We start from the raw sequence: 57,671 nt of genomic DNA, 5'->3' as shown, positions 1-57,671 counted from the left end.
TCTGGTATGGGGGCGATTACATCCGTCTTCTGGACACTTGTGAAGCCGGGCGATGAAATCATTGTTGATCGTACTCTTTACGGCTGTACCTTCACGTTCTTTAATCATGGATTGGAACGGTTTGGCGTTAACATTCGCCATGTTGATTTGACTGATCCTGCGAAATTGGCAGATGAAATCAGTGACAAGACACGTGTTGTGTATTTTGAAACACCAGCAAATCCAAATATGCGTGTGGTTGATGTCGAAGCAATTTCAAAGGTTGCTCACAGCAAAAATGCAACTGTTGTTGTTGATAATACCTATTGCAGCCCTTATCTTCAGCGTCCACTGGAACTCGGCGCAGATCTGGTTGTCCATTCCGCTACCAAATACCTCGGGGGACATGGTGATCTGACAGCAGGTGCTATCGTTGGTTCTGCCGAACTTATGCATGATATCCGTTTGATTGGTCTAAAGGACATGACTGGCGCAGTTCTCTCTCCTCAGGATGCGCAGCTTATCCTTCGGGGCTTGAAAACCTTGAACTTGCGCATGGACAGGCACTGTAAAACCGCACATACCGTCGCGAAATACCTTGAAAACCATAAACTGGTTAGCAAGGTTTATTATCCCGGCCTTGAAAGCTTTGAGCAGCATGCTGTCGCCAAAAAACAGATGTCTGATTTTGGTGGTATGATTGCATTGGAACTCAAAGGTGGTCTGGATATGGGGCAAAAGATGATTGATGCCTGCCAGATGATCGTGCGCGCCGTAAGTCTTGGCGATGCCGAGACACTTATTCAGCATCCGGCAACCATGACCCATTCTACCTATACGGAAGAAGAGCGTCTGAAATATGATATTACAGATAGCCTTGTTCGTTTGTCCGTCGGGCTAGAGGAAGAAGAAGATATTCTGGCAGATCTGGATCAGGCGCTGGAAATTGCCGGTGGTGGTCGTAACGTAAGTGTTATGCCCAAAAGTGCATAATAAAGAGTAAGCTGGGGCTGCTTTTCGCATAGGGGAAACGAAGCCCTCGTAATTAACCCGGTACTGGAAAGTCCGGGGGTTCTGCCCTAGGGTCATAATTCCTGAGATCATAATAAACGTATTTACTACAAGCGCTTGGGGCAGATAAATCAAATAGACGGAGAGATCGTTCGTGAGCTTAAAAGATATTCGTGGTGTTCCTGTTTCCTATTCGGATCAGAAAGCAATTGATGCCATGGAGGACGCACACATTTGCGCCATGTCTTTTTATGGTGATCCCATCGGACGAATTGACAAAGTTCTTTCAGAACACCCCGACTTTATTATGGGGCATTGTTTCAAAGCTGCCTGGCTGACCCAAACGCTAGAAACCCGTATTTACAAAAGAATGGTTGCTGCGTTGAATGCAGCCGAAGCGCTTTGGGATAAAGCCAATGATCGGGAAAAGGGACATATCAAGGCTGTAAAAGCGTGGGTTGAAGGTGATTTTTACGGGGCAGTTCAGCAATGGGAAGCTGTTTTAACCAGCAACCCTTATGATCTTCTCGCGCTTCAGTTAATTCATCTTACGGATGTTTTGCTGGGCGATGTTGCGGGGCAACGTGATTGTGTCGCTAGGGTTTTTGCCCTTTGGGACGAAGATATGCCGGGTTATGAATTTGTCCTCGGTTTTTATTCTTTTGGCCTGGAAGAAAACTCTGACTATCTGCAGGCCGAAGAAATGGGGCGTATGTCGCTTGCGATCCGTCCAGATAACCCCTATGCCGTTCATGCGGTTTCTCATGTGATGGAAATGCAGGGGCGACAGGCTGCTGGTATAAGCTTTATGCGTGATCGCGCGCCGAGTTGGTCAAAAAGCCATTTTGCCAACCACCTCTGGTGGCATCTGTCACTGTTTCATCTTGATATCGGTCAAATGGATCGTGTGTTTGATGTTTACGACAATAATCTCAGAACACCGCATCAAACAATTGACAAATATGAAGAGCTTGATGCAGCCGCATTGTTGTGGCGTCTCAAGTTACTCGGCGTTGATGTCGAGGATCGTTGGGCATCTCTTGCGGACAAGTGGGAACCCAGTGCTTCTGATACGCTTTATGCCTTTAACGATGTCCATGCCATGATGACTTTTGTGTCCGACGGACGAACCGAAGCAGCACAAAAACTTCTCACCGCCAATGAACGCTATATCGATCATGCAACCGATGCAAATACCGCCATGAGCCGGGAAGTTGGACTTCCTTTCTGTCTGGCGTTACAGGATTTTGAGAATGGAAACTATAACAGCTGCGTTGATCGTCTGTTAGCTGTGCGATATCGGACGCATCGCCTGGGCGGTAGCCATGCACAGCGGGATATTATTGGCTGGACCCTTCTAGAAGCTGCTTTAAGATCCAAGCGTTATGACCTTGCGCTGGCATTAGCAAACGAGCGTTGTGCGTTAAAAAATACATCTGTTCAAAACTGGAACTATGTTGCCCGCGCCCACAAGGGATTGGGTGATATAGCCAAAGCCGATAAAGCGGCGGCGCGCGCGCAATCGTTGATGGCAGGGTAAAGGGGCTTTATTGGAAGCGTTGGCTTTAGCGAACGGTGGTCATGCTTTTTTGAGCAATCTGTGTAATGGCAGCCCAGTTCTTTTCTGTGATGAGATTTTTCGGGGCGAGCCAGCTGCCGCCGACACAGATAACGTTGGGCTGTTTTAAATAGTCTTGAACATTTTCTGTTGAAACGCCACCTGTTGGGCAAAAACGAACATCGGCAATTGGAGAGCTCAGAGATTTAAGCATTTCAATCCCCCCTGAAGCACCGGCGGGAAAGAGCTTTTGAATTTTATATCCCAGCTCTCGTAATTCCAGAATCTCAGACGGGGTTGCTGCGGCAGGTACATAGGCAAAGTCAGCATCAATGGCGGCCTGGGCAAGTTTTTTTGTTGCACCAGGGCTTAGGGCATAACTGGCACCTGCATCTTTAACTTGTTGAAACTGTTCGCATTCCAAAAGAGTCCCGGCACCCAACGTAAGTTCTGGCAGATTTATCGCGATCTTCTCCATAGCGGCGAGGGCAGCATCACTTCGCAGAGTAACCTCTACCGAATTACAACCACCTGCCAGTAAAGCTTCCGCTAATGGAATAGCATCCTCTACACGTTCAATGACCAGAACGGGCAAGATGATAGCCTGTTCTAATGTTTTGCTTAGGAAGCTTTGATGTTTCTTATCTATCATAGCCATAATTGAGAGCCTAAAATGTTGGGGAAGTTACAGGGACAATGGCACCTGTTTGGGCAATGACCTGTTTGGCGAGGTTTGACCCTGTTTTCACCGCCGTGGAAATATCTTGTTCAGATAGCCGTGCGTAGAGATACCCGGCATTAAAGCTATCGCCAGCAGAGGTGGTGTCTTTCACGAGATTTGCCGGAATAATATCATGCTTTTCAGTTTGACCATGATTGTGGACATAAACTTCTTCTGCCCCGTTCTTCAGGACGATTTCTTTGGCGCCGAGTTCTGTGATGCGATCTATAGCCTTCTGAGGCGAGTTGACTTTATAGAGGAGCACTTCGTCATCATAGGAAGGGAGGGCCAGATCACAAATTTCATAAGCTCTATCAATAATAGATTTTGCGTCATCTTCACTTGCCCACAGGCGCGGGCGGTAATTGATATCAAAGGCAATTTTTCCACCTTGCGCCTGAAAGGCTTGGCAAAAATCGAAAAATGCTTCTCTGCCTTTGGGATAAAGGATAGCAAGTGTAATACCGGAGAAATAGAGCCAATTTTTTTTAAACAGTTCGGATTTCAGCGTTTCACTTCGCGGCGTTTGCAAAAGTTGCCTGGCAGGTGCTTCTGATCGCCAGTAGAGAAAGCTGCGTTCTCCATGTTTATCCGTCTGTATGGCATAAAGGCCGGGCACAGCACCGGGGATTTCCTCTATCAAATCTGTATTGACACCAGCATCTGAAAAAGTCGAGATCATGTCTTTGCTGATGGTATCATCGCCAAGTGCAGTAACATAACTGACGTCAATCGCTGATTTTGCACATTGGGCAAGATAATAGGCGGTATTGTAGGTATCGCCACCGTATCGCTTTTGATAGAACTCGAACTGATTTCCCGAGATACCCGCCCCAGAAACTGCCGCTCCAGAAACATCCACTCTGGACAGTTCGATCATACATTCGCCGATGATACCAATTGAGGTCACGTTTATATTCCTGATGAAGCCGATCTTGATTGAAATAGGATCTTTAGTTGGGACATTAGTGCATTTTATAAAATAGATCTCATTCAATGGCTAGCAATATGCCCAAGAAAATGCCTTCATGTCTGCTATACTGGATTAGTGTGAGTGCCTTGGTAACCCCTTTTCATCAACAACCCGTAAGTGGAGTGTGGCTGGCTCCAGACAGGCGCCTGTTGATAATTGCCCAACCATGGAACGATATATCTCTTGCCAGGGTGTTTGATTATCCAGTTCAGGCAGCACGAGGTTTGCTTTTCTTCGGTCTAGCTCTCGATCACTGATGACCATGTCCACCTGTCGTGTATTCAAATCAACACGGACTTCATCACCGCTTTTTAAAAGCGCCAATCCACCGCCGACGGCTGCTTCTGGTGAGGCATTGAGAATTGAAGGACTGCCCGATGTTCCACTTTGGCGGCCATCACCAACACAGGGGAGAGAGGTAATGCCTTGTTTGACCAGACTGTCCGGCGGCAACATGTTAACAACCTCGGCTGAACCGGGATAGCCAACCGGACCACAGTTTCTGATAAAGAGGATAGAATTCTCGGTAACGCCAAGGTCGGGATCGTTGCGTCTTTGATGATAATCTTCGGATCCTTCAAAGACAATTGCCTTGCCTGTGAAGACATTGGGATGATCTGGATCTTTCAGATATCTTTTTCGGAAAGTTTCGTCGATTGCGGATGTTTTGAGAACGGCATTATCAAAAAGGTTCCCTGATAACACCATTAGGCCAGCAGATTGTAACAGGGGATCGTCGGTTGGCCTGATAACATCCCGATCGTGGGTAAAGGCTTTTCTACAGTTATCACCAAGGGTTAGATTGTTTACCGTCAAGCAGTCTTCATGGATTAGTCCTGCCTTAATCAATTCAGCAAGAACAGCGGGAACGCCACCTGCTTTATGGAAACGTTCACCCAAATGCCGTCCAGTTGGTTGACAATCAACAATCATGGGAACGCTATACCCGATGCGCTGCCAGTCATCCATTGTCAATTCAACCCCCATATGGCGGGCAATGGCAATAAGATGCGGCGGACAGTTAGTTGATGCTCCTAAAGATGATGCCAGGACAATGGCATTTTCAAAAGCTTCTCTGGTCATAATTTTTGATGGCTTTAAATCTTCCCAAACCATATCAACGATACGCTTACCAGTATGATAGGAAATTTGCCCGCGTTCCCGATAGGGGGCTGGGATAGAAGCACAACCGGGTAATGACATGCCTAATGCTTCGGCAAGACAATTCATGGAAAGGGCGGTGCCCATGGTGTTACAATGTCCCACAGACGGAGCTGATGCCGCAGCTAGATCCATGAAACCGTCGTAATCAATTTCACCCGCCGCCAGTTGTTCACGAGCTTCCCAGATGATGCTACCTGAGCCGACTGTCCTGCCCTTGTGGTAGCCATCTAACATGGGACCGCCCGAAAGGACAATCGCGGGAATGTTGACTGTCGCAGCGGCCATCAAACAGGCCGGTGTTGTTTTGTCACAGCCAGTTGTCAGGACGACGCCGTCAAGTGGATAGCCGTAGAGAACTTCGACCAGACCAAGATAGGCGAGGTTCCGATCAAGTGCTGCCGTAGGACGTTTGCCGGTTTCTTGAATGGGATGCACCGGAAATTCAAGAGGAATACCCCCGGCATCACGGATACCTTCTTTTACACGCACAGCAAGGTCGGTGTGATGTCTGTTACAGGGGGTAAGATCTGATCCAGTTTGTGCAATACCGATAATCGGTTTTCCGGATTGGAGTTCTTCGCGGGTAAGGCCGAAATTAAGATATCGCTCTAGATAGAGCGCAGACATTCCGGGATCATCAACATCATCAAACCACTTTTTACTTCTTAGTTCTGTAGGGGTGATCCGTTGTTGTTTCATCATATTCTCTTTATTAAACCGGAATGCGCTATGGGGCTTTGTCTGGGAAAAATTATGTTTGCGAAAAGTTATTTCTCTTGTCCGCTGGTAACGCGATTACGTCCGATAAGTGGGTATTGCTCGACTTCAAAAACGGTGCCGCTGACGGGCGCTGATTTATCTGACAACCAGAATACCACATGATTGGCAACCTGTTCAGGGCGAAGGATAGTGCCTGAAGGGGCTGACAGCGGTGATACATTGTCGAGCCAGTTCTCTGGACTACCTTCTGCGAGTTGAAGCTGGTGCTCGTTTTCCGTATAGGTCCATCCGACATTGATCTGATTGACACGAATTTTTTCCGGACCCAGAGCATCCCCAAGATTTCTAGTCAGTGTTTGAAGACCGCCTTTGGATGTTGAATAGAGCAGAAGGTCCGGTTGCCCGCAGTGGGCATTTATTGACCCGATATTAACGATACTTGCAGACCCATTATCCCGAAAACTCTGTATCGCGGCCTGAATAGTCAGCATTGGTGCACGTAAGTTGATCGACATGACTTGATCAAAACCTTCGGCAGAAGCGGTATCAATGTTATGGCGCGGTGATATCCCGGCGTTGTTGACCAAACCATGCAGATTGCCGAATTGCTTGACGGCGGCTGCAACCAGTTTCTCGGGAAATGTTGGGTCAGCGATATCACCGGCAAGCCCGGCAACGCGATCAGCGCCAAAATCTTTGTTTAGCTCGGATAAAGCCTGTTCGACAAGATGATCACGCCGTCCGTGCAAGAAAACCTTGGCACCTTCACTTAGTGCTTCTTCTGCGATAACACGGCCAATTCCACTACTGGACCCGGTTATAAGAATATTTTTATTATTCAAAAGCATAATTGAGAACTTTAATCTAATGAGTGATGATTTCTTCTGGCAACCCGGCAACTTGTAAATCTAATTTGAACAAAGCACCTGCATCTGGGTTTTCTGTGAGTTCTTCGGTGGATAGTCGGGTTGATGCCGAGGTTACAAAAAGCGTTTTAAGATCTTCTCCACCAAAACAAAGTGAGGTGGGACGTTGAACGGGCATATCAATTTTTTGATCAACGGTTCCGTTAGGGTGATACCGTGTAATTGCCCAGCCATCCCACTGTGCATTCCAAAGATAACCTTCACTATCCACTGTCATTCCATCAGGATAACCATCATTGCCGGATAGTTGAACAAAAACTTCTGGCTCTGTGGTTACCCCTTCTGTTGGGCTATAACTCGCGGTCATGATTTTTTGCGAGGGTGAGTCTGCGAAATAAATTCTGTCGCCTGCAGGACTAAACGCCGGGCCATTGAAGACAATGAATTTTTGCTCCAATGGCGTTATTCGACCAGACTGATAGCGCCAGCTACCTGCAACCGGATCGCATTCCTTGAGATGTTTTGCTCCAAAGACAAAGTTACCCGACCTGTCGGCCTTACCATCATTCATCAAACAGTTATCATCGCACAATTCGGGTGCTATAGCTGTAATAACATCACGGTCTGGATCAATATGGGAAAGCCCCTGACCCAAAGCAACAATCAGTCCATTCTTATGACACAGAGCAATTGACCCAGCAGGGGCGGGAAGATCTATTGACGAGTAGTCTGAACCATCAACTTTTTGTCGATAGAGTTTACTATTCTCGATATCAACCCAGTAAAGAAAGTTTGTACGATAGTCCCACAGGGGGGCCTCACCCAACAGGGCTGGTCCCTGCCATACTTTCTCAGGCAAAGCCTTTTGGGCTGTCATGTTTACTGTCATGTTTTATCTTTGCTGTGCTTTAGATGCGAAGTTCGGTTTTGGGGTCAAAGAGACTGGCTTTTCCCATATCGACCATGAACGCCATTGTTTCCTCTGGTGCTGTGGTATTATAGGGGTTAACACGCGCGATCACTTCACGCCCGCCAAGTTCGATATAGGTTAGTGTATCTGCACCCGTAGGTTCTAATACTTCCACCTGACAGTCAAATGCCTGAAGGCCTTTATTCAAAGATATTTCTGCATCTGAACGGTGAGTAAGTGTTTCAGGTCTGATCCCGAGAATTACATCCCGTCCTACCCAGTCACCGATATCCTGTCTATCATCTGGTAAAGCCAGGAAAACGGAACTTCTGTTTCCATTGGCTGTTCGTTCAATAGAAACACCTAATTTGCCATCTTCGCTGACAACAGCCGCGGGAACAAAGTTCATCGGCGGAGAACCAACAAAACCGGCTACGTACATGTTGGCGGGTTTTTCGTAAACTTCCTGTGGGCTAGCAAACTGTTGAACTTCGCCCTCTCGCAGAATAGCAATGCGACTGGCAAGTGTCATGGCCTCTATTTGGTCGTGGGTCACATAGACCATGGTTGTGCCAAGACGCTGGTGCAGTTTTTTGATTTCTGTCCGCATTTCCACACGAAGTTTGGCGTCCAGATTTGACAAAGGCTCATCAAACAAAAAGATTTCAGGGTCACGTACAAGTGCGCGCCCCATGGCAACGCGTTGCCGCTGCCCACCCGAAAGTTGTGCAGGTTTCCGGTCGCTTAAGTGGTCAATCTGCAGCATCCGTGCGGCTTCATCAACGCGCTTTTCGCGTTCTTCCTTGGTGACCTTGCGCATTTCGAGGCCAAAGCCAATGTTTCGGGCAACGGACATGTTGGGATAAAGTGCGTAGCTTTGGAAAACCATAGCTATATCACGGTCTTTTGGATGCACGTCGTTTACGACATTCTGATCAATCAGGATTTCGCCATCTGAAATGGTATCCAGACCTGCGATCATATTCAGCAGTGTTGATTTTCCGCAACCGGATGGTCCCAAAAGAACCAAAAATTCACCATCTTCAAGATCAAGGTCAATGCCTTTGAGAACCTCGACAGCGCCATATGATTTTTTGACATTTTGAATGGATAGGGATGCCATGAGTATTTTTCTCCTTACCCTTTAACAGAGCCTGCGGTTAGACCGCGTACGAAGTAACGACCTGCCAATACATATACGACGAGTGTTGGTGCTGCTGTAATCAGTGCAGCAGCCATATCCACATTGTATCGTTTGACGCCAGTTGTTGTGTTTACAAGGTTGTTGAGTGCGACAGTTACCGGTTGTCCTCCACCGGTGGTGAAAGAGGCTCCAAAAAGGAAATCGTTCCAGATTTGAGTGAACTGCCAGATAATAGTTACGACGATAATCGGTGGCGATAATGGCAACATGATGCGCCAGAAAATCATAAAGAAGCCAGCGCCATCAATTGTCGCAGCTTTGATCAGATCGTCTGGAATATTGACGTAATAGTTTCTGAAAAAAAGCACCGTAAAGGGGAGACCATAGACAATATGGACCAGAACCAAACCCGGTACTGTGTTGGCAATTCGCAAGAAACCCAATGATTGAGCCATAGGAAGCAATACAACCTGAAAGGGGATAAAACAGCCAAACAGGATCATCGCGAAGACCAAATTTGCACCCTTGAACTTGAATTTGGTGAGTGCATAGCCGGTCAGTGCGCCAAGAAGAGTAGAGATCAGAACCGCTGGAATGGTCATGGCCACTGAATTCCAGAAGTAAGGCTTGAGACCGGTGCAGCTAACACCGATACAAGCTTTATTCCAGGCATAGCCCCATGCATCGAAATTTATCTCTGCCGGTAGGGATAACAGGGTGCCATTACGGATTTCGTCAAGATCTTTCAACGAGGTTGAAAGAACGACAATCAGTGGCAGAATATAATAGGCTCCAAAAATCAACAGAAGTGTATAGAGGCCAAATCTTGCGGCTGATTGCCATGGGCTTTGACCACCCGGGAGTGCGGATAGATCAGCCATTTTTCTTCTCCCTTAGTTCGGAATAGAGATAAGGGATAACAATGGCCATTACCGTTGCAAGCATCATCATTGCCGATGCTGCGCCAAGACCGATCTGGTTGCGGCGGAATGTCATTTCATACATGAAATTGGCGGGCATGATTGTGCTATAGCCCGGGCCGCCACCTGTGAGTGCGACAACAAGATCAAAGCTTTTCACTGCCATGTGGGTGAGAATAAAAAAGCAACTCAGGAATACGGGGCGTAACGTTGGTAGTATGATAACGAGATAAATACGTGATAAGGAAGCACCGTCCAGATAGGCCGCTTTTATGATTTCACTATCTACCCCCCTTAATGCTGCAAGGAAGAGTGCCATGACAAAGCCAGATGACTGCCAGACCGCTGCTATCACCAGGGTGTAGATCGCCATTTCACTATTGATAAGCCAGTTAAAGGAGAAACTTTCCCAGCCCCAGGATTGAACCAGTTTCTGAATGCCAAGACCCGGGTTTAATATCCATTTCCAGGCAGTACCTGTGATGATAAAGGAAATCGCCATGGGGTAGAGGTAAACGGTTCGCAAGGCGCCTTCGGCACGGACTTTCTGGTCCAGTGCGATCGCGAGTAGGCACCCAAGAACAATTGCGATGAGGATAAACAAACTGCCAAAAACAAGCAGGTTTTCCATCGCAACATTCCAAGGTGTCATTTTCCAAAGGCGTATGTACTGGTAAAAACCTTCGAATGAATAGGTTGGTAGCATTTTGGATTTTGTGAAAGATACATATCCCGTCCAGGCTATAAAGCCATAAACAAAGAATATGATTAGACCAAAAGTTGGTGCTACAACCAGTTTGGATACATTCCGGCGAAACCAATTATTGATTGGTTTGGGGGCTGGTATGGATTTTTGAGTCATGAGGCTCATCATTTATTCTGGAGCATACGGTACGGAACATCAGGTAAGTAGCGTTACAAGAGGTTGCCAATGCTTTAAGTCAAACAGATAAAGCTTTTCAGCCAAAGATCGCGCAGATTGAAAAACTTTAAAGTGCACATGTACATAACATGCTTATCCTGAAAAAATGGCGACACACAAAACGAAGCGAGTCGCCATTTTCGGGAGGATTATTCAGCGAGTTCCATCGCTTCTGCAAGACGTTCTACAGCCGCGTCTGATGTCATATCAGAATTGAAATGCTCTGTTACAACATCCAGTACCGCACCACGGATAGCGCCCGCCGCAGCTATTTCATGTGCTACAGAACCAACCAGAGTTCCACCTTCTGATGCTGCCTGAAGATCAATCATGGACTTTACAGCACACTCATCAAAGTTTTCAGTGGATACGCCCATTCTTGCCGGAATTGAACCTTTATAGAGGTTAAAAGTTTCCTGAAACTTCTCGCCCAGGATCAAACGTGCAAGTAGCTGCTGACCGGCTTTGTCATCGTCGCTGCTGACGTTAAACATTGCAAAGCTGTCAGAGTTAAGGATGTATCCGCCGTTTGAGGGAGTTGGAATACAGAGGAAGTCTTTACCAGGGGCTTTTCCAGCAGCGATAAATTCACCTTTGGCCCAATCGCCCATGATCTGCATTGCGGCTTCACCACGCATGACCATGCTTGTGGCAAGGTTCCAGTCTCGTCCTGGGAAATCGGCATCAACATAGCCGCGCATTTTGCGCATCTGATCGAACACCTTTTTCATGGTGTCTGATTTAATCGTTGCGGTGTCTTTTTCGATGAAGGCTTTATTAAAGAATTCTGCGCCACCAATGCCAAGCGCAACTGTTTCAAACACTGTCGCGTCCTGCCATGGTTGTCCGCCATGAGCAAGTGGCGTGATGCCAGCTGCTTGTAGTTTATCGGCAAGGACATTGAATTCTTTCCAAGTGCGTGGTGGTTCACCATCAACTTTTGCCAAGGTTTCAGGGTTTGCCCAAATCCAGTCTACGCGGTGAATATTTACAGGCACGGCAACATATTTTCCATCGTGTTTAACGATGTCTTGAAGTAATGGTGGAAGAACATCATCCCAACCTTCTTGCTTGCCGAGTTCTGTCAAATCACCCAATGCACCTGCTTCGGCCCATTCCTGAATATTCGGTCCTTTAATTTGAACTGCCGCAGGCGGGTTTCCGGATAGGACACGTGAGCGCAAAACAGCAGCTTGGGCATCACCACCACCACCAGCTACTGGCGCATCGACCCACTTGCCGCCATTTGCTTCAAAGTCTTCTTTTAGTGCTTTAACTGCTTTCGCTTCGCCACCAGATGTCCAGTAGTGCAGGACTTCTGCTGTTGGTTCTGCCTGTGCAGATAACGCTCCCAGCGTAATGGAGCTTACCAAAGCCGTCGTAAATGCGAGTTTTTGAGTAAAAGATTTCATTCCCATTTTCTTCCCCGTGTGAAGTGGAGCCAACATGATTATGGCCCAATTTCGTGTGCGATATTGACAAGGAACCAAAGAGCGTCCCATAGATTATAGTTAGCTGTTCAGAATGCTAGGGTTCCGATAGCCTTAGTAAAGCCCTATCGCGTGCAACTTGCGACTACTTTAAGGTAACAGAAGATTGCAGATCATTCGCTTCGTCACAAACCGTTACAATAGCGGGGAAAAGTGTTTTGTTTTTAATGGGTTGCCGCATTAGCGAAAAAAGACAGGTAAATGAATGGAAAAGGCCAAACATCTACTGATCGTAGATGATGATGAAGAGATAAGAGATCTTTTAACAGGGTTTCTCACGCAACGCGGGTTTCGAGTCTCTGAAGCCGGATCGGGCGAAGAAATGCGTCGAGAATTGAATAAATGGTCAATTGATTTGATTATTCTCGATATCATGCTTCCCGGTGAAGATGGTTTAAGCCTTTGTCGTTCTGTCCGTGAAAAATCTGATGTTCCGATCATTATGCTTACGGCTGTAACTGGTGATTCTGATCGCATTGTTGGATTGGAAGTTGGGGCAGATGACTATTTGGAAAAGCCCTTCAATCCCAGGGAACTTTTGGCACGTATGAAGGCAATTTTTCGTCGTGTAACGGGGGCGGGGACCGATGATGAAACTGGCGATGAAGCTAGAGTTTCCAACAGAGTTTTTAAATTTTCTGGTTGGCAGGTACATGAAGGAAAACGTGAAATAAGATCGCCTGACAAGTTTGTTGTTCATCTTTCATCCGGTGAATTTGCGCTTCTTATTGCTTTTTTGGAACAGCCGCAAAATATTTTAACTCGTGATGATTTGATCAACGCGACCAGAGGTGTAGAAGCTATTGCCTTTGATCGAAGCATTGATATTCAAGTCAGCCGTTTGCGCAAAAAACTTGAAAGCGATGCTGATCGACCAAAGCTGATTAAAACTGTGCGAGGTCAGGGATATATTTTTGCTGAGAAAGTTTCTGTGAATACAGTCTCACCGGTTCAAAGTAGGCCTTGATCACAGACATGTCCTTTCGTTTGATAGAAAAATATCTTCCAGCCAGAATACGTCCGAGAATTCTTCTTTTTGGGTTTTTATGCGGCTTCCTTGCGGCAAGTTTCGCGTCTGTCGGGGTTGGTGCCATTATTAATCGTAGAGCTGAAATTGCTGAAACAACCTGGATCGGGCCTGTCATTGCACGGGTTTATGAAGATATTTCTCGTATGCCGTTAGAGCGGAGACTTTTGTCAGTTGAGAACTTTAATCGATCCGATGCTGTGCAATTTGCTTTGATTAACGAAAATGAGCTTAACGAGGCTCAAATTATGGAGGAACATTTCCTTCTTAATACAAATTCTCAATTCGGACCTAACCCGCGAATTTACCTTGAGCTTCTTGATCGTAATCCTCGTCAGCGGATTTTGAAATCCGATTATCCCCCCGAAGATCTAACAGCCAAGTTGACGTTTCTTGTGTCTGCGATCGCACGACACGATAGTCGAGCAAGACTTTTTATTGTCTTTAGCAATGGGGAAAGGCTGGTTGTTTCAAGCCCAAAATACTGGAAAGCCCGTATCACTGAAATCCAATGGTTGTTGATTTGTCTGGCGGGGATGGCTTTTTCCGGGGTGTTTTATGCCGTTGGAACCCGGGCGTTACTCCGACCTTTCAAAATCCTGAGTGAAAGCAGTGATGATCTGGAAGACGTGAAGGTGACGGGTCTTTGGTCAGAAGAAGCAAAAGGTATCGTCCGCAGCCTTTCAGCAGAACAGAAAGAGAAAGCAGAAGTTCTGGACGAAAGAACACGTATGCTAACGGCAATCTCTCATGACCTGCGTACACCTGCCACTCGTTTGAGGTTGCGGGCTGAATATATCGAAGATGAAACTTTACGAAACAAGATCCTTTCTGATCTGGATCTAATGCTTGGTATGACAAAAGATGCGATTGACTTTCTCAAGGGAGGGCTGGAAAGAGAAGATGAAGAATATTTTGAAATCGTATCTCTGGTTCAAAGTATATGTGATGACTTTTCGGATGTTGGCATGCCGGTTACCTTTATGCCCATACAGTATCCGACGTTAAGAACACAGGGAACCGTTTTCAGTTCCCATGAAAAGTCAGTGCCTTTGGATGGTATGTTAAAGGGGAACATGAGGGGGCGGCCCAAAGCTTTACAACGTGCAATTACGAATCTTGTCGCAAATGCAGTTAAATACGGATTTCAGGCAAAGGTCAGCTTAACAATAGAGCCAAGTCGTGTTTTGATTGAAGTTATGGATAAAGGTCCAGGTATTCCAGAGGATGAAATGAAAAATGTCCTCAAACCTTTTTACCGTCTGGAGAAATCCAGAAATAGAGAAACCGGGGGCAGTGGTCTGGGATTGAGTATCGTTAACAGCGTTATTCAGGCCCATCATGGACATTTTGATTTGATCAATCTTCCCGTTCAGGGCCTGAATGCAACAGTCGATATTCCCCGTTCTATTGAGATGACATGATTTGAGTTTCGTTTATCACATTGAATATTGTTATTAATTTACTCTTGTTTTAGCTTTTAATGTGACAAGTTTTTACAGTATTTAAATTTTAATTGTTATGTTATAACGTTTTATGTATGTTGCGTGTTCGAAGACACTAATTGATGTTTTCACGGATTTCTCCTAATTGTTCACAGGCTTCCTAGTTATGAAAAAAAGATCATTAAGGGCTGTTTTTGCGTCCGGATTTATGGCGTTTGGTGCGAGTACAGTTGGCCCTGCCTCTATTAATTTTGCGTATTCCCAGGAAAATGTAATAGCTGAAAAAGTAATAACGATTGCAGTACCTTTTGGTCCGAAAAGTTCGATACCGGATCCAAGAGCACGTCAAAATGGCTGGTTGAGTAACAAAGCGGGCGTGTCCGAAACTTTGGTTGGTTTGGACTACAAAATGGAAATGTTTCCACGTTTGGCCGAAGACTATCGTAATATCAGTCCAACCGAATGGGAATTTACATTACGTGAAAATGTTAAATTCCATGATGGAAGCCAATTAACAGCAAGCGTTGTAAAAGATTCATTTTCCAAGTTGAATGACAAAGAGCATTCTGCGTTTAATCCACGTCTTACAAAGTTACTTGATATTAAAACGATCACGATAAAAGATGATCGAACGCTTGTTTTTGAAACAAATAAGCCAAATTCTGCATTTATCTGGTCCCTGACTGAACCCACAGCATCCGTGATTAAAGAGGGTAGTGACAAGCTTCCTATTGTTGGAACCGGTCCTTTTGTTTTTGTTTCTGCGAAGCCGGAAAAAACTTATCAAACCAAAGCATTTTCTGACTATTGGGGTGGAAAACCAAAACTCGATGGTATTGTTTTTGATGCCATTTCAGATGCCTCGGTGGCAGCACTTGCTTTAAAGGCGGGTAATGTTGATCTTGTTACCAATTATTCAGAGCCAGACTTTGCTGCTCTTGAAAAAGGGAATCAGGGGCAGCGGTTTTCTGGCGCGACGACACGGTTGTTTTTCTACCAAGTTCGAACAGCTGATGGGCCATTGGCCAGCAAAGCGCTACGGCAAGCAATCTCTCTGGGATTGGATCGTGAGTTGATTGTTGAGGCTGCTTTGGCTGGCGTTGGCGGCGATCCTGCACATTCTATTTTTCCCGGGTCAATGAAGTCATGGATTAATGAAGGGTTAAAATCATCTTATGATGTAAAACAAGCTCTGGAGATTTTGGACAAAGCTGGGATCAAGGATACGAATAATGATGGTATTCGTGAAATAGATGGCGAGAATATTGTTCTTAAACTGCGATCATACGAAGGTCGGCCGGCTCTTAAGCCAACACTTGAAATTACTCAGGCTTTGCTCAGTAAACTGGGGCTTGAGGTCAAAATATCTATGGGTGAGTTCCAGGCAAACAACGATGCCCTGAAGCTTGGGGAAATTCAAATGCATTTGCAGGCGTGGGGAACGGCACCTCAGGGCGATCCAGACTATTTCCCTTCGACATTGCTGGATTCAAAGGCTGGGTATAATTTCTCAGGCTATAATAATCCTGAACTTGATACCTTGCTTGAAGAAGGTCGTGGTGAGTTTGATTCTACTAAACGCAAAGTTATCTATGATAAAATTCAAGAAATTATTGCTGAAGATTTCCCTTTGATACCTGTATTTCACAAGTCACAGGTATCAGTTGGTAATGGTAAAGTTAAGGGATACAAGATCCACCCGGCCGAGACTTATCTGGCTTCTCCGGAGTTGGATATTGAAGGGTAGATCAAATCCCCCTCTTTTAGAGCTATCTGGTCTGACCGTTACTTGTGACGGTCAGATTTTGCTTGATAACATTAATTTGGATATTTTTTCTGGCGAAATCCTTGCTGTTGTGGGGGAGTCTGGTGCTGGAAAGAGCACTTTGCTAAGAAGTTTACTGGGGGTTACTTCTAGCGAATTGAGTGTCGCAGGTTCTTTAACATTTGAAGGGCAGAAACACGATCTGGCTTTTAATCGATTGAATGCATCTCTGATCAAGAACTCACTGGCCTATGTTCCTCAAAATCCAAGCGTGGGCTTGGACCCCTTAAAGCGTTTGAAGTGGCAATGGCGACAGGCATTGAGGGTTTTAAAGAAGGTTCAACCAGACAAAGAAGGCGAAGTTAAAAAGAACGATTTTTCTCAACACATTCTTTCCCAGTTAAATCTTAAGGCCTTTGATAAAAAATATCCACATCAGTGGAGCAGGGGGATGCAACAACGGCTTCTTCTCGCTTTTGCTCTTGTTGCCAGACCTAGAATAATTATTCTTGATGAACCGACATCTGCTTTAGATCCGATTGTCGCGGCAAAAGCCCTGGTTGAAGTTACTAAAGTGGCGAAGGAAAATGATATTTCTGTGATCATGGTGACTCATGATTTGGCTCTCGCGACACAATTTGCTGAGCGCATTGCTGTTCTTTCTTCAGGAAAGTTGTTGGAAGTGGGAACAACAGATGAAATTTTGAACGCTCCGGCACACCCTTATACCTCTAATTTGGTTAAACACCGTCATTGGGAGCTTAATTATGCTTGAGGTGAATAAGTTATCTGTGCGGATGCAAAAACAAAATCTTCTTGAGGATATTAGTTTTCAATTAAACCGTGGTGAGACACTCTGTATTATTGGTGAAAGTGGATCGGGCAAAACAACATTACTTCGAACTCTCTTGGGGTTAATTCCTATGTCTCAGGGAAGTGTAATGTTAGAGAGCCAAGTCTATCAGAGCCCAGAACAATCTCAAATCGGGTTGCCATCAACGCAAATAGTCATGCAGGATCCCATTGCTGCGTTGAACCCACGTCAAAAAATAAAATGTTCAATTGCGGAAAGCCTGTACAAGTTATCACTACAGGCTGCTGAGATTGACCAAGCTGTAAAACAAGCCTTGAGAGACGTGGAACTGCCCGAAGGTATGGAAAACAGATATCCGTCTCAGATTTCTTTGGGACAGGCTCAGCGGGTATGCATCGCGCGGGCAATTGTCGCAAAACCGGGCATCCTGTTCTTTGATGAACCATTAAGTGCCTTGGATGCCATTATTCAAAAGCAAATCGCCCAACTTCTGTACAGGTTAAAAAAACAAAATGCTCTAAGTTATATATTTGTCACCCATGATTTGGGATTTGCACGACATTATGCTGATAAAATTTTGTTGCTAAATAATGGAAAGGTAGAAGAATATCGGGATGTAAATCTGTTCTTCCAAAGACCGGAAAGTAGATACGGTCAAGAGTTGTTGGAAGCTGCTTATATATTGGGTTCTCTACCTCAAAAGAAGACAGAAGAATTTCGGGTGGCATGACTTTGAATAATTTTATACGTCTTGCTTTGATTAAGACCGCCAGCCTAATACTCGTTCTCTTGGGTGTCTCTTTTCTAACCTTTTTACTTTATTATTACGCTCCGGGTGACAAGGCACTGGCTATTGCAAACGCCCGCTATATCGGTGAAGGAAGCGCCTCTGCGGAGTTGGTTGAACAGATCAGGTTAGAGACAGGTATAGATCGACCATTTCTTGTGCAATTCTACTATTGGGCACAAGACATTGTTCAATTGGACTTTGGCGTTTCCCTGGTTTCTCAGGAGCCTGTCAGTGAGATTTTTGTTAGCCAGTTACAAGAAACTTTGGAGTTGGCGATTTTATCTCTGGTTATTGGAATGTCTCTTGCTATTCCACTCAGTATGATCTCTGTGTGGAAGCCTAAAAGTTTTATTGATCGTTTTGCGATAGCTTTGTCATCTGTAGGGGCCGCAATTCCATCATATTGGTTGGGTCTTATCTTTATTTTTGTGTTCGCGGCGAAACTGCAATTGTTACCTGCTTACGGATCAGGAAGCCTTGCGCACCTGATTTTGCCGGCATCAACATTGGGCCTATGGGTACTAACCTCTCAAACCCGTTTGATCAGATCTTTTCTACTCGAAGCAAGTGCAGCACCGTTTCTTGAAACTTTAAAAATAAGAGGAGTTGGCCCAAAAGAGCTTTTTTGTCGTCATATTGTTCGGCACGCTTTTGTTCCTTTTATAACAATGCTCGGCCTTGATTTGGCTTTCCTGCTGGAAGGGGCAGTTATTGTCGAGGTTGTTTTCGCTCGTGGCGGTGTCGGATCTTTATTGGTGCATTCGGTTATGAGCCGAGATTTTCCAATTATCCAATGTATCGTGATTTTTTCTGCTGTGACCTATGTAACGATAAATAGTGCCGTTGAGATTTTTCAATGGTTCATCAACCCTGTATCCTTACAGAGATAATGAGTTATTTTATGAGCGTCTTTGCTTTTCGAAATTTGGTATTACCAGTTCAAACAAAAACTCTTTTGAAAAAGCACAGTATTATCCTCTTGGTTTTTGGCTTTTTTGCCGGGCTGGTTTTTCTTGGTTTTTTTATGACGCCATATAACCCTGTTGAAACGAACTTTTTAAACCGTCTAGGTTCACCTAGCTGGCAGAACTGGTTTGGCACAGATCAAATGGGGCGCGATATTGCCACTCGTATTTTATACGGTGCGGGATGGTCAGTTGGCCTCGCTTTGATCGTTTCAACCGCTGGGGCTGTTATTGGAACTATAATCGGTTTGCTTGCTGGTTCACTTGGGCGGCTTGTTGATGGATTTTGCATGCGGATGACGGATAGTTTTTTTGCATTCCCTGAATTAATTGCTGCAATCGTGATTACAGGTGTCTTGGGGCCAAATACGATCAATATGGTGATTGCATTAATTCTTGTTAGCTGGATGCGTTTTGCTCGTCTGGTGCGGGCATTGACCGAGGATATAAAACGACGGGATTATGTTATTCAGGCCAAGTTAAATAAAATCCCTTATTATCTCGTTTTATCAAGGCACTATCTTCCTAATATAATATTGAGTGTTGTTGTGATCTGGACCAGTTCATGGTCTAGAACAATTCTATCAATATCAGGGTTGAGCTTTCTTGGTTTCGGTGTTCAGCCTCCCCAAGCTGAATGGGGGGCAATGCTTCTGGATGGAAAGCCATACATGTTAAGCGCGCCACATGTAATGATCTTTCCGGGACTTGCTGTTTTAATAACTGTTTTAACACTAAACCTTATGGGGGATCATTTACGTGATCATCTTCAGGCTTTGGAAAAATAACCCATATCTGGAAATATAAAATGAGTTCTGATTTTAAAGGCATCTCGTTACGAATAGGTGCCACTTTATTTTTCACCGTTATGGTTCTTTTTATAAAAATGTTGGCAACAGACTTTCCTGTTGGACAAACTGTTTTTTACAGAAGTGCCTTTGCTCTGATTCCTCTGGTTATTTTTCTTTTTTTAACGGGTGATTTCCCGTCAGGCTTGAAAACCAAACGCCCTGGTGGGCATGTTGCCCGTTGTCTTTTTGGCTGTGTTGCTATGTTTGCTTCATTTGCTTCTTTAAAATATCTGCCAATTGCCGATGCGACGATCATTGGGTATTTGGCACCGATCCTGACGGTTCTGTTGGCGAGGTTGATATTGGGGGAAGCTGTTTCCAGAGCACGTTGGATTGGCGTTGTTTTTGGTTTTGCTGGAATGCTCGTACTTATTTTGCCGCAACTAAATGATTTTGATGTGGATCGGGGCTATTTGATTGGTGTTGGGCTTGGGTTTGCCATGGCTGGATTTACGGCAATAGCAAAAATTCAAATTCGCAGTTTGGCTCTTACCGAAAACGCAGGTGCCATTGCCCTGTATTTTGCTTTGACCTGTACTCTGGCTGGTTTGGCAACCTTGCCATTTGGGTGGCAGACACCTGATATGACACAACTAATATTATTAGTTGGTTCAGGGTTGGCTGGTGGTGTTGCTCATATTATGATGACATTGAGTTATCAATTCAGTGAAGCGTCGAAACTAGCAACCTTTGAATATCTATCTTTAATTTTTGCGGTATTCTCTGATTTCTTTTTCTTTAACATTATTCCGGGAATCAGTTTTTATATTGCTGGCAGTTGCATTCTGTTTGCGACGACTTTTGTTGCGTTAAAAGACAAGAAAACAGATATAAAAGCGACTTGATTCAAATAACTCAAATTATTACAAAACATGCCCCGTGTGTGTGAATACGGGGCATGTTCTCTAGGTGTACTGTTAAACTTTATTCGGCAGCTTTCGGTGCAAGTTCAGTTGAACCGAATGGCGCGCTTTCTTGTATGTCTTGAGTAAATATCAGCGGTAATTCTTCAGGCGGTTTGGTTTCTTCAGGAATGAGAAGAATGCCATGACGTTGAAGGAATAGTCCGATTTTTTCCTGTCCAAAAGCAACTGCCAAGGGAGCTCCAAAAATGAGGCCCGTTAAAATCGGTGCTAACCAAAGCAGAAGCTCTGGTGCTTGATTTAGATACACAAAGCCAAGCACAACAGCTGCAACTAAGTGTGCTCTGTGTTGCTTAAAGGCTTCTTTCCATGGAATATTTCGTCCGCTTCGGCTCTGCGCGTTCCATTGTACAGTTTTCCCGATAAGTAATGCGGATATAATACGAACATGGAATATCATAATAACTGGTGCCGAAATGGCAGAAAAAACCATTTCCAGAATGCTACTAAGGGTGAGTTTGATAACCCCACCATATGCAGGTGCTTCTCTGTAAGCGAGTAGAAGTGCCAAAACTTTTGGCATGAACAGCATACTCATTACAATGATAAACAAGGTGAGTGGTGAAGCTGTGTAAGGTGTCAGCATTGACCATTCATAGGGCAGGGGTATAACCGGACTGATGGGCATTGTGCGTTCTGTCACTAAAAAGGCACTCATTAACAAGAGCATCATCCAAAGATAAGAGGATCCATAGCTCATGGCCCCCATAAGCATGTGGATACGGCTAACCTTTTTAAGTCCCTTTTCTGATACCAGTCGCATGTGTTGGAAGTTGCCCTGGCACCAGCGCTGATCCCTTATGATGTGATCCAGAATGTTCGTTGGAACTTGTTCGTAGCTACCTTTGCCTTCCGGATAGATCCAGACGTCTTGTCCTGCACGGCGTAAAAAGGCTGCTTCGACAAAATCATGACTTAGAATTTCGCCTGATAGAGGGCCTTGGCCTGACAATATAGGAAGTTCACAGTGTTCTATAAAAGGTGCCAGTCGAAGAATGGCATTATGACCCCAATAGTTACCATCATTCATCGTCCAGTAGCTAAGGCCCGTTGTGAAGAGTTCTCCTGTCAACCTGATGTTGAACTGGGTCAAGCGACCAAACAGGGTTTTCTGTCCCATAGCGCGTGGCAGTGTCTGTATTAACCCAGCTTTGGGATTATTATCCATCATTCTGGTCATGTTCAGGATTGTTTCGCCAGACATGATACTGTCTGCATCCAGCACAACCATATAGTCGAAAGATGATCCCCAACGATCACAAAAATCCTTGATGTTGCCAACTTTTCGGTGGGTGTTCTTTTCCCGGCGGCGGTAGTGAAATTTTCCTTGCAAGGCATAGCGATGCAGTAATTCCTGCGCCAATGTTTCTTCTTGGGCAGCTATGGACAGATCTGTGGTATCGCTTAAGAGGAAAAATTCAAACGAATTGCCATGCCCTGTCGCCAGAACAGATCTCAGTGTTTGTTCCATGCCTAGAAAAACCAGTTCAGGGTCTTCGTTATAGGCAGGCATGACCACTGCAACTTTACCTTCTGGTACCGCGGACGGGTCCAGGTCCCGGGCAACAGGTGCAACCGTCTTGGCAGCATTTGTATTATGGCAAGCACGAATAACAAAGCCGATAATGGCAGTCCAGAATGACTGGCTAATCCAGAGAAAGGCAATTGTTGAAAGAAGGACATAGATGCCTTCGAGCAAACTCAAACCGTTTTCAAAAAGGTTGAGTGCCAGATTAGTGCTAAGGGCACCGACGGTCAGGCTGAGCAACAAGAGAAGCAGAGATCTGCGTTTACGCTTTGTAATCGCGACGTCGATCTTGCAAGATTTGTTGGTTTTATGGCTCATTAAGTTTATCCAGCCTTAGGCATATCTAGTTGTATAGAGATAAGTCCAGGTTTCAGTCAGGGCGCGATCACCCATTCTCAGATACCCGCGTAAATCACAAGGTTGGTCGTTTTCCGGTTCCATGTTGAACTCGACACGCCAGAGCTTGTTTTCTGTATTTTTAAACGTTTTAACGTCGTATATTTTTCCAGCCTGACAATTGAATATGGCTTCAATAGGGCTATCAGCAGGAAGTTCGCTAAGTTCATCACTTTCAAACTCCACGACAAAAAAGCGAGCTTGAGCACTGTGACCATAGGAAAAACCTGCTCTGTTGGCAGGGCCTTCGCGCGTGCTCATTGACTTTCCTGCTGGTGGCCATTGTTCTGATTCCAGATAGCTTGTTAGTCGGTAACTGTATTGCAGCGAACTACCTGCCTTCATCTGTTTATCAGACACCCAATAGGCGACAATGTTATCTGTTGTTTCCAGATCAGAAGGAATTTCGACCAGTTCTACATGACCACTGCCCCAATTTTGTTGGGGTTCGATCCAGATGCTTGGTCGTTTTTGGTACCGTGATTCCAAATCCCCATAGTGATTGAAGTTTTTATCACGCTGGGAAAGGCCGAAACCATTCGTATTTTCACCTACAAAGGCAGAAATTGTCAGATTTTTGCGTCTTGTCAGGGGGCGCCAGATCCATTCGTCAGTGGAGGTGCAAACCATTAAGCCATCTGAATCGTGAACTTCTGGCCTGTAATCATCCAGTCCCTTTGTATTTTCGCCAAACAGGAACATGCTTGTTAAGGGAGCTAGGCCTAGCTTGTTGATATCTCTGCGAGCGAAAAGGGAAACTTCGACATCTACAACGGTGTCTTTACCCGGTTGTATCGTGAAACGATAAGCTCCGGCGACACTTGGGCTGTCCAACAGCGCCATGATAACGAGATTTTTTTCTTTAGAATCTTTCTCTGGCTTTTCTATCCAGAACTCTTTGAAAAGCGGGAATTCTTCCCCTGTTGGTTCAGCGGTATCAATTGCCAGCCCTCTTATTGACAGGCCGTATTGCTGTCCTTGGCCCAATACACGGAAATAGTTGGATCCCAGAAAAGAGATCAATTCATCATAATATTCGCTGTTGAGTTGGTGATGAACCCTGAAGCCGGCAAAGTGCAGGTCTTCCATATCTGAAGGGGCAGGTTGCTTGCCTTCGTACCAGAACATACCGGGTTGAATGGTTTGATCTTTTTCTGTGCCGTTGACCTGCAGGTTGATATCAACTGTATCGTGGAACCAAGGGCCCCCGGGATGAAAAAACTGTAACTGATAAGGACCTCCATCGTTCCAAAGAGGCTTGTTTGGATTATAGTAAATCCTGGAAAATTCTTCGACTGACATACTTTTCCAGAAATCACTTATGGTGCTTTCGGGTTTGCTATAGGCAGTTTGTGATAAAACCTGTGCTTTTTGTATGACATCGTCGTAACGGGTAACGCCTGTGCCAGTGTTATTACTGGCAAAGGGGCGCGAAATTATACCGGTAATCAAGCCGGCGGAAGAAAGCGCTGCAGTGGAGAGAAGGAATTTTCTACGGTTCATTGTGCAATGATTCAAGTTCAAATTAATACAGAGGAAGTCGCTGAAATGTAATGGTTTTTCAAGGGATATTTCTGTGTCATTGCATTTTTTTTACCTTATTATGATTTAATGTCTCTCCATAATAGATTGGTTTTTTTTAAACTTTCCCAAAGTGAAGGGGTATACAATCCTCATCACAAGTTCGCGAACAAGGTTTACTGTACGGGGAGTTGATCAGGTATCATTTTCATTATAGAGACCTCTTTACGAATTGTGAATCGGCCGGATAAAGAGTGAATGTATAAAGCGAACGAGCAACCTACTGAGAATAAGTTATCGCCAGCAGCCCAAGCTATTCAAGCTAACGGGGCTACGAATGGGGGTAAAAAAGTGCGTGATCCGCGGCTGGATTTTTTCCGTGGTGTTGCCATGCTGATTATCTTTGTTGCGCATGTCCCCGGTAACTATTGGGCAAAGTTTATTCCGGCACGGTTTGGCCCCAGTGATGCGGCTGAAATGTTTGTTTTCTGTTCGGGCTTTGCCGCAGCAATTGCCTTTGGCGGTACTTTCCGACGTTCCGGCTTCTTCATGGGAACGATGCGCATCGTAATTCGCTGTGTTCAACTTTATATGGCGCATCTGGGTCTCTTTTTTGTTCTGGCGACGGTCTGTGCCGTTGCAACGGCATACTTCGTTGATTTCAATTATATCGGCAAGCTCAACCTGACATACTTTTTCAATAATACAGCTGAGGGCCTCGCAGCTCTGTTTACGCTGACTTACGTGCCAAATTTTTTCGATATTATGCCTATGTATATCGGTGTTTTGGCGTTGGTCCCTGTGGTTATCCTGCTGGCTCGGGTACATCCTTATCTGGTTCCTGCTTTCTCGATCGCTCTATACGCAGCAAGCTGGCAGTGGCAACTGGAATTTCCTGCCGAACCTTTCTCAGATCGCCCGTGGTTTTTTAACCCACTGACGTGGCAGTTGCTGTTCTTTACTGGTTTTGCCATATCTGCAAGGTGGATCAAGGCTCCACCGCCTAACAAGTGGCTGCTTATTGCCTGTATTGTTTTTGTGGTTGCACTGATTCCAATCAGTAACTGGCCAATTATGCGTGCCATACCTGAATTGAAGGATGTTCGTGCCGAGCTTATTCTTGGTTTCAAGAAAACCAACTTTGGTCTTTTGCGCTGGTTACATTTTCTGGCTCTTGCGTACATTTGCGTGACCTTGTTGAAAGGCCGGGAGCAGATCCTCAGACACCGTTATTTCAAGCCGTTGATCAAATGTGGGCAACAAGCTCTACCGGTTTTCCTGTTGGGTATGACACTGTCCTGGACAGGCGGCATTGTTCTAGATCAGATTGGTCGCGATGCTTTGGGGCTAACAGTTGTTAATGTTACCGGCATGGCTATCTTGATCGGTTTCGCCTATCTTATGGGGTGGGTTAAATCTTCACCGTGGCGACAGGCAGCAACTAAGCCTATCCCACCAGAGACGACAAAACCTGAAACGGATTTGAACGCACGAGCAGCACAGCCTGCAGAGTAAGAGGAATTGTTGATCGGGGGGAAGTTTGCGTAAAGTAACTAAACTGTTCTTTGTTGGTATTGGTGCTATCTGTTTAGGGTTGGTATGGACCTTTACAGCCTTTGCGCAGGGGCTCGTTATTACGGATCAGAAAGTTACCTTGCCGAGTTTCCAAACCCCGTTGGATTATTCGATTTATCTCCCTGAAAAATACTGTGTTAATAACAGGTTATATCCCGTTCTTTATCTTTTGCATGGGTATGGTGGATCACATAAGGACTGGCTAAAGGCGGGACAAGTTGCAAAAACTTTGGATCGATTGGTTGCTAAGAAAGTGATTGACCCCCTTGTTGTTGTAATGCCTGCTGCGGGGAAGTCCTGGTATCTGAATTCGGAAAAGCATGGTGCTTTTCAATCCGGTCTTGGGCAAGAGCTTCCGGTTGTAATGGAAGGTCTTCTGGCGAATAAAGTCACAAAAGAAACACGCGCTATTGCAGGCTTATCCATGGGGGGCTACGGGGCATTGAAATTTGCTTTTGAAGTTCCGGAACAATACATCGCTACTGCTGGTTTAAGCCCGGCAGTTTTTCCTAATATTGAAAGTACAGACTATTTTAAGCCTGTGCAGATAAAGCTTTTTGCCGGGGCCTTTGGTGATCCCTTTTCAGTGGAGATCTTTAACCGCGAAAATGTTTTTACCGCTCTGCAGAATGCAAAAACTGAAAGCTTCCCTCATACTTACCTGACGGTCGGGGATGATGACTGGTTTGGCCTCTACGAAGGCACTTTTGCGCTCTATCAGGAACTCAAAAGCAGGAAGCTTCCGTCCGAATTGCGGATTACTAATGGCAATCATACATGGAAACTGTGGCGGGACGAGATTGAACAGGCATTGGTCTTTATCGATAGCAAATTTAAAGCAGAGAGAGCAGAAAGTAGTTCAGAAATTCTTGGGGAAAGCCGTGATGATACCGTGGAGTTGGGGATAGAAAACGATCATATAATCCCGGCGTCGATAGTGTCCCGAAACTCTATTTTGTGTTCGTAGGAGCTGGCGGACCAGATTGGGAGCAGTGGGCTTACCTAGACTCCTCTGTGTATGCTCGGGTCACTACTTAAATAAGCCCTGATGCTCTGATTATAACAAACTGGACTACAGCAAACCCTGTACGGCAATCATCACGGTGCCAGCTAGCAGGATGTAAAAGAAATCAACTGTCATGGCATAGGTCGATTTACGAACGAAGCTGCCTGTGGAGGCAATAAACAGCGCGACTGCCAATATGGCGAGCAACGCAGTAAAAAGCGCATTGTTACTTGCCGTAATCGCGATGACGGTGGACAGAACCAAAAGTGCCAGAAGCTGCGTGACCATGGCAAAGACAGGCATTTTGTCTGCGCTGCCAAGCGCTACACGGGACCCTTCGGCCCATTTTTCCCCGAACAAAAGCGGGCTGTACCACGCCCATCCTATTAAAAAACTGGTGACTGTCCCAATAGCTGTTGCTAACCAATTTACATCTGTTAATTCATCCATCCTCAACTCCCCATGTTTGGGAATTATAACAAACCGATAAAATAATAATCTTTCTTTACATGGGATAACAATTGATTTTCTCTGTTCTTTGTTCTCTTTTAAGTCTAATAGATTCATTATTTTTTAATTTCGGGTATGGTCGTTTGGATGATCTTAAATGAAAATTCTCCGATAACCTTTAAAGACACGCTTCCAAGAGAAGTTGATGTGGTTGTAATCGGTGCTGGCATTATTGGTATTTCGATCGCATATTTCCTGGGTAAACAGGGGAAAAAAGTTCTTGTTTGCGAAAAGGGGCGGGTTGCAGGAGAGCAATCCAGTCGTAATTGGGGGTGGGTGCGCCAACAGGGGCGTCATAGTTCTGAATTACCCATTATGAAAGAAAGCCTGCGTATTTGGCAGGGACTGGCCGAGGAAATTGGTGAAGATCTTGGATTTCGGCAGTGTGGTTGTTTGTACCTTGCCGAGACCGATGCTATGGAGCAGGAAAACGAGGATTGGCTTGATATTGCCCGTGAACATAGCTTGGATACCAAATCACTAAGCGGGCGGGAAGTTCAATCCCTGTTAGGTCAAAAGGATAAGTATTGGAAGAGTGCGATCTATACAGCATCTGATGGTCGGGCTGAACCCTCTATTGCTGTTCCCAGACTGGCAAGAGCGGCACAGCGTCTTGGTGTGAAAATTATTGAAAACTGTGCTGTTCGTTCTTTGGATGTTGTTGCGGGTAAGTTATCTGGCGTACATACAGAATTGGGACGAGTAGAAGCCAAACAGGTAGTATCTGCTGCGGGGGCGTGGTCCTCTCTTTTTGCGGGACATCATAATATAGCTCTTCCTCAATTGAGAGTTAAGGGAACTGTTGCGCGTACAGAGCCAGTCGCGGATTTTTTTCAGGGAAATGCGGCATCTGAAAATATTGCTTTTCGCCGGAGAACAGACGGCGGATATAGTATCGCCTTAGCCGACCAATCCTCTCATTCAATCATACCCGACAGTTTCCGATATTTACCAAAGTTTCTCCCTTTACTGAAAAAATCCTATCGGGATGTTTCACTGAAATTTGACAGATCTTTCTTTAAGGAAATTGGGTATCGGGCGAAAAAGAATCCGACTGTCGTGTCTCCGTTTGAAAGGAACAGAGTACTAAGTCCCAAACCGGATCAGAGCATGTTGAAGCAGATGCGAGAGAATTTGCGTACTCATGTCCCCGAACTGGCAAATGCAGCTTTTGTTGAGAGTTGGGCTGGTATGATTGAAACCACACCGGATGTTCTGCCAATTGTTTCAGAAGCAGATCATATCAAGGGGTTTTATATGGTTTCAGGTTTGAGTGGACATGGTTTTGGCATTGGCCCCGGTATGGGCAAGGTTGTTGCTGATTTGATATGTGGGCGACCCATGGAATATGATCTTAGTCGTTTTAAACTTGATCGTTTTCACGATGGATCGCCGATTAAACTGGGCATGTCTGCTTAAATCAAGTTTAAGAAACTAACTCGACGTTCTGTATTGTATTCGCGGTTTCTGTTTGCGCTTTCCTGGCCTTTGCCGTTTCCGGGATTTTTGCCAGCCTTTTCATGGCCCAGGGGTTTTCCGGGCGTTGTTTGAGGCGGGTATCAAGAAGGCCTTTCGCTGTTGAATATCGCTCTGCCCTGATAGACGCATCGATCAGGAGCCTGTGGAAGACATCGCGCTGGGCGTGGCTACCGCCGATTTGTTGCAGGTCATCAAAGACGGGCAAAAGATGGTCAACGCACTGCGCGTCATTTCCTGTTTTACAGGCATGAATTGCCTTTGCCAGTGGCATGCCATAGTTGCGGAAGATTTCCTGCGCCGTGCCTTCACCCTCTGCTTTCTCTCGCATTGTTTCAATAAAGGCGTCGGCGGCTTTGGTGTTGCCACTGCTCAGGATGGCGAGAAGATAGTGCGCATCGGCAAAGGCCAGACTGTGGTCGTTGACGTGGTTGGCAGACAGCTTTGCCATTTCTTCCCAGCGATTGCCGACATTGACGCCCTCTAGTTCCAGACGGTAGAGCAGGGAAACGCCATTGCTGATGTCGCGGAAATCATCGGTATGGTCTTTGCGGATGTAGGAATCATACAGGCGAAGAACTTCGTCCTTTTGGCCCAGTTCCAGATGGAACAGCGCCTTGTGCCAGTGCATATGGTACGAGAAGTTGTTACAGTTTTCCCACTCGTTCTGGTATTGGCTAAGCCAGCTAATGCCTTCTGATGGACGGTTGGACATTTCCAGTACGTGACCGACAGCGTGGGTGCCCCATGCATCGTTTGGGGCGATCTCTACCCCCTGTTTACCTGTTTTTTCCGCTTCTTCGTAGGACCCGGTTTCTTCCAGACCAAAGCTGTGACAGCCTAGAATAAAGCCGTAGTCACGCACACCTTCGTTCCAGGCACTCATGATTTTGGTGGTCGAGGCCCGCATGCCGTGGTTTCGGCCACGAATAAACTGACAGGCGTGGGTGATCTTGACGCTCAGAGCATCAAGGGGATAGTCGTCCAACAGGGCATCCAGTCGGGCGATAGCTTTATCCAGATTGCCGTAACACCATTCTTCCAGGGCGGTTAGCAGCTCGCTTTCGCGGTGGTTGGCGCCGCGTTCTCTGACCGACAGCTTTGCTTTGAACAAGGATTCCAGCGCAACGGGGTCTGTTTCAACCTTGGCCAGCATCTTGTAGAAAAAGCCCTTGGCAATCAGCGCCAGAACCATTTGCGGATCGGCGGCAAGGGTCAGGCCAAGAGCTTCGGGTGTTTTCTTTGAATGGGCGAGAAAGAGGGAGACTGTATTGTCAAAGTGATCAACGGCGTTTTGATTCAAAGCTGTTACTGCGTGTCCACGACAATCAAACAACACGGGGTGCCTCCATAGCAATTTTTATACGGCAGATTTCAAATCTTGAACTCCATATGGCATGCATCGGGGGGGAATTTCCAGTGCACAAAAGATGTCAAACCTTAGTGTTTTAGGTGGTTGTGATCACCGTGATAAGGCTTGCGCTGGCCCAAAGCAGCAGAATAGCTCTGATTTTTGTCTCTGCGCTCAAACACTCTTCACAGGCCGGACACAGCCTTCTGACAAAATTGTGAAAGGAAAAGAGTTACTGGGTAGGTATGATACGCTCAAAGTCAGTTAAGAAGTCTGATCTAAATAATTTATCAAGCGAACCATTATAATGCAGGCGCAAACAAGCTACATCATCTCTCCAAACAGGTATTTGCCACTGGTAATCTCTCTGCTGGCGCTTGTTGTGCTGTATTTTTATATGGGGCAGCGATCGGCAATCGCGACGGGACTGGGCATTGCCCTTGGCATTAGTCTCTATCACGCGGCTTTTGGTTTTACCTCGGCATGGCGACGCTTTTTGACCGAGGGCTGGGGGGCAGGGCTCAAGGCGCAGATTGTCATGCTTGCGGTTGTGGTCACGTTGTTCTTTCCTGTGCTTGATAGCGGTACCATTCTGGGCCACAGGGCATCGGGTTTTGTTGCACCAGCGGGAACGGGTGTTGTGGTCGGGGCCTTTGTCTTTGGCATCGGCATGCAAATCGCGGGGGGCTGTGCCAGTGGGACGCTCTTTACCGTGGGTGGTGGCAGTGTTCGCATGGTGGTGACGCTGATCACCTTTATGCTGGGGTCGGTCATTGCGACGGTGCATCTGCCATTCTGGCACGCGCTGCCCAAATGGAAAGCCGTTTCCATGGTGAACCTCTGGGGATGGGAACAGGCTTTGATCCTGCATCTGCTTGTCTTTGCCTTGCTCTATCTCTTTGTCCGCAAGATCGAAAATAAAAGCTTTTTGATCAAGGAAACAGAGGATGGACCCAAAACTCCCTTGTTCACACGAATAACCACGGGACCATGGCCGCTTGTCCTCGGGGCTGTAGCGCTGGCCTTGCTGAACTTTGCCATGCTGGCGCTGTTGGGGCATCCGTGGGGGATTACATCGGGCATTACGCTGTGGGGTGGCAAGATGGTGTCTTTCCTTGGCGCGGATCTGTCCGACATTCCCTATTGGTCCGGGCGGATGGCGGCGTTGGATCGGTCGGTGTTCAAAAGCGATGCCTCTGCCACCAATATCGGGATTGTCGCCGGGGCCATGAGCGCGGCGGTTCTGGCGGGAAAGTTTGGCAAGTCACAAAACGTCACGACCAAAGGCATTGTCACGGCCCTGATCGGTGGCTTGATGTTGGGCTATGGCGCGCGTTTGGCCTATGGCTGTAACATCGGTGCCTTTTTCAGCGGCGTCGCATCGGGCAGTGTGCACGGCTGGGTTTGGCTCTTCGCCGCTCTTGCCGGGAATATGATCGGCGTCAGAGTAAGAAGGGTAATCGCCCTATAAAAAGAAGTGGCTATAGCCACCTAGTTGTAGCTGCCGATGAGGGTGAAGGGGGTGCCGCCGAGGCCTTTTTTGAAGAAGGTCACGCCCTTGGCATCATCGGGGTTGATCCCGCCGAGGTCGAGCCATTTGATATCGCGCTTTTTCAGCTCCAGCAAAGCATGCCACAAGAGGTAATTGTGCGCGCGGGCATCGCGCCCTTCCTGTGAGTTCCAGCCCACCAGATAGGTTGCACTGCCTTCGTGCAGGAACAAGAGGATGGCCCCCACCGCTTCGCCATCAAGTAGCGCACGCATCAACAGGAAATCGCCCCGGTCCTTTGTAAAGCGTTTCAGGTGCGCGACCAGTGCAGGGCTTGGCCCTTTGAATTCCTTGAGGATCTTGTCCATCTCGCTGAGTTTGAGCAGCCAGTTCAGGTGTTTGCCCTCTGTGTCCAGTTCCTGTGAAAGCCCCTTTTTTTCTGACTGGTTCAGGGTATTGCGCCAGTTCTGTTTCAGGTTCGCGCGCAAGGTTTCTTCGGGCTGTGTCAGGTCCAGCCAGATAGATGAATAGCCCTCGGTCTGAATACGGTTCAGGCCAAACTTTGCCAGCAAGGCACGGTTTGCTTCTGTATCCGGCATTTCCGGCAGGAAGTATCGAAAGCGCCAGGGGCGGGATGGATAGCATTTTTTGATTTCCGCCCAGAAGAATTCGTGAACCTCTTGCGGGATATCGGGTTCCAGCCACAGCGGCCCGCGATAGAGCCGTACCTTGTGAAACACGCCCAACAGCTTTTGTTCCAGCACCTGACAGATGCCAACAATGCGTCCCTGCCAGTAAATGGTGGCGAACTTGCCGACCAGACGTTCGGTCAACAAGACGGCTTGCGCATAGGGCCAGCTTTGCAACAGGTTTGATTGCCCGGCCTTGCGCACAAGGTCCCGCCACTGGCGCACGGAAACGTCGTTCCACTTGATATCCAGGGGCGGGATATTCGGGGAAGGGGTGTCAGATGGCTTTTTCCGGGCTTTATCGGGCATAGACAGGCTGTTACAAGCAATTGTTTTTTTGGCGAATCATCTATTATCCATAATGCTTTATCTATGGCTTTGTAAATGATTTCCCGATATATTCGTGCTATTATTATACAGGTTCAACAACCATAGTTATGAAACCTGACTTTTACTTTAGGCGTGAAGAGAGACGTGTAGGCGACCTACACGAACGATGAAACAACGCTAAGGAAGAGTTAGATTGCATAACTATAAAAAGGGGTTTTAGGGTTTTATGGCGAAGGTAGTAGCGGTTTATAACAAAGAAAGAAGACGCGACCATCGCCGCGCCGTAAGCCTTGCTGCCAAGCTAAAGGGGCTGGACGCCATCCTCAAGGGCGTGCGGGTGACGATTAATGATATCAGTCCCGGCGGCGTAGGTATTTCTGGTGAGGAAGAAGATCTGGAACAGTACGGCGACATGGACGTTATCGTTGAAGACGGCGAAAAGCTGGATATCGACGCACTGGGCCTAAAGGTCGGGGATATCGTCAATCTTGAAATTCTGCTGAAAAAAGCTGATCCCTTCAAGATTGATATCGAAATCCGCCGCGCCGACGCCGACAACGGCAAACTCGGCGCCCGCTTTGTGAATATCGGCAACAAAGACTTTAACACGCTGGAAAAAATCGTTCTGGGGCGCTTACGCTAGGGGGGATTCTCCCCGTATTTTTTATAGCAGCGTTTATCGTCCCCAAATACCCATCCCCGAATAATCCCCCCTGAATAATCATCCTGAGCGGTCATCTGCCCGAGTGATTATTCGGTGAGTATCCAGCGATTACCCTCTGAAGGATTATCTCGGGATCGCCCCCGGAAGAGGGCTGAACCTCGGAAGAGTTCCAAGCTCGGGAAAAGAGCCCAACCCCCGAAAAGAGGAACGCCGCTCTACGCAGCCCCGGATAAATCTCCTGCTAAATCTTCCGCAAGCATCAGGGCGTTGTTGTCTGGGTCATAAAAGGTTGCTGTTTTGACCATGCCTTCGACCACGTCTGTAGGGCCGTCAAACCGTACCCCGGCATCTTCCATCTTGCCCCGTGCGCTATCCAGATCGGCAATGCCGAACACAGGCACAGAGTTCCCCGGTGCGGGTTTTGTGTGCTCGCCCAGACCGATTGTCACGTTTTCCGTGTTGGTTGCAATCTCTGACCAACCCGCTTCATCCATATGGTAAAGAACCTCAAACCCCAGTATTTCCCGGTACCAGTCCGCACTTTTGTGACGGTTTGTAACCGACAGGGCAATTGTGATGGTTTCATTCAACTTTACGAGCGCCATAGCTTTTCCTTTTGCCATATGTTTTTAAATATAGTAACTATATTTTATGGACATAAATGCATTTGTCAACATCACATCACGGGCATGGTCACTGCCCATCCTTGCAAAGCTCCACGCTGGCATAGCGGGGCGGCAAGCTCCCTTGCTGAGCGCAACGGGCGCAAGCCGAACCGCCTTCGCACAAAGTATGGAGCATCTGATCAACATTGGCCTGTTAGAACGTAACCCCGGCCACGGCCACCCCCTGCGCCCGGAATTCCGCCTGACCCCGCTGGGCCAGATCGCTGCCGAAATGGCGCATAAAATTCTGGAGGTTTCCGAAGAAAAAGAACAGGACCTGATACGCAGATCCTGGACCTTGCCCGTGCTGGCAAGCCTGCAAAAACCAAGTCAGTTCAGCGAGATCAAGCGCAGTCTATCCACCATCACAGACCGCGCCCTGTCCCAGTCCTTGCGCCGCATGGAAGACCGACAATGGATCCACCGACGCGTTGAAAACGCCACCCGCCCGCCAATGCCCATCTATCACCCGATTAATACCGGGGCGATGATCAGTAACGTGACAAGCGGTGTGATTTTGTGCTCAAATCTGAGGGTTAATCATAAGCTTTAATTGACAAGTGGCTCTATTGATGGAAAGCCGTTCCTCATTTTTTGGGGAAATAACAGGCAATCTTATTTTAAATAGTATCAGAAGATTTTATTTAATATCTGCAAGTGCAGCTACTCTCTTCTCTTCAGCTAAAGACAAGTCGTACTAAATTAATTTTATTTCAATACCTTGCTTTCTAGGAACTCAATAACTTTTGCTTCTACGCCTAACTTTCGCATTTTATCTATCGCCGACATAATACTCTCCACCATTTCCTCTTCACTGAATGTGAAGTCAGATTCAACCTTAAGATTGAAGTTTGTCTTTCCTGAAATAGCACCCATTTCCTGTATTTTATCGTCTGAGTGCAAGTCAATCTCTGACCTGATAATTTCTCGTGCGTATTCCAGCCATGTGATTGAGCGCTTTACAATATCAGAAAGAAATTCAAAAAAAATCTCAGCATCTGGTGGATAAAAGAAATCTATTTCTGTACCGAATACTTTTTGTTGGCCTTCTTCATTTAGGTAAGAGTTGATAGTAGATTCTAGCATTGCCTTGTAGGACAGTAACGTTAGAGAATTATCATTTTCATGAGTATTTTCGTGAAACAACTCAGGAACCCACTGCGCAGCTCTTTCCATGAGGGGGCGATCAAGGTGCCCAACTCCCTTATTTCGGATATGTACAATAAAATTAAGATCTTGTTTTATAGATCTAGTTTTTGAGGTGAACTGAGTGTCACCATCTATCCTAATTCTTTTTATTGTGTCCTTAAGATTATGCAAGGATACAAACACATTTCTGGTATATCTCATCTTATGAAGGAGGGTATCAGTATTTTCAATTGGTTCTGACAACTCTTCATCAAAACATCTCAAATCATGCAAAAGGATAGTCAGGCAAAGAAAGTCTGATTTTCTTGTAATCTGATACTTTTCTTTACTCAAACTGGAGGCTCCGTGTTGTAGAAATATAATATTAGATTTTAGAATCTATTTAAATTTGGCAAGGTATCTTGAGAAGACCCAACCTGTTATTTTTACATCAGTATCGGGATTATTCCACTCAATTAATGTCCAACTCTTTTTTTTATCAATTATCAGAACCGCGTAACCGAAGCGTAAATATCCAATTGTATCTGATTTTTGAGATGCAGAGTATCTTACATTCAAGATGTCAGCTGAGACATATCTAAATTTACTTAAAGAATTTTTGTCGGCAACTAAAGATGTAGCACTGTATTGTATCTGCTTAGATAAAGTACGTTTGTCATAGCCTAGGTATGGTTTTAAATAATGATTTGTTATTGGATTAATAAATGATGCAATAATTGTAATTATAAATGGAAATATAAACCACATTAATATCTTTTGAGTTAGAGGGTCTTTCTGTGCCCTTATTTCATCTACTATACTTTCAATGGCTTCTTCAAGTGAAGATGAAGACTTTTGTGACGAGTTCTGAACTATTTTACTTGTTATTTCGTGTAACTCAGTTGCTGTGATTCGTTTCTCTATAAGTGAAATAGTTCCGTCATCGTCTACTGAAAGGTTAGAATTTATATCAAATGTGACATCTTGTAGTAGTTTAAGTGATTGGCTACTTTTCAAAGCGACAGCCAAATTATGGAAATGATTTTTAATTGGATTGTCTAGTGCCTGCATCAGCGCACGGTGTTCTTTAAACGGATTTGTATTTACTAATTTCTCCAGTACCGAAGAGTGTTTATTGATTGGATTATCTAATGCCTGCTTCAGCGCGGGGTGTTCTTTAAACGGATTTGTATTTACTAATTTCTCCAGTACTGAAGAGTGTTTATTGATTGGATTATCTAATGCCTGCTTCAGCGCGGGGTGTTCTTTAAACGGATTTGTATTTACTAATTTCTCCAGTACTGAAGAGTGTTTATTGATTGGATTATCTAATGCCTGCTTCAGCGCGGGGTGTTCTTTAAACGGATTTGTATTTACTAATTTCTCCAGTACCGAAGAGTGTTTATTGATTGGATTATCTAATGCCTGCTTCAACGCACGGTGTTCTTTAAATGGGTTTTTGTTTTTACTCATTCTATTTCCATTGAATGGAGTTGAGAGTTTTCAGTATATTAAGAGTGTGTTTCGTCAGATTGAAATTCAATTTTAAGTGGTAGCTCTGACATTGCATAGTGGACAAATTGTTTCCCTAACCCTGTTAATTCATAGCCTTCTTTTTCATCAAAAGCAGAAACTGGAGGTTTGGGGCCACTGCCTTTAGGTCTACGCTGTATTGGTTTTTGAACAAAATTACCTCTGTGATCCACCTCGCGATGTTGCCGAATGATGCCACCTGTACTCAAATCGCGAATTAAGAGTTTATATAGATCAGCATCTGCTGAATCTTCTCTTACAATCCCTTTCCCAATTTTCTTCCAAACTCCACCACGAGTTATTCCATCTGCATTGTAGATTGCTCCAATCACGTGAAAATGCAACTCAGAATATTGATTAATCCAGTCAATATACATGCGAACAGCATCGTCGCTTGATACTTTTGAAGCGGCAGCATTTGATAATATATTTCGGATATATATACGCTTGTCTTCACTTTCCGCGCCGGACCATTCACGGAAGGTTTTTTTGACGAGTGATTGGTATTCGGGACTTGAAATTCGTTCTGAAATAGTTTCATCTTGCAAGTCAAGACGAGCCATGATTTCGATAATAGTTTCTTCTTTTTCTTTGAGCTCATCTTGCAGCATATGAACCCAATTTTCAAAAAATTGGTTAATCTTTTCCTGCTCACTTTCAGACCAAGCACTTGCAATTGCAGAAAAAATTCCGCCTACAAAGGGAGTTGTCCCACTTACAACCTGGAGCGCACCTCTAGAAATTTTTGCAGCTTTCTTACCTTTGGGGTATTTTCTTTTAAGTTCGTCACTCAATTTATATTTCCTTATTGTTCAAACGATTATCGAATGACATAAGCCGATTAAATTGAATTTTAAACAGCACGAATGCCTATTTCTAGTGTAACTGCTGGAGTTTTAATGTGAGCCAAATATTATAGAAAAAGATTTTAACTACAACCTTTGGTGTCATATTCAGTGCAACAAATCATTTTTATCTCGCCTAATCACCCCATCAACACAGGTCGCCCCTTGGCGGTGGCAATAATGGAACTTTCGATAAAGAGTTGGTCGCCGCCGGCGTCGGTGATGATTTTATCGAACTGGTCAACCTCGACGATAATATCGGTGGCGCCGCTTTCCTGTGCCATTTGATAGGCTTTTTCTTCGGCGTGGGATTTGGCGTAGTCGATGGCGTCTTGCGCGACGGTAAAGTTCTTTTGCTCGGTGCCCATATGGGTGCGGAAGCGACCTTTTTCGGGGGAGGAGATCAGGACGGTGTATTTCTGGACAACGCCGCCGCACACGGCACCGACTGCGTTTGACACGTCGGCGTTTTCCGGCAGGTTCAGTTCCGTGTTCAGGCGCGCGGTGATTTCCGGGTAATAGATGGCTGACGGCGCGCCTGTTGCCACGATGCCTCTGCCCAGTTTGACGCTAAAGTCCAGAAGGGGAGAGGGGCCTTTGCTGTCCCCTTTATTACTATTGGCTTTGTTTCGCAGCGCATTGTCCAGCAGGGCCATGCCCAGACTTTGGGTATTGGTCATTTGCGGAATGTTTTCTTCGATAAAGGCGGTATCGAGAATGGTTTTGCCCGCCTGAACCACCGTCTGTTGATAAATCATTTCCGCAAGGTCTTCGGGCGTGACCCCCAACAGGTGATTGTCGCGCTGGGCCTGCCTTAAAAACAGTTGCGCGCAGAGCAGGGCGCCGTCGCGGGTCCAGTTGTTCTGTTTGTTCAGGATATGGCTGCTGTCGCTGGGGGTCAGGCCGGAATTAATCACGAGGCCGCGATCAATCAGGCGTTGCAAGGGGCCAGCCATGGCCGGGCGTTCCAGCAAGCTGTTGAGGGCAACGGGACCATCGGCGAGACTTTCCCAGATTTCCAGTTCCAGCCGAGACAGGCTGGTGAGCGCGGTGTTGAGTTCGCGCAATTTTAAGGCAAAGCGCCCGTCGTGCTCGCCAATGCGATCATTACGGAGCTGTTGCTGTAGTTCTTCCAGAACGCTTGGGTGCTGTTGCGCCAACAAACTGATGGGATAAGCTCTACGGGGACCAATAGATAGACACTTTTGTGTCCGGTTGAGGGCGACTTCACTGTCGCCGCCTAGGCCATAGGTGCTGACGGCGACGGCCTTGACCATAGTGCGCCAGCCGCCGACGTTGGCGCCTTCTTCGCTGAGCTTGGGTTCGCCATCCATCAGGATCGCAATATCGGTGGTGGTGCCGCCCATATCGACCACAAAGACATCGCTGGCGCCTGAGAGATACTTGGCCCCGACCACAGAGGCCGCCGGGCCGGAGAGAATGGTTTCAACCGGGCGTTCCAGTGCGGTTTGCGCAGAGATCAGTGACCCGTCGCCCTTGACCACCATCACGGGGGCCTTGATGCCCTTTTCCTGTAACATGATATCGACGGAATGGATGAGCTGATGCAATTGCGGGATCAACTGGGCATTCAGAAAAGCGGTGAGGGCGCGGCGCGGGGCATCCAGACCGGATGACAGTTCGTGGGCACAGGTCACCGGGTGGTCTGTCTTTTCCAGTATCAGATTGCGCACGGCTTCTTCGTGGGATGCATTGCGCACAGAAAAATAGCCCGCAACGGCAAAGGCGGATACATGGGGAGTGTGTTCGTCGATGGCCCGTTGCACCGCGTCGAGATCCAGCGCGGATTGCTCGTCGCCCAAGGGCGTATGCCCGCCATCAATAAAAACATAGGGGTTCTTGCCAATGGCGGTGCCGAGGTTGGATCGTTCCAGTGATCCCTTGTCATAGCCGATCATAATCAGACAAACCGGGCTGTCGTGGGCTTCGACAATGGCGTTGGTGGCAAGGGTTGTGGACAGGGATACCATGCGGATCTGGTCGCCCTCGCGATCCATAATCCGGTTGACCGCATCACAGATACCGATGGACAGATCGTGTTTGGTTGTCAGGGACTTGGCGGTCCGCAGCACACCGTCTTCTTCTGTGAAAAGAACCGCATCCGTATAGGTGCCACCCGTATCAATACCTAACAACATTCCCGAATAATCCGTAATTGCCATAACAACAAAAAGCTAATAGTCGCGAAAACGAACTTTTAATCAAGGCGTAAAGCGCAAAGTGTAGGAGACCTACACGAGCGATGAAACAACACAGATTGAGAGTTTAGTTTTACGACTATATGGCCTAGCAATTTAGTCGGATAACTGCTTCTCTAAAAGCGACGAATTTTCCTGACGCAAATAGATCAAAGCTTCTAGTTACTTTATTTAACTTTTCTTCGGCGTTATTTCATCGTTCGTGTAGGTTATCTACACTTCTCTCTTTATGCCTTGAGAAAAAGCCAATTAAAGTAACTAGTTGGCATGATGTCACCTCGCTCTTCACGCCTTGAATAGCAGCAAATTAAAACGATCAGGGGAGGATGCTCTTAGACACTCTTTCCTTTACGGGCTTTGATCAGGCCCAGGGCACCGACCATGCCGATGGTGACGATGCTGACGCCGACGATTTCGATGGTCGTTGGCTCTTCGCCCAGAACGGGCAGGGCAAGGATAACGGCGATGCCGGGCACCAGTGCGGCAAAGACCGCGCCCTTGGCTGCGCCCAGCAAGGCAACGGCCTTGGTATAGAACAGCAGGGCAAGAATGGCAGAACCAATACCCTGAAAGATCGCCTGAAACAGGGTTTCTTCTATAGGGGCTGCAAAGATTTGTGGGTCGCCAAAGATAAAATAAAGCGGCAGGTAAATAATCATGGACAGCACAGCAACCAACGCCGTTGCGTGCAGGGGATCGGCCCTGAAATACTTTGTGCCAACCGTATAGCATGCCCAACAGCCACCCCCGGCCATAAACATCAGATGACCAATCCACTGGTTATCCCCCGCCATGGCAAAGCCGGACCAACCGAGCAGGGCAACGCCCAGAATAATAACGCCCAGACCGAGTAAACGATTTCTGTCGGGACGATCCCCAAGGATAAACCAGCCGCCGATTGTGGACAGGGTCATCATACAGCTTGGCGCAATGATCCCCATATGACTGGCCGGGGCGTATTTAAGCCCTGTTACGGTGAGCAGCATATAGGGTGCACCCGCCCCAAAGGCAAAGAGAAGTCCACCGGGCAGACCGATGCCTTTGAAACCACGCTTGAGGATCAGGGGCAAAAGAATAATACCCGCAACGCCAAAGCGCAGGGCGGTGATATCATAGGGCGTCAGAGTCTGGTTCTGAAGACCAAGGCTGGACACCACAGGCCACGCCCCCCACAACAGAGCCGCCATCAGGCCATAGATAATACCCATTGTCATTGTGCTTTGCGTTGTTTTTAAAACCTGATCCATATCCTTTACCTGATACTCAAAATAAAACTGAAACTCACTATTTGAATTATAGCTGATTGTTTGCGGCCTTTTGCGGCAAAATAAGTGGTTTTCAGATCAAAAAACTGCAACAAATAGAATTTGATGCGTTTTTTCGACCTATACCCCGAAACGATAACAAGTTAAGGCAACAGATTAGTGTCACCCAATAAGGCCACTTCAAGACAAATCAGTTTAACGACCAAAATGAAAATAGATAATTTCGACAAAGCTATCTTGCGATCTCTACAGGAAAATTCCCGCCTGAAATCAGATAGCATTGCTATACAAGTTGGTCTGTCTGCGACCGCATGTCAACGCCGGATTAAACGATTACGCGATATGGGGGCTATCGAGCGGGAAATTGCGGTGATTAACCCCGATGTTTCTACCCATAACCTGACCCTGATCGTTCAGCTGGTTATTGAACGCTGTGACGCCAAGATGTTGCAAACCCTAACAGCGCAGTTCCTTGCCGAACCTGAAATTCAGCAGTGTTACAACGTGACTGGTGCTTTTGATTTCCTCTTGATCGTAACTGCAGAAAACATGGCAACCTATGACAGTTTCACCAAGCGTGTGTTTTTTGATAACCCGGCAATACAGGAATTTACCACCACCGTTGTAATGGAAAACGTCAAACGCGGGCTGGAGCTGCCGATATAGCCTCAGAAATAGTCATTGACTATTTTGATTTGGCCTATTTTAGTTGGCGGTGCGTTGCCGGGATTTAATGAACTCTCTAGTCTTGTAAGCCGAGGTTTTTGGGATAGTTGTCTAACTTAATTTTAGCTCAAGACGTAAAGCGCGACGTGTAGGTGACCTACATTAGCGATGAAACAGCTCATGAGATATTAGGCCATGAGATACTGGGAAGAAAAAGTTAAGCTAGACGACCATGTTTAGGCATGAAGCAGGCCCTGCCAATGGGACGACGATTGTACGATTTCTGCCATGGCCTGATAGCCTTTTCCGGTTGAATGCAGACCGTCATTCTCTGCCAGTCCTGCCATGAAATCATCACTCTCGCTCAGAGCTTGGTGCATATTGATATAGGGAATATTCAGATCCTGACAGATTGCACTGTATTCTGCTGAACCGCTGGCGAGTTCCTCGTTCTTAAAGTCAAAATTCATGTTTGATACTGTCGAGAAAAAGGGCAGCTTGCTTTCATCAACAGGCGTTGGGCCAAAGACAAGCAAGGGCGCAATTTCTGAAAGCTCGCTCATCAGGGCTTCGAAGTTTTTCATGGCCCTGTGCCTGGGGGTTCGGGGCATCGGCGTTCTGGGCATGGGCTTTTGGGGAGTACTGCTTTCGATCAGGGCAAAATCGTTAGACCCCGTGGCAAAGACAATAAAATCCTTTGCATCTGTAAATCTGGCCCGGCACTCCGCTGCGGCGCGACCCGATATTTCTCTTAGTGTTTGTCCTCTAACGCCCAGATTATAGTGTATAAAGCTCTGGTCGTTATCCGCGGCTAGCAGGGCGAGGCGTCCGGGCATCCCCAATCGCGCTTCATCACCCATTCCCTCCATAACGGACGCACCCAGAAAACAAACTCGTTTCATCTTTTTATCTTTCGGTCTTTATAGCGGTTCAAATTTTCATAATTGTTAAAACTAATTTTTACTCAAGGCGTGAAGAGAGACGTGTAGGTAGCCTGCATGAACGGTGAAACAACTCATGAAATATTGGCAAGAAAGGATTAAGAAGAACAATTATGGGGCTTAGGTGAAGAGAGAAGGGTAGGCGCCAAGTGCCTGTGCCCCGCCTGTGTGCAAGAAGATCACGCTATCGTTTTCGGTAAATCTGCCTTGCCGTATATGATCGACAAGGCCTGCAAAGGCTTTGCCGGAATAGACGGGATCAAGCAATATCCCTTCGGTTCTGGCAAGCAGCTCAATGGCTTCGTTTCCGGCATCCGAGGGAATGCCATAGTTGCTGCCGCCATAGCCTGTGATCACCTGCAAATCCTGTGCCGGGTTCCAGACCTCGAAACGGCCTAGGCGTTCCAGTGTTTCCGGCACAATGGACTTGATGGCGTTGCTCACAGGGGCCGGGTCATCATCCACCTCGACGCCGAGAATGGGAAAGGGACGTTTCAGGGTAATCATCCCGGCAATGAGGCCCGCCTGCGTGCCGCCGCTGGATGTCGCGTGATAAAGTGCTTTGGGGCTGAGGCCCAGACTGCGGCACTGTTCGTGAATTTCCATCAGGGCACTGGCATAGCCAAGGGCACCAACCGCATTGGACCCGCCAACGGGAATGATATAGGGCTTTTCGCCCGTTTCCACCAGATCAGATGCCAGTTCGTCCATAATACGATCCCGGTCAGAGCCACCGGGATGAATGCTAATCTCTGCGCCGAGTAACTTGTCGAGAACAAGGTTCCCAGATGTCTGATAGGCCGCATCCTGCCAGTCTACATTCCGTACCAGAACCAGATGGCATTTTAGCCCGTATCGTGCTGCCGCTGCGGCGGTCTGGCGAACGTGGTTGGATTGCAAGCCGCCTGCCGTAATCACACAGGTTGCTTCCCTGCCCAGTGCATCGGCGATCAGAAATTCCAGCTTGCGGGTTTTGTTACCACCGCCAGCCAAGCCTGTGCAGTCATCCCGTTTGATATAGATCTCTGGCCCGCCGAGATGCTTCGATAACTTACTTAGCAGATGCAGGGGCGTCGGGGTGAAGGCCAGTGGCACAGATGAATTGAATTCGGTAAGCATGGGGTACCTGAGAAACGAGGGACAAAAGATATAAAACTGTTAGAGGCTTACTCTGATCGTTTTCCGGTTTTACTTCAATAGGGGGAGGTGAATTTCTGGTGTCTTGCGGGCATTAACTGCTGGTGGAGTATTGCTTGATCTTATCGTTATTGGAGATCTATGGGCATCATACTTCGTCTTTTTTCACGGTTGTTAAATTCTTTGCTTCAGTCGAATAGAGATATCACCTTTTGCCGAAAGAACTTATCCATACCTACTCTGCGATCCTGATTGGAAAAGAGTCCGTTGTCATAGAAGGCCCTCAAAAAAAACTATAGACACTATTCTTGTGGCTGTGTCATTCTCCCTTGAATTCTCGTCAAGGTTTTGGTGCGTACTGGTGCTATTTTTAATTTGCTCTTGTCTTTTAATGAAATAACGTCTGCCAAAGTGTTATCTGCTTGATAAGGTTGTGTGGGGGTCCTTATCTTTTGTTTTTTATAAGTAAAAATAAGATGTCGTACTGTCGATATCTGAATATTCAAAAGTATATTCTAATAGGCTCTTTGTTCATCTTGCTGAACTTAGGAGTGGTCTTGTTTGCACCATCTCTGGCTGTTGCCCAATCAACTGTTGATGAAGCAATTGAAGACATCTATTCGGGCGATCGTTACCAAAGTGAGCCGCCTTTTGATGTAAAGACCGAGAAGGCCGAAAAGAAAGTACCCGAGAAAAAGAAGGAAAATTCTGAACCCTTTGATCTCTCGGCGTTGGAGTTTCTCGGGAAGATTATTCTTTTCGGTTTCTTAGCGGTTGTTGTGGTTTTGCTTGTCAAAGCTGCCTATCGCTATTTCAGTGATCTAAAACGGCGACCTCAAAACAAAACAACCGTTGAAGAAGAGGCTAACTCCTATGCGAGAGTGACGCGCATATCAGATGAACTGAGCAAGGAAACATTAGAACATGCGGACCAATTGGCAAATCAGGGCCACTTTGAAGCTGCGATCCGTGCCATTCTTCTGTGTTGCCTGAAGCATGTAAAGGAAAGTTATCATACAACTCTGCCCGATGCCTTGACGAATAGAGAGATCTTGCAAGCCGATTGGTTGCCAATTGAGATCAAGAAAAAGATGGCTGTTATTGTGAATGCCGAAGAGTTGACTGAATTTGGCGGGCGTTCTGCGGGACCTGAAGAATTTTCGTTATGTCGAGAAGCATTCCAGATTTTTATGATGCCGGAAGGCGAGGCGTCCGCTAGCCAATCTGCTTCTCAGCAGGGAGTGGCATAATGGACGATCGTATCTTTTCCAAGCGAACGCTGTTGTGGTTGGTTGTGATTGGAATGCTCTCCTTTTTGGGCGCTTTTGTTGCTTCTATCTATCAGGACAAGCTCGTTAAGCTGAATTCATATGGGGCCAATTCCTATTCAGAGTCCGCTGTTGGTCATAAAGCCTTTACCAAACTTTTACAAAAAATGAATTTCCGAACACGGATTAGTCGGGAAATTCGCAGTGGGTTTAACTTTTCTGATGTCAAACTGGTGATTGAACCGCAGAGTGAAAAGGCATTATGGAACACTTTATCTGGCTTTAGTGGCGTTGGATCCCTGATTGTCTTGCCAAAATGGGATGTCCGTCAGGATCCACAGAATAGTCGCTGGGTCAAGGAGATGGAGTTACGTCAATCAGGGCAAGTTCAGGGTATTCTGGACTATGTCGGTGATGATCTGGAACTGGTTCGAAATGACGTTACTTTGACGGCTGAAAATTTTACATGGGATTCTGAATTATTTTCTTTGGATCAGCAACTTTCTGTTCTTGCTCCTCAGTTAATTGCTGAAAATCCGGATGTGTTACGTCCTTTGGTTTATAATGATCAGGGTATTCTATTAGCTGAAGTAATCCAGTCTGATTTTTTCTATGATATTGATCGTACCTGGGTGTTAAGTGATCCAGATATCCTGTCCAACCATGGTCTGGATAACGCTGGAAACGCCGCCTTTATTGTCAGTGTCATGAACCAACTTACTCACGGTAAAGCCGGCGGTGTCATCATTGATGAAACATCCCATGGTTATGCGTCAGAACCAAGTTTATGGCAAAAGATGTTCGAGTTTCCTTTTGCTGTTGTCACTTTGTTGGTCGGGATATCTGTCCTTTTCCTTGCATGGAGTAGCTTTACCCGATTTGGATCGCCAGAACAGAGTGATCAAGAGTACCGGACGGGCAAAGAATTCTTAATTGGCAACACTGCTGAACTTCTTGCTTTTGGCGGACACGGAGCCTTGATGCTCAAGCAGTATGTGGACAGATCTTTGCAATCTGTTGCTCAGAACTTGCACGCACCAAAGAATGTAGAACCATACGAACTTCTTCAGTGGCTTGATCGTGTCGGGCATGCTCGTGGCGTTGCTTTGAGTAGTAGTGAAGTTATTAAGACGGCAGAAGATTTATACAAAGCAAATACATTTAACGTTATTGCTGCCATTCGTGCAGCACAGAATATCCATAGATGGAAACAGGAGATGCTGCATGGAACTGGATGATATCCGGACCATTAGTGAAGGTTTGAAGGCAGAAGTCCGTCGTACGATTGTTGGTCAAGAAGGCGCATTGGATCTGATGTTGGTCAGCCTGTTGTGTAAGGGGCACCTTTTATTGGAAGGTGTGCCGGGAACAGGCAAGACCCTGTTGGTTCGTTCATTTTCAAAAGCGTTGAATTTAAAATTTGGTCGTATCCAATTCACACCAGATCTTATGCCGGGTGATGTGCTGGGAACAAACCTGTTTAATTTTCAGACGAATGAGTTTTCACTCACCAAAGGGCCTATCTTTACCGATTTACTTTTGGCGGATGAAATCAACAGAACACCCCCGAAGACACAATCTGCCTTACTCGAAGCGATGAGTGAACGGTCTGTGACGATTGATGGCACCAGCCACGATCTCGGAGCTGGTTTCTTGGTTATCGCGACACAAAACCCCATTGAACAACAAGGAACCTATCCTCTGCCAGAAGCGCAGTTGGATCGTTTTATGTTCAAGCATGTTTTGGATTATCCTAGTGAAGCCGAGGAACGATCTATTGTTGCAATGCATGGTCATCAAACGTCAATGCCAAAGCTGGATGAGTTTGGCATGAAGGGGATTGCTGATCTGGACAAACTGGAAGAGATGAGAGCACTAGTCAGTCAGATCAGACTGAACCCGGACATAACCAATTATATTGTTTCAGTTGTTCGTGCCACGCGAGAGCACCCGGCTCTTCAGTTCGGGGGGTCTCCTCGATCTGCAACGATGCTGGCCGCAGCTTCCAGAGCATATGCGGCTTTGCAGGGACGAGACTATGTGATCCCGGATGACGTGAAATTTGTCGCTATTCCCGGATTGCATCACCGTGTTGTTCTTGCGCCTAGCGCAGAAATTGAAGGAACACGGACAAACAATGTTATTCGTGAAATTCTGGAACAGACAGCTGCCCCGAGATAATGAGACCAACGCTTCGTAGTGCCCTTCTTATCTCGCTGGGAATACCCCTCAGCCTTATCTTGATTATTTGGGATGAGGGGCTGTGGCTGTTTGGCGTGGTTTATTTGTTCCTGGCTCTTTTGCTTATTGGTTTTGATGCCCTGAATTCATTGGGGGCAAGTCGAATATCTCTGTCGCAAAATATTCCGCAGTTACTCTATGCCGGGCACGAAGATTATGCCTATTTCTCTCTTACGATTTCCAGTCGGCTTCGGGCATTTGGTGTGACAGCTTTGTTGGATGTAGAGAGTGAGTATTTAAAAAAAGCGGCACCTGTGATTATTGATCGTCTGGATCAAAGAGAGGTTGGTGAACTGGCGTTTCCTCTGGTTGTAAAACGGCGAGGCAAAGCTAAGATAACCAACCTGTGGCTCAAGTGGTATAGCCCCTGGGGCTTGATCGTTCGTCAAACCAAGTGGGATCTCAATCACGGAGTATCGATTGTACCGAACGTGCATGCCGTAAAGACAGCCGCACTTCAGATTGATAGTCGTGATGCCTTTCATGGCACAAAGGTACAGCAACAGCGCGGGGACGGCACCGAGTTTGATGCCTTGCGTGAATATCAGCCGGGGTATGATTTGCGTTCGATTGATTGGAAGCATTCAGCAAGACACCGCAAATTGGTATGTAAGGAATTTCAGGTAGAACGAAATCACAATGTCATTCTTGCTTTCGACACAGGGCATTTGATGACAAGACCCATAGATGGGCTGCCGCAGTTGGATCACATGATCAATGCCGGCTTACTGTTGGGATTTATGGCTCTAAGGGGGGGCGATAAGGTTGGCTTGTATGGTTTTGATGCCAAAGTTAGAAGGCTTGCAAAACCTTTGGGCGGACATCAGGCCTTTAGTCATCTACAGTCAAATTGTGCAGAACTGGATTACCAGCATAATGAAACCAACTTTACGCTGGGGCTTTCTCACCTTTCGGGCAAATTGCAACGCAGATCATTAATTGTTCTTTACACCGACTTTGTTGATACAGTTACAGCAGAGTTGATGATTGAAAATGTTACGCGCATGGCCAAGCGCCACCTAATTATTTTTGTTACTTTGGAAGATCGTGAACTTTCTGAGGTAGCTGAAAGAAAACCCCATTCCGTGAATGATATTGCCAAATCGGTTGTTGCAGACGACTTTCTCAGGGATCGGCGAGTTGTTTTTGAAAGATTACGCCGTCTTGGGGTGCATTGCATTCAGGCCCCGGCGGCATCATTGAGCGCAGATCTTGTTGAACGTTATCTGGCCATAAAACATCAGGAACTAATCTGATATGAAGAGGCGTACATAATGTCAGATGCAACACTGAAAAGTTCACAGTTTCGTAAAGAACGTGAAGCGTCGTGGAAAGAGCTTCAGGATCTGGTGGAAAAAATAGAAAAGAAAGGCGTCAAATCGTTGGATGCGGATCAATTGATGCGTCTTCCAAATCTCTATCGTTTTACGCTTTCTTCGCTGTCTGTGGCACGAGGTGTTTCGTTAGATCGTAACCTGCTTGAATATCTTGAACTTCTTTCAACGCGGGCATATTTTTGCATCTATGGGGTACATGCCAGTTTTGGGAGAACGGTTTTCAAATTCCTGTTTGAAGATCTTCCCGCAGCGGTCTGGAATGCACGTTGGCGCATATTATTGACAACCATTATTATGCTTGTTGCCGGGCTTATCGCCTATTACCTGACGATTACAAACGAAGAGTGGTATTACACGATTGTAAGTGATGGTATGTCCAGTGGGCGTACGCCGGCCAGTGCAACAGAAGATTTACGCAAAGGTTTGTACGATGGTGCTGACATTGAAGCGCATGAATTAAATGTCTTTGCGTCATCCTTATTCTCGCACAATTCGTCTGTTGGCATGTTTTCTTTTGCGCTTGGTTTTGCTCTTGGTGTGCCAACGATTGTGTTGATTTTTTATAATGGTCTTACTTTGGGATCATTTGTGGCGCTTTACAGCAGCCGTGGTTTGGGTGTGGATGTTGCCGGGTGGTTGTCTATTCATGGCACGACCGAGTTATTGGCGATTATTCTTTGCGGTGCTGGTGGGCTGGGGCTTGCCAAGGGAATGATTATGCCGGGACGTCAATCCAGACTTTCAAACCTTGCGCATGAAGGGCGACAGGCGGCAAAGATTGTTATTGGTGCTGTGCTTATGCTTTTGATTGCGGCAATACTCGAAGGCTTTGGCCGTCAGTGGATAACGGATACATCTACACGCTTTTTGATCGGTGGTTCTATGCTTGCGTTCTGGGCGGTGTATTTTGGTTATTGGGGGCGTAAGATATGCAACAGACAGTGACGCCCTCTAACTCTAAGGCATCTTCTTCAAAAGCATCTGGACCAAATAATAAACAGGTTAAAGCTAGAGCTTTTAAACCTAGAAAAGAGAAAAGTCCCCAAAAAGAAAAAAGTCACTGGCGACGGGTTATTACGCCCGAGGGCGTGCCAGTTAGTTTTCAGCTGGCTTCCCGGGGGGATCGTCTGGCTGCTGTTTTGCTGGATTTGATGATTGTATACGGCTTGCCGTTGCTCATTATCCTTGGGTTTATTTTCTCTAATCTCTGGGAAAACCTGCTGGAAAAGGAAGAGTTTCTCTATGTTCTCTTTTCCTTTATCACGGTTCTTTTGTTTCTCTGGTATAATTTTTACTTCAGCTTTTTTGAAATTAAATGGCAGGGGCGAACACCGGGAAAACGTGCCTTGGGCATCCGGGTTGTTGATCGCAAGGGGGGGCAATTGAAGCCTGATGCGGTTTTTGCGCGGAATTTGATGCGTGAACTGGAACTATTCCTTCCGATTTCGATGCTCTTTTCTCCTTTTGCATCCGGATATGATGGACTCATTGATCTCTTGATTTGGGTTTGGCTTGGTGTTTTCATTTTTCTCCCTTTCTTTAACAAGGATCGTTTAAGGGCAGGGGATATGATTGCAGGAACCTGGGTTGTTAAAATACCGAAAACAAACCTGTTGGGTGACATCGTTCAAGATAAAGATACGCTGGGTTCCAGAATGAAAAGCCGCTCTGCCAAGACTGGGCAAGAGGAACTGTACAGTTTCTCGGATGAACAGGTTGATGCCTACGGCATTTATGAATTGCAAACGCTGGAAGAGTTACTACGAAAGCCTGAGGTTGCTCCCAAAACGATCAAGGAAGTCACCGAGCGCATCAAAGTAAAAATCAAATGGGTTGAACCGCCAAAGGCCGAGACATCTTCATTTTATTGGAAAGATCACAAAGGAACGAATACGCAAAGTGATAAGGCTTTTCTCAAGGCCTATTATGCTGCGTTACGTAAAAGGCTTGAAGCCAAGATGCTCTTTGGTGTTCGCCGGGAAAATAAACATGATAAATGATCATGATGTGAAATTGGAAAATAACTGGGGAAATAGTTCTTTAAATCTGGGTAAGGTTTTAAAGGACAGCTTTGTCGTTTATTTCTCGAATAAATTTTGGATTTTTACGACCTTGGTTCTGCTATTCAAAATTCCCTATGTTCTATGGTCCTTATTTTCTGGCTATTACCTGTTAGATATAGAAAATTCTACTGTAGATATAGGATGGGATGAGCACGTTATTGCTTATCTTTTATTGGCACTCCCGTTGTTCCTTGCTGAGGCAGCTGTTGTTTATGGTACTTTTTTACATATTTCTGACAAGAAAATATCAATCCGGGAATGTGTGTTAAACAGCTTGTTTAACTTCATACCTGTCTTGGCAGTTGGTATTATCATGATCGTATCATTTTATATTGGGCTTGCACTTCTGATTGCTCCTGGAATTTTTGCGATGGTTCTGTTGTATGTTGCTATTCCTGTAATCGTTGTAGAGCAACCGGGTATTATTGCTAGTTTAAAACGAAGTAGTGAACTATCGCGGGGTAGTCGTTGGCCTCTGGCTGGATTGTTTCTTATTTCAATTTTTATGGCGGTTGTTTTTTCATATGGAATAATATTCTTAAAAGACTTGACTGCAGCGCCTATTTATTTTGTTACAGGGGAGATAATCAACTCAGTTGTAGCTGCATATTGGCTTGTTGTGTCTGCATTTACCTATGTTGGATTGCGTCAGTTACAGGAAGGCCCAACAAAAAAGCAAGTGGCTTCTATTTTCGAATGATCTGAGAAGCACTAACCAATTGAAGTGAATTATGCTCTGGGATAGAGTCCTTTAGTTTCAATTTTTTGGGTCGAATTATTATCTGAGGGGGTAATATGAGTAATTTGAATGAGAGCGTTGTTGGCCAGTTTAATATTGGTGACACGTTAGCCACGACGTTTAGTGTTTTCCTGAAACGTTTTATTCCGCTGAATCTATTGGTGTTGATCTTTCAATTACCAATGCTGATCTGGTCTGTATCTTCTGGGTTATTCACGGCAAGCGTTGAGAACCCGGAAGCTGTCCTTAATACTATGGGTAACCAATTTATCTGGATTATGATTGTTTCTACAATTATGTCCTTTGCTTCAGCCGCTGCCGTCGTTTACGGGGTTTTTCTGGATATCACAGGACGCAATATCAATATTGGTGAGTGTTTGTCCAAAAGCCTGAGTGTTTTGGTTCCGGTTATTCTATCCGGTCTTTTGGCCTACATTGCTATCGTTATTGGTATTGTATTGCTAATTGTTCCGGGTATCTTTGCCGCAATATGCTTTTTCGTTGTGATACCTGTTGTGGTTGTTGAGCGCCCAGGCATCTTTGCCAGTCTTGGAAGAAGCGCTGACCTTACCAAAGGTAACCGCTGGTCTATCCTCGGGCTTTTCCTGATCATTATGGTTATTGCTATTGTTTTAGGATTTGTAAGTAACTTTATCACGATTTTCTTTGTAGGGACGAGCTTGAGTGTCGTTGCTATTGTTATCTCAACCGTGGTTCAGGTCATTACAACGACCTTCTTTCTTATTGTTGGTGCTGTGACATACAACAATCTGCGTAATAGCAAAGAAGGTGTTTCCTCTGGTGAAATTGCCTCTGTCTTTGATTAAGTAAATTGCCCCACTAGATTAAAGAAAAGCCGGAGCGGTTTCGTTTCCGGCTTTTCTTTATGGCATGGTAAAATCTTGGTATGCAGAATAATCATTCAGATGAGACGGTCGAATAAATGTCAACACAGCACGCATCGCATAAACAGGTTATCAATCGTCTTAAACGGGCGCATGGTCATATGCATAAGATTATGGAAATGCTCGAAGAAGAACGATCCTGTGTTGACGTCGCGCAACAGTTATATGCCGTTGAAAAAGCTGTGGTTAAAGCCAAGAGGCTGTTAATTCATGATCATATTGATCATTGTTTGGGGCAGGGTGATCAAGATGCGCGATCCAGCCAAACTCTGGATGAGTTGAAAGAGATTACAAAGTATCTTTGATGTTATTTCTTTTTCAAATGATAAGTCAGTGCCAGAGAGATACAGTGCTGTAGTGCTTGTGTTTTGAGAGCATCCTCTATTTTGAACAAGATTGCCCTGTTGCCGCTATATGTGAATTCTGTTGGATATAGCTCGCGAAACTGGTCAAGCAGGTTGGTCTGACAATGCACATAAAGAGCGTATTGCCCCTGATCATCACCTGTTTTATCAATACGAATTGTTGTGCCGCTTTTACTTTTTGTCGTCAGAAAGCTTGGCTGCCCCCATTTTAAGCTTTCCTCAACCGGACCGACATCAGGAATACCAGCGACTGTATCCAGTATTATTTCCCTGAGGTCGAGAAGCTTTTTGCGTAGGTCCGCAGAATATTTTTCATATGCAGGAGCAACGTTATCTGGCAAGGGACTGGAAGTCATTTGGTTTTATGCCTCGAAAGAATATATTTCCAGTAAGTTCTTTACATGCCAGTAGTTTAACCCAAAAGATGCCTGACTGTATAGCTACAGCCTAGCTTATAGAGATCAGGCATCTTATTCAGTCATCATTTCTTTTCTATTTCAGCAAGATAGGCCTTGATCGCACCGTCCATTCCATAGATCAGGGCATCAGCGGTGAGCGCGTGACCAATAGACACTTCATCTGTCCAGGGAATTGCTTGTAGAAAATGGGCGAGATTATCCAAATTTAGGTCGTGTCCGGCATTAACACCAAGGCCTGCATCGCGGGCGGTAATCGCTGTGTTCTTGTACAAGGAAAGTACCTGTTCCCGATCATCCCGAAAGAAACATTCGTAGTAGGGGCCAGTATAAAGCTCGACACGATCAGCACCTATTTCTGCAGCAGCAAGGGCGACATCAGGATCGTGATCAATGAAAACAGATACGCGTGCATTTTGGGCGTGAAGCCGATCAACGATCTCTTTGAGTCTGTCTTTGTTGTTGCGAATATCCCAGCCATGGTCAGATGTGTTTTGGTCCGGATCATCTGGTACCAACGTGACTTGCTCTGGTTTGGTATCTGCAACGAGCTGCATGAATTCTTCTGTCGGATTACCTTCGATATTGAACTCTATAGGTGCGCTATATTCTTCGCGAAGCATTCTGGATAGGTTATAGACATCTGATTTTCGTGTATGTCGTTGATCCGGTCTCGGGTGGACTGTTATACCGCCTGCACCTGCTGCCAAGGCAATCTTTGCCATTCCGGTAATACTTGGGTAATCAATGTCCCGTTGATTACGTAACAGCGCAACTTTGTTTAGGTTGATGCTTAAAACAGTCATTTTTTCCTCATATTGTTATGGTAACAATATAAATTGTTGTAGTATTCACTAGAATAATGTTCTTATTATTGTTCTAGTCAATAAAAACATTGTTGGGGTAACAATGTGGGTGCCACAAAATCTTGATTCAAAAGTATCAGTCTATCGCGCAATAACGGACTGTTTGGCGCTTGATATTGAACAAGGACGCCTTGTGGAGGGGGAAAAGCTTCCCCCAATGCGCGACCTTGCGGATGAGCTAGGTGTTACTGTGGGGACGGTTTTGCGTGCCTATGACCTTGCGGAACAGCGAGGCTTGCTTGTCAAGCAAACGGGACGGGGGAGCTTTGTTCGCGCCCACAGGGATAATGAGCAGTACAGGCAGGATGCATTGGATGAAACAGGGGCTGTTGACCTTAGTCGTAACACGCCCCCTTTTATTAATCTGGAAGCACAATTACGGCGCTCACTCATTGAGATTGGCAAAGATAGTAATCTTGATGGCATGCTTGAGTATGGTCAAAGTCAGGGGCTGTTGCGCCATCGTGAAGTTCTGGGTGAGTGGCTTGGGGGACGCGGTTTTAATGCTAACCCTGAACGCTTAATTATAACAGGTGGGGCGCAACAGGCGCTAACAGCAGCTTTGGGGGCGTTGACATCACCCGGTGATACTGTGCTGGTTGAAGAGCTTTCCTACCCTGGTATCAAAAACTATGCACGTTTCTTTGGCATTAATCTTGTTCCCGTAGCTTTGGACGAAGGCGGTTTGGTGCCGCAATCTGTGGAGCAGGCTTGCCTCAGAAATTCTGTCAAAGCCCTTTATTGTATGCCTTTTGCCCATAATCCGACCACCGCAACGATGTCTGAGGCGCGGATTGCTGAAATAGCAAAAATGGCAGATCAATACGGTTTCTTTGTCATTGAAGATGATGTCAATCCAAGGAGTCCTAAGTCTGATTTCAAGCCGATCGCAGCCTATAACCCTGAACGCACTGTTTATATCAGTAGCTTGTCGAAAACCATTTCTCCGGGGCTGCGTGTTGGTACTTTAATGCCGCCGCAAGGATTGCTGTCACAGTTTTTGGCCGCAAGTCAGACGACCAGTTGGATGGCACCACCTCTGATGGCCGAGGTTGCATGCCACTGGATCAAGGATGGCACAGCGAATGAATTGGAATTGCAGCGCAATACAATAACAGCCAACTTACTCAAACAGGCAGCTACTTGCCTTGGAGATATTTCCTACAGCTTTAACGATGCAACGTCTCATCTTTGGATCCCTTTGAAGGGTACTTGGAAAGCCGAAGAGTTTGCTGAAACTCTCGGGTTAAGAGGCGTTAGAGTTTCACCCTCAAGCATCTTCGCTGTTGACCCCGTTTCCGCACCATCGGGGGTGCGTATTAATCTGACGAACATTGACGATACCCTTCTTAAGCAATCCCTCACAGCAGTGGTCGAACTTCTCAACAGTGTGCCTCAGGCAACCAAGTTTCAGATGTAATGTCTAGGTGAGTATTTTGATTTGTTTGACGTGAGCTTGGAAATATAATAATTAACTTGTTAGTTAATTTTCTTTTTGGTTAAGGTATGGATAATCTAAGCGATACATTTTTTGCGCTATCTGACCCAACGCGACGGGCAATTCTATTAAGACTGTCGAAGGGGGAAGCAACTGTGGGGGAGTTGGCTCAGCCTTTTGAGATGTCTGCCCCGGCGATCACAAAGCATCTGAAGATCCTTGAACGTTCTGGACTTATCCGCAAAGAAAAAGATGGTCAGTTGCGTCGCTGTATTTTGCAGGAAAAGCCGTTGAAAGGTGCGTCTGAGTGGCTGGAGCAATACAATCATTTTTGGGAAAGCAGTTTTGATAAGCTTGATAATACCTTGAAGGCGATGGTGGCAGAAGGGCATTTTGAAGAGGGATCAGATTAGATGACTGAACATAGAAATAGGGAAAATTTTTCTGATCAAATTTCTTCTTCTGATTTGACCTTGGAAATTACACGTCGCTTTGCCGCACCAAGGAAAACGGTTTTCAAAGCATTGACCCAACCCGAGGTATTTAAAACTTGGTGGGGCCCTAAAGGATGTGAGTGTAGCCTCTGTGAGATGGATTTTCGTGTCGGCGGTCAGTGGAAAACAATATTGGAAAATACGGGCGGAGATTGTTCTTCTAATCAAGTTGGCGGTATTTACACTGAGGTAGAGGATCCTTCCAAGTTGGTCTTCACGTGGGCTTGGATTGGGCATGATGGAATTCGCGGGCATGAGACCGAAGTGACAATCTTGCTCCATGATGAAGGTGAGAAAACCTTGATGGAGTTTTCTCAAAAGATTTTTGCTGACACAGAACAATGTGATCTACATCGCAAAGGATGGGAAAGCTCCTATGATTGTCTCGATGAAGTTCTTGCGGGGAAATAAACCTAACCATTTGGCATTACTCTAATGCTTAAAACACTTAAAAGATAAGAAGGGAAAATACATGGGATGCCCGGTCGTACATTTTGAAATTATCTCTGAAGACGCAGAAAAGGCACAAGCTTTTTATGGTGACCTCTTTGGGTGGGATATTGATGTTGATAACCCTATGAACTACGGCATGGTTGATACCGAGAGCGATGAGAAGGGAATTAATGGTGGTATTGGCGAAGATATGGCCGATACTGGGGGACATCTGACTTTTTATGTTGAAAAGTCCCTTCTGTAGAAGAAACGTTGAAGCGGGCCGTTCAAAAGGGGGGAAGCATTGTTCTGGAGGCAATGGATATTCCCGGTGGACCGACAATCGGTCTTTTTAATGACCCCGACGGGCGTCGCGTCGGGCTTGTTGAGGCGTAGTTACAAAATCAGCATTATAAGCTCTGTCATTCTGGCAGAGCTCTTGGGGCGTTTCATGACCTTGTGCGCGTCGTAATCGCTTGATTTAAAATATGGAATTCATGTTAGGGCCGAATTAAACGCTACATTCTTTTATTTTTAATTTTGATAGTTTCAGTTGCATACGAACATTATTGTCCGGTAAAAGATCGGTTACCATCAGATCGAGATCTTTAAAGGAAGCGACCTTTACATTTGCAGGTCTGTTCCATTTTGTATTATCTGCGACAAGAATCTTTTTACGACTATTTTCCAGAATAGACTGCGTCACATAGGCTTCATCAGGCTTGAAGTCCATCATGCCATACGCAGGATCTAATCCGCCTGTCCCAACAATAGCGTAGTCAGCTTTGAAAGAGGAAAAGAAGCGGATAGTTTCAACCCCGACCAAATCGTGATCGCTCTGTCTCAGACGTCCTCCAGAGACATGTGTATCAATATTTTCGTTGTTACAGAGGATAGCCGCTGCTTTGAGGTTGTTGGTCAGTACACGCAAGTTTTGAAACTTGAGAAGGGCATTGGCTACAGAACCGACGGTTGTCCCAATACCTAGAAAAATTGTGGAACCGTCCGGTATCTGATCTGCAACAGCTTGCGCTATTTCGTCTTTGTTTTTTGCATTCATCACCTGTCTTGTGTTGAAAGACAGGTTTTCAATAGCTGAAGGTAAGCAGACACCACCATGTACACGTCTGAGCAACCCGGTTTCGCAGAGGGCGTTTATATCCTTGCGAATGGTTTGAGTACTTAACTGAAAATGGTTAGACAGGTCTTCAATGC

At 46.0% G+C, this 57,671-nt stretch carries 56 protein-coding genes (2 of these 56 cut by a window edge); 31 read left to right on the top strand and 25 right to left on the bottom strand.

From position 1 onward, the window contains the following. On the top strand, window positions 1–972 hold the 3' portion of the coding sequence (locus D9A03_RS00530) for a methionine gamma-lyase (RefSeq protein ID WP_120495286.1). Its footprint begins 261 nt before the window's first position; only the last 972 of its 1,233 coding nucleotides appear in the window; its start codon lies off the left edge, out of view; its stop codon occupies window positions 970–972. Window positions 973–1,144: 172 nt separating this feature from the next. Then, on the top strand, window positions 1,145–2,530 hold the full coding sequence (locus D9A03_RS00525; protein WP_120495285.1) for a tetratricopeptide repeat protein: 1,386 nt from the start codon (window positions 1,145–1,147) through the stop codon (window positions 2,528–2,530). A gap of 25 nt (window positions 2,531–2,555) precedes the next feature. Here D9A03_RS00525 and eda read toward each other — a convergent pair whose 3' ends face one another. The 9 genes from eda to D9A03_RS00480 form a co-directional block, all read right to left on the bottom strand. Beyond that, entirely contained in the window at window positions 2,556–3,206 is a 651-nt protein-coding gene (eda, locus tag D9A03_RS00520) for a bifunctional 4-hydroxy-2-oxoglutarate aldolase/2-dehydro-3-deoxy-phosphogluconate aldolase (protein WP_254054939.1), read from the bottom strand. Window positions 3,207–3,216: 10 nt separating this feature from the next. Beyond that, on the bottom strand, window positions 3,217–4,179 hold the full coding sequence (locus D9A03_RS00515) for a sugar kinase (protein WP_120495284.1): 963 nt from the start codon (window positions 4,177–4,179) through the stop codon (window positions 3,217–3,219). 135 nt (window positions 4,180–4,314) lie between these two features. Next, complete coding sequence (locus D9A03_RS00510; protein ID WP_120495283.1) at window positions 4,315–6,105, bottom strand: IlvD/Edd family dehydratase; 1,791 nt, start codon at window positions 6,103–6,105, stop codon at window positions 4,315–4,317. A 68-nt stretch (window positions 6,106–6,173) separates the two neighbouring features. Beyond that, window positions 6,174–6,974 (bottom strand): SDR family NAD(P)-dependent oxidoreductase, encoded by an 801-nt coding sequence (locus D9A03_RS00505; protein WP_120495282.1) that lies wholly within the window; start codon window positions 6,972–6,974, stop codon window positions 6,174–6,176. Window positions 6,975–6,990: 16 nt separating this feature from the next. Beyond that, entirely contained in the window at window positions 6,991–7,881 is an 891-nt protein-coding gene (locus D9A03_RS00500) for an SMP-30/gluconolactonase/LRE family protein (protein ID WP_120495281.1), read from the bottom strand. Between the two features lie 19 nt (window positions 7,882–7,900). Beyond that, a complete protein-coding gene (locus tag D9A03_RS00495; RefSeq protein ID WP_120495280.1) occupies window positions 7,901–9,025 on the bottom strand; it encodes an ABC transporter ATP-binding protein in 1,125 nt (374 codons plus the stop codon). Window positions 9,026–9,039: 14 nt separating this feature from the next. Beyond that, entirely contained in the window at window positions 9,040–9,927 is an 888-nt protein-coding gene (locus D9A03_RS00490) for a carbohydrate ABC transporter permease (RefSeq protein WP_120495279.1), read from the bottom strand. Next, window positions 9,920–10,828, bottom strand: coding sequence for a carbohydrate ABC transporter permease (locus tag D9A03_RS00485; RefSeq protein WP_120495303.1), 909 nt, complete (start codon window positions 10,826–10,828; stop codon window positions 9,920–9,922). The genes D9A03_RS00490 and D9A03_RS00485 overlap by 8 nt, the downstream gene beginning before the upstream one ends. Before the next feature lie 209 nt (window positions 10,829–11,037). Then, window positions 11,038–12,300, bottom strand: a complete 1,263-nt coding sequence (locus D9A03_RS00480; protein WP_120495278.1) for an ABC transporter substrate-binding protein — start codon at window positions 12,298–12,300, stop codon at window positions 11,038–11,040. Between the two features lie 283 nt (window positions 12,301–12,583). Between D9A03_RS00480 and D9A03_RS00475 the strand changes: the two genes are divergently transcribed. The 8 genes from D9A03_RS00475 to D9A03_RS00440 all read left to right on the top strand — a co-directional run bounded on the left by D9A03_RS00475 (window position 12,584) and on the right by D9A03_RS00440 (window position 20,880). After that, entirely contained in the window at window positions 12,584–13,345 is a 762-nt protein-coding gene (locus tag D9A03_RS00475; RefSeq protein ID WP_120495277.1) for a response regulator, read from the top strand. 8 nt (window positions 13,346–13,353) lie between these two features. Beyond that, on the top strand, window positions 13,354–14,829 hold the full coding sequence (locus D9A03_RS00470) for a cell wall metabolism sensor histidine kinase WalK (protein ID WP_120495276.1): 1,476 nt from the start codon (window positions 13,354–13,356) through the stop codon (window positions 14,827–14,829). 187 nt (window positions 14,830–15,016) lie between these two features. Continuing rightward, window positions 15,017–16,597, top strand: coding sequence for an ABC transporter substrate-binding protein (locus D9A03_RS00465; RefSeq protein ID WP_120495275.1), 1,581 nt, complete (start codon window positions 15,017–15,019; stop codon window positions 16,595–16,597). Continuing rightward, the gene (locus tag D9A03_RS00460) at window positions 16,587–17,390 is read left to right on the top strand and encodes an ATP-binding cassette domain-containing protein (RefSeq protein ID WP_162937901.1); all 804 of its coding nucleotides are present in this window, start codon (window positions 16,587–16,589) and stop codon (window positions 17,388–17,390) included. The genes D9A03_RS00465 and D9A03_RS00460 overlap by 11 nt, the downstream gene beginning before the upstream one ends. Continuing rightward, the gene (locus tag D9A03_RS00455; protein WP_216825339.1) at window positions 17,383–18,159 is read left to right on the top strand and encodes an ABC transporter ATP-binding protein; all 777 of its coding nucleotides are present in this window, start codon (window positions 17,383–17,385) and stop codon (window positions 18,157–18,159) included. The genes D9A03_RS00460 and D9A03_RS00455 overlap by 8 nt, the downstream gene beginning before the upstream one ends. Further along, entirely contained in the window at window positions 18,156–19,109 is a 954-nt protein-coding gene (locus D9A03_RS00450; RefSeq protein WP_120495273.1) for an ABC transporter permease, read from the top strand. The genes D9A03_RS00455 and D9A03_RS00450 overlap by 4 nt, the downstream gene beginning before the upstream one ends. Before the next feature lie 11 nt (window positions 19,110–19,120). Continuing rightward, complete coding sequence (locus D9A03_RS00445) at window positions 19,121–19,972, top strand: ABC transporter permease (protein WP_120495301.1); 852 nt, start codon at window positions 19,121–19,123, stop codon at window positions 19,970–19,972. A 20-nt stretch (window positions 19,973–19,992) separates the two neighbouring features. Beyond that, a complete protein-coding gene (locus tag D9A03_RS00440) occupies window positions 19,993–20,880 on the top strand; it encodes a DMT family transporter (RefSeq protein WP_120495272.1) in 888 nt (295 codons plus the stop codon). A 79-nt stretch (window positions 20,881–20,959) separates the two neighbouring features. On the opposite strand, the gene mdoH is transcribed toward D9A03_RS00440, so the two are convergent. Then, complete coding sequence (gene mdoH, locus D9A03_RS00435; protein ID WP_120495271.1) at window positions 20,960–22,804, bottom strand: glucans biosynthesis glucosyltransferase MdoH; 1,845 nt, start codon at window positions 22,802–22,804, stop codon at window positions 20,960–20,962. Window positions 22,805–22,819: 15 nt separating this feature from the next. Beyond that, window positions 22,820–24,385 carry a glucan biosynthesis protein gene (locus D9A03_RS00430; RefSeq protein ID WP_120495270.1) on the bottom strand — a complete coding sequence of 522 codons (1,566 nt, stop codon included), beginning with the start codon at window positions 24,383–24,385 and terminating at the stop codon, window positions 22,820–22,822. A gap of 276 nt (window positions 24,386–24,661) precedes the next feature. Between D9A03_RS00430 and D9A03_RS00425 the strand changes: the two genes are divergently transcribed. Continuing rightward, window positions 24,662–25,918, top strand: coding sequence for an OpgC family protein (locus D9A03_RS00425; protein ID WP_120495269.1), 1,257 nt, complete (start codon window positions 24,662–24,664; stop codon window positions 25,916–25,918). 25 nt (window positions 25,919–25,943) lie between these two features. Then, window positions 25,944–26,945, top strand: a complete 1,002-nt coding sequence (locus D9A03_RS00420) for an alpha/beta hydrolase family protein (protein WP_120495268.1) — start codon at window positions 25,944–25,946, stop codon at window positions 26,943–26,945. A gap of 105 nt (window positions 26,946–27,050) precedes the next feature. On the opposite strand, the gene D9A03_RS00415 is transcribed toward D9A03_RS00420, so the two are convergent. Further along, window positions 27,051–27,434, bottom strand: a complete 384-nt coding sequence (locus D9A03_RS00415) for a DUF1761 family protein (protein WP_162937900.1) — start codon at window positions 27,432–27,434, stop codon at window positions 27,051–27,053. Between the two features lie 147 nt (window positions 27,435–27,581). Here D9A03_RS00415 and D9A03_RS00410 point away from each other — a divergent pair, with 147 nt between their 5' ends. Further along, window positions 27,582–28,913, top strand: coding sequence for an FAD-binding oxidoreductase (locus tag D9A03_RS00410; protein WP_162937899.1), 1,332 nt, complete (start codon window positions 27,582–27,584; stop codon window positions 28,911–28,913). Between the two features lie 7 nt (window positions 28,914–28,920). Here the strand turns inward: D9A03_RS00410 and D9A03_RS00405 are convergent, their stop codons facing one another. Continuing rightward, the gene (locus D9A03_RS00405; RefSeq protein WP_162937898.1) at window positions 28,921–30,306 is read right to left on the bottom strand and encodes a tetratricopeptide repeat protein; all 1,386 of its coding nucleotides are present in this window, start codon (window positions 30,304–30,306) and stop codon (window positions 28,921–28,923) included. Between the two features lie 322 nt (window positions 30,307–30,628). Between D9A03_RS00405 and D9A03_RS00395 the strand changes: the two genes are divergently transcribed. Next, on the top strand, window positions 30,629–31,792 hold the full coding sequence (locus D9A03_RS00395; RefSeq protein ID WP_120495263.1) for a YeeE/YedE family protein: 1,164 nt from the start codon (window positions 30,629–30,631) through the stop codon (window positions 31,790–31,792). A 20-nt stretch (window positions 31,793–31,812) separates the two neighbouring features. On the opposite strand, the gene D9A03_RS00390 is transcribed toward D9A03_RS00395, so the two are convergent. Next, the gene (locus tag D9A03_RS00390) at window positions 31,813–32,808 is read right to left on the bottom strand and encodes a GNAT family N-acetyltransferase (protein ID WP_120495262.1); all 996 of its coding nucleotides are present in this window, start codon (window positions 32,806–32,808) and stop codon (window positions 31,813–31,815) included. Window positions 32,809–33,055: 247 nt separating this feature from the next. Between D9A03_RS00390 and D9A03_RS00385 the strand changes: the two genes are divergently transcribed. Then, window positions 33,056–33,472 (top strand): PilZ domain-containing protein, encoded by a 417-nt coding sequence (locus D9A03_RS00385; RefSeq protein WP_120495261.1) that lies wholly within the window; start codon window positions 33,056–33,058, stop codon window positions 33,470–33,472. Window positions 33,473–33,708: 236 nt separating this feature from the next. On the opposite strand, the gene D9A03_RS00380 is transcribed toward D9A03_RS00385, so the two are convergent. Beyond that, entirely contained in the window at window positions 33,709–34,098 is a 390-nt protein-coding gene (locus tag D9A03_RS00380; protein WP_120495260.1) for a VOC family protein, read from the bottom strand. A 46-nt stretch (window positions 34,099–34,144) separates the two neighbouring features. On the opposite strand from D9A03_RS00380, the gene D9A03_RS00375 reads away from it, so the two are divergent. Continuing rightward, window positions 34,145–34,711: a winged helix-turn-helix transcriptional regulator gene (locus tag D9A03_RS00375; protein ID WP_120495259.1), complete on the top strand. Its 567-nt coding sequence runs from the start codon at window positions 34,145–34,147 to the stop codon at window positions 34,709–34,711. 155 nt (window positions 34,712–34,866) lie between these two features. On the opposite strand, the gene D9A03_RS00370 is transcribed toward D9A03_RS00375, so the two are convergent. From D9A03_RS00370 to D9A03_RS00350, 5 genes are all read right to left on the bottom strand, one after another. After that, complete coding sequence (locus D9A03_RS00370; protein ID WP_120495258.1) at window positions 34,867–35,640, bottom strand: hypothetical protein; 774 nt, start codon at window positions 35,638–35,640, stop codon at window positions 34,867–34,869. Window positions 35,641–35,685: 45 nt separating this feature from the next. After that, complete coding sequence (locus tag D9A03_RS00365; RefSeq protein WP_120495257.1) at window positions 35,686–36,759, bottom strand: SH3 domain-containing protein; 1,074 nt, start codon at window positions 36,757–36,759, stop codon at window positions 35,686–35,688. A gap of 38 nt (window positions 36,760–36,797) precedes the next feature. Then, on the bottom strand, window positions 36,798–37,613 hold the full coding sequence (locus tag D9A03_RS00360; RefSeq protein ID WP_120495256.1) for a hypothetical protein: 816 nt from the start codon (window positions 37,611–37,613) through the stop codon (window positions 36,798–36,800). A 191-nt stretch (window positions 37,614–37,804) separates the two neighbouring features. Next, the gene (locus tag D9A03_RS00355; protein WP_120495255.1) at window positions 37,805–39,847 is read right to left on the bottom strand and encodes a hydantoinase/oxoprolinase N-terminal domain-containing protein; all 2,043 of its coding nucleotides are present in this window, start codon (window positions 39,845–39,847) and stop codon (window positions 37,805–37,807) included. Between the two features lie 368 nt (window positions 39,848–40,215). After that, a complete protein-coding gene (locus D9A03_RS00350; RefSeq protein ID WP_120495254.1) occupies window positions 40,216–41,130 on the bottom strand; it encodes a DMT family transporter in 915 nt (304 codons plus the stop codon). Window positions 41,131–41,307: 177 nt separating this feature from the next. On the opposite strand from D9A03_RS00350, the gene D9A03_RS00345 reads away from it, so the two are divergent. Beyond that, on the top strand, window positions 41,308–41,814 hold the full coding sequence (locus D9A03_RS00345) for an Lrp/AsnC family transcriptional regulator (protein WP_254054938.1): 507 nt from the start codon (window positions 41,308–41,310) through the stop codon (window positions 41,812–41,814). Window positions 41,815–42,050: 236 nt separating this feature from the next. Here D9A03_RS00345 and D9A03_RS00340 read toward each other — a convergent pair whose 3' ends face one another. Together D9A03_RS00340 and D9A03_RS00335 are read right to left on the bottom strand one after the other, a co-directional pair. Further along, window positions 42,051–42,716 (bottom strand): GDSL-type esterase/lipase family protein, encoded by a 666-nt coding sequence (locus D9A03_RS00340; RefSeq protein WP_120495253.1) that lies wholly within the window; start codon window positions 42,714–42,716, stop codon window positions 42,051–42,053. A gap of 159 nt (window positions 42,717–42,875) precedes the next feature. Next, window positions 42,876–43,874, bottom strand: coding sequence for a D-cysteine desulfhydrase family protein (locus tag D9A03_RS00335; protein WP_120495252.1), 999 nt, complete (start codon window positions 43,872–43,874; stop codon window positions 42,876–42,878). A gap of 575 nt (window positions 43,875–44,449) precedes the next feature. Between D9A03_RS00335 and D9A03_RS00330 the strand changes: the two genes are divergently transcribed. The 9 genes from D9A03_RS00330 to D9A03_RS00290 all read left to right on the top strand — a co-directional run bounded on the left by D9A03_RS00330 (window position 44,450) and on the right by D9A03_RS00290 (window position 52,750). After that, complete coding sequence (locus D9A03_RS00330) at window positions 44,450–45,142, top strand: hypothetical protein (RefSeq protein ID WP_120495251.1); 693 nt, start codon at window positions 44,450–44,452, stop codon at window positions 45,140–45,142. After that, window positions 45,142–46,398, top strand: a complete 1,257-nt coding sequence (locus D9A03_RS00325) for a hypothetical protein (protein WP_120495250.1) — start codon at window positions 45,142–45,144, stop codon at window positions 46,396–46,398. The genes D9A03_RS00330 and D9A03_RS00325 overlap by 1 nt, the downstream gene beginning before the upstream one ends. Then, on the top strand, window positions 46,385–47,341 hold the full coding sequence (locus tag D9A03_RS00320) for a MoxR family ATPase (protein ID WP_120495249.1): 957 nt from the start codon (window positions 46,385–46,387) through the stop codon (window positions 47,339–47,341). Before D9A03_RS00325 ends, D9A03_RS00320 begins: the two co-directional genes overlap by 14 nt. Next, window positions 47,341–48,657: a DUF58 domain-containing protein gene (locus D9A03_RS00315; RefSeq protein WP_120495248.1), complete on the top strand. Its 1,317-nt coding sequence runs from the start codon at window positions 47,341–47,343 to the stop codon at window positions 48,655–48,657. The genes D9A03_RS00320 and D9A03_RS00315 overlap by 1 nt, the downstream gene beginning before the upstream one ends. A gap of 18 nt (window positions 48,658–48,675) precedes the next feature. Further along, window positions 48,676–49,683, top strand: a complete 1,008-nt coding sequence (locus D9A03_RS00310) for a stage II sporulation protein M (protein ID WP_120495247.1) — start codon at window positions 48,676–48,678, stop codon at window positions 49,681–49,683. Then, window positions 49,668–50,738 (top strand): RDD family protein, encoded by a 1,071-nt coding sequence (locus D9A03_RS00305; RefSeq protein ID WP_120495246.1) that lies wholly within the window; start codon window positions 49,668–49,670, stop codon window positions 50,736–50,738. Before D9A03_RS00310 ends, D9A03_RS00305 begins: the two co-directional genes overlap by 16 nt. Continuing rightward, entirely contained in the window at window positions 50,728–51,501 is a 774-nt protein-coding gene (locus D9A03_RS00300; protein WP_120495245.1) for a hypothetical protein, read from the top strand. The genes D9A03_RS00305 and D9A03_RS00300 overlap by 11 nt, the downstream gene beginning before the upstream one ends. Before the next feature lie 95 nt (window positions 51,502–51,596). Next, the gene (locus D9A03_RS00295) at window positions 51,597–52,367 is read left to right on the top strand and encodes a hypothetical protein (protein WP_120495244.1); all 771 of its coding nucleotides are present in this window, start codon (window positions 51,597–51,599) and stop codon (window positions 52,365–52,367) included. A 116-nt stretch (window positions 52,368–52,483) separates the two neighbouring features. Next, complete coding sequence (locus D9A03_RS00290; protein ID WP_120495243.1) at window positions 52,484–52,750, top strand: metal-sensing transcriptional repressor; 267 nt, start codon at window positions 52,484–52,486, stop codon at window positions 52,748–52,750. Between the two features lie 2 nt (window positions 52,751–52,752). On the opposite strand, the gene D9A03_RS00285 is transcribed toward D9A03_RS00290, so the two are convergent. Then, window positions 52,753–53,166 carry a DUF1801 domain-containing protein gene (locus D9A03_RS00285; protein WP_120495242.1) on the bottom strand — a complete coding sequence of 138 codons (414 nt, stop codon included), beginning with the start codon at window positions 53,164–53,166 and terminating at the stop codon, window positions 52,753–52,755. A 125-nt stretch (window positions 53,167–53,291) separates the two neighbouring features. Continuing rightward, window positions 53,292–54,032, bottom strand: coding sequence for a pyridoxine 5'-phosphate synthase (locus D9A03_RS00280; protein WP_120495241.1), 741 nt, complete (start codon window positions 54,030–54,032; stop codon window positions 53,292–53,294). Window positions 54,033–54,141: 109 nt separating this feature from the next. On the opposite strand from D9A03_RS00280, the gene D9A03_RS00275 reads away from it, so the two are divergent. From D9A03_RS00275 to D9A03_RS20160, 5 genes are all read left to right on the top strand, one after another. Continuing rightward, on the top strand, window positions 54,142–55,512 hold the full coding sequence (locus D9A03_RS00275) for a PLP-dependent aminotransferase family protein (RefSeq protein WP_162937897.1): 1,371 nt from the start codon (window positions 54,142–54,144) through the stop codon (window positions 55,510–55,512). Between the two features lie 86 nt (window positions 55,513–55,598). Next, complete coding sequence (locus D9A03_RS00270) at window positions 55,599–55,943, top strand: helix-turn-helix transcriptional regulator (RefSeq protein ID WP_120495239.1); 345 nt, start codon at window positions 55,599–55,601, stop codon at window positions 55,941–55,943. Continuing rightward, entirely contained in the window at window positions 55,944–56,435 is a 492-nt protein-coding gene (locus D9A03_RS00265) for an SRPBCC domain-containing protein (protein ID WP_120495238.1), read from the top strand. A gap of 61 nt (window positions 56,436–56,496) precedes the next feature. Then, entirely contained in the window at window positions 56,497–56,721 is a 225-nt protein-coding gene (locus D9A03_RS00260; protein WP_120495237.1) for a VOC family protein, read from the top strand. 8 nt (window positions 56,722–56,729) lie between these two features. After that, on the top strand, window positions 56,730–56,852 hold the full coding sequence (locus tag D9A03_RS20160) for a hypothetical protein (RefSeq protein ID WP_256386271.1): 123 nt from the start codon (window positions 56,730–56,732) through the stop codon (window positions 56,850–56,852). Window positions 56,853–56,967: 115 nt separating this feature from the next. Here the strand turns inward: D9A03_RS20160 and D9A03_RS00255 are convergent, their stop codons facing one another. Further along, a protein-coding gene (locus D9A03_RS00255; protein ID WP_120495236.1) for a DeoR/GlpR family DNA-binding transcription regulator crosses the window boundary here: on the bottom strand, window positions 56,968–57,671 show its 3' portion. 61 nt of this gene lie beyond the right edge of the window; 704 of the gene's 765 nt are visible here — the last part of the coding sequence; the start codon falls outside the window, past its right edge; it ends in the stop codon at window positions 56,968–56,970.

The organism is Kiloniella sp. EL199 (genome assembly GCF_900313065.1).
GTDB lineage: Bacteria > Pseudomonadota > Alphaproteobacteria > Kiloniellales > Kiloniellaceae > Kiloniella.
The sequence above is the reverse complement of the archived record's forward strand: the minus strand, read 5'-3'. Positions and strand labels throughout refer to the sequence as shown.

What these genes read in the sequence shown, in the direction of transcription:
- D9A03_RS00505 (WP_120495282.1), bottom strand. Translation starts at nt 6,974, where the DNA reads ATGCTTTTGAATAATAAAAATATTCTTATAACCGGGTCCAGTAGTGGA.
- D9A03_RS00390 (WP_120495262.1), bottom strand. Translation starts at nt 32,808, where the DNA reads ATGCCCGATAAAGCCCGGAAAAAGCCATCTGACACCCCTTCCCCGAAT.
- D9A03_RS00385 (WP_120495261.1), top strand. Translation starts at nt 33,056, where the DNA reads ATGGCGAAGGTAGTAGCGGTTTATAACAAAGAAAGAAGACGCGACCAT.
- D9A03_RS00465 (WP_120495275.1), top strand. Translation starts at nt 15,017, where the DNA reads ATGAAAAAAAGATCATTAAGGGCTGTTTTTGCGTCCGGATTTATGGCG.
- D9A03_RS00375 (WP_120495259.1), top strand. Translation starts at nt 34,145, where the DNA reads ATGGACATAAATGCATTTGTCAACATCACATCACGGGCATGGTCACTG.
- D9A03_RS00260 (WP_120495237.1), top strand. Translation starts at nt 56,497, where the DNA reads ATGGGATGCCCGGTCGTACATTTTGAAATTATCTCTGAAGACGCAGAA.
- D9A03_RS00430 (WP_120495270.1), bottom strand. Translation starts at nt 24,385, where the DNA reads ATGAACCGTAGAAAATTCCTTCTCTCCACTGCAGCGCTTTCTTCCGCC.
- D9A03_RS00340 (WP_120495253.1), bottom strand. Translation starts at nt 42,716, where the DNA reads ATGAAACGAGTTTGTTTTCTGGGTGCGTCCGTTATGGAGGGAATGGGT.
- D9A03_RS00285 (WP_120495242.1), bottom strand. Translation starts at nt 53,166, where the DNA reads ATGACTTCCAGTCCCTTGCCAGATAACGTTGCTCCTGCATATGAAAAA.
- D9A03_RS00305 (WP_120495246.1), top strand. Translation starts at nt 49,668, where the DNA reads ATGCAACAGACAGTGACGCCCTCTAACTCTAAGGCATCTTCTTCAAAA.
- D9A03_RS00425 (WP_120495269.1), top strand. Translation starts at nt 24,662, where the DNA reads ATGTATAAAGCGAACGAGCAACCTACTGAGAATAAGTTATCGCCAGCA.
- eda (WP_254054939.1), bottom strand. Translation starts at nt 3,206, where the DNA reads ATGGCTATGATAGATAAGAAACATCAAAGCTTCCTAAGCAAAACATTA.
- D9A03_RS00475 (WP_120495277.1), top strand. Translation starts at nt 12,584, where the DNA reads ATGGAAAAGGCCAAACATCTACTGATCGTAGATGATGATGAAGAGATA.
- mdoH (WP_120495271.1), bottom strand. Translation starts at nt 22,804, where the DNA reads ATGAGCCATAAAACCAACAAATCTTGCAAGATCGACGTCGCGATTACA.
- D9A03_RS00310 (WP_120495247.1), top strand. Translation starts at nt 48,676, where the DNA reads ATGTCAGATGCAACACTGAAAAGTTCACAGTTTCGTAAAGAACGTGAA.
- D9A03_RS00350 (WP_120495254.1), bottom strand. Translation starts at nt 41,130, where the DNA reads ATGGATCAGGTTTTAAAAACAACGCAAAGCACAATGACAATGGGTATT.
- D9A03_RS00470 (WP_120495276.1), top strand. Translation starts at nt 13,354, where the DNA reads ATGTCCTTTCGTTTGATAGAAAAATATCTTCCAGCCAGAATACGTCCG.
- D9A03_RS00450 (WP_120495273.1), top strand. Translation starts at nt 18,156, where the DNA reads ATGACTTTGAATAATTTTATACGTCTTGCTTTGATTAAGACCGCCAGC.
- D9A03_RS00395 (WP_120495263.1), top strand. Translation starts at nt 30,629, where the DNA reads ATGCAGGCGCAAACAAGCTACATCATCTCTCCAAACAGGTATTTGCCA.
- D9A03_RS00300 (WP_120495245.1), top strand. Translation starts at nt 50,728, where the DNA reads ATGATAAATGATCATGATGTGAAATTGGAAAATAACTGGGGAAATAGT.
- D9A03_RS00440 (WP_120495272.1), top strand. Translation starts at nt 19,993, where the DNA reads ATGAGTTCTGATTTTAAAGGCATCTCGTTACGAATAGGTGCCACTTTA.
- D9A03_RS00325 (WP_120495250.1), top strand. Translation starts at nt 45,142, where the DNA reads ATGGACGATCGTATCTTTTCCAAGCGAACGCTGTTGTGGTTGGTTGTG.
- D9A03_RS00280 (WP_120495241.1), bottom strand. Translation starts at nt 54,032, where the DNA reads ATGACTGTTTTAAGCATCAACCTAAACAAAGTTGCGCTGTTACGTAAT.
- D9A03_RS00290 (WP_120495243.1), top strand. Translation starts at nt 52,484, where the DNA reads ATGTCAACACAGCACGCATCGCATAAACAGGTTATCAATCGTCTTAAA.
- D9A03_RS00270 (WP_120495239.1), top strand. Translation starts at nt 55,599, where the DNA reads ATGGATAATCTAAGCGATACATTTTTTGCGCTATCTGACCCAACGCGA.
- D9A03_RS00380 (WP_120495260.1), bottom strand. Translation starts at nt 34,098, where the DNA reads ATGGCGCTCGTAAAGTTGAATGAAACCATCACAATTGCCCTGTCGGTT.
- D9A03_RS00265 (WP_120495238.1), top strand. Translation starts at nt 55,944, where the DNA reads ATGACTGAACATAGAAATAGGGAAAATTTTTCTGATCAAATTTCTTCT.
- D9A03_RS00295 (WP_120495244.1), top strand. Translation starts at nt 51,597, where the DNA reads ATGAGTAATTTGAATGAGAGCGTTGTTGGCCAGTTTAATATTGGTGAC.
- D9A03_RS00415 (WP_162937900.1), bottom strand. Translation starts at nt 27,434, where the DNA reads ATGGATGAATTAACAGATGTAAATTGGTTAGCAACAGCTATTGGGACA.
- D9A03_RS00455 (WP_216825339.1), top strand. Translation starts at nt 17,383, where the DNA reads ATGCTTGAGGTGAATAAGTTATCTGTGCGGATGCAAAAACAAAATCTT.
- D9A03_RS00320 (WP_120495249.1), top strand. Translation starts at nt 46,385, where the DNA reads ATGGAACTGGATGATATCCGGACCATTAGTGAAGGTTTGAAGGCAGAA.
- D9A03_RS00335 (WP_120495252.1), bottom strand. Translation starts at nt 43,874, where the DNA reads ATGCTTACCGAATTCAATTCATCTGTGCCACTGGCCTTCACCCCGACG.
- D9A03_RS00490 (WP_120495279.1), bottom strand. Translation starts at nt 9,927, where the DNA reads ATGGCTGATCTATCCGCACTCCCGGGTGGTCAAAGCCCATGGCAATCA.
- D9A03_RS00445 (WP_120495301.1), top strand. Translation starts at nt 19,121, where the DNA reads ATGAGCGTCTTTGCTTTTCGAAATTTGGTATTACCAGTTCAAACAAAA.
- D9A03_RS00495 (WP_120495280.1), bottom strand. Translation starts at nt 9,025, where the DNA reads ATGGCATCCCTATCCATTCAAAATGTCAAAAAATCATATGGCGCTGTC.
- D9A03_RS00500 (WP_120495281.1), bottom strand. Translation starts at nt 7,881, where the DNA reads ATGACAGTAAACATGACAGCCCAAAAGGCTTTGCCTGAGAAAGTATGG.
- D9A03_RS00480 (WP_120495278.1), bottom strand. Translation starts at nt 12,300, where the DNA reads ATGAAATCTTTTACTCAAAAACTCGCATTTACGACGGCTTTGGTAAGC.
- D9A03_RS00315 (WP_120495248.1), top strand. Translation starts at nt 47,341, where the DNA reads ATGAGACCAACGCTTCGTAGTGCCCTTCTTATCTCGCTGGGAATACCC.
- D9A03_RS00410 (WP_162937899.1), top strand. Translation starts at nt 27,582, where the DNA reads ATGATCTTAAATGAAAATTCTCCGATAACCTTTAAAGACACGCTTCCA.
- D9A03_RS00485 (WP_120495303.1), bottom strand. Translation starts at nt 10,828, where the DNA reads ATGACTCAAAAATCCATACCAGCCCCCAAACCAATCAATAATTGGTTT.
- D9A03_RS00365 (WP_120495257.1), bottom strand. Translation starts at nt 36,759, where the DNA reads ATGAGTAAAAACAAAAACCCATTTAAAGAACACCGTGCGTTGAAGCAG.
- D9A03_RS00355 (WP_120495255.1), bottom strand. Translation starts at nt 39,847, where the DNA reads ATGGCAATTACGGATTATTCGGGAATGTTGTTAGGTATTGATACGGGT.
- D9A03_RS00510 (WP_120495283.1), bottom strand. Translation starts at nt 6,105, where the DNA reads ATGAAACAACAACGGATCACCCCTACAGAACTAAGAAGTAAAAAGTGG.